A 55,100-nucleotide genomic window follows, 5' to 3' on the forward strand; every position below is an offset into this window, starting at 1 on the left:
TCGCGGCGAAAGCGGCGTCGATCACCGTTTCGCGGAGCGGGGCCGAGCCGCCGACGTCCGCCGAGATGGCGTCCGCCGTGTGAACCTGGTCCCAAAGGGGCACCCAGGAGCAACGCCACCGCTGCGCGAACACACGTTTCTCGACTAACGTTGTGGGGCATTCTTCATACCCCAGCGGGGCGGTGTGCAGCGAGGCGCCAGTGTTTCCTCGCGTGAACACGTGGCTACCTGTGGAACCCGCAGGCGCCGCCGACCCGTGCCGAAACGTGAGAGGGACTTGCATGTCCGACGCGACGACTGCGGGGCAGTCCGGCGGCGAAACCGCGAAGCTGACCCTGCCGAGTGGCGAGCACGAGTTCAAGATCGTCCACCCGGTCGAGGGCGCGCCCGGGATCGAACTGGGGAAGCTGCTGGCGCAGACGGGGTACATCACCTACGACCCCGGGTTCGTCAACACCGGCGCCGCGTCGTCCGCCATCGCCTACATCGACGGTGACGCCGGGATCCTCCGCTACCGGGGTTACCCGATCGAGCAGCTGGCCGAGAAGTCGACCTTCGTCGAGGTCTCCTACCTGCTGATCTACGGCGAGCTGCCGACCGAGGCCCAGCTGGCCGACTTCACCGAGAAGATCCAGCGCCACACGCTGCTGCACGAGGACCTCAAGGCGTTCTTCAGCGGCTTCCCGCGGGACGCGCACCCGATGCCGGTCCTGTCCAGCGCGGTGTCGGCGCTGTCGACCTTCTACCAGGACTCGCTCGACCCGTTCGACGAGCCGAACGTCGAGCTCTCGACCATCCGCCTGCTCGCCAAGGTCCCGACCCTGGCCGCGTACGCGTACAAGAAGTCCGTCGGCCAGCCGCTGCTGTACCCGGACAACTCGCTCGGCCTGGTCGAGAACTTCCTGCGAATGACCTTCGGTTTCCCGGCCGAGCCGTACGACGTCGACCCGGACGTCGTGAAGGCGCTCGACCTGCTGTTCATCCTGCACGCCGACCACGAGCAGAACTGCTCGACCTCGACCGTGCGCCTGGTCGGCTCGTCCGAGGCGAACCTGTTCGCGTCGATCTCGGCCGGCATCAACGCGCTGTTCGGCCCGCTGCACGGCGGCGCGAACGCCGCGGTGCTCGACATGCTCGAGGGCATCAAGAACGACGGCGGCGACGTCGCCAAGTTCGTCGAGCGGGTGAAGAACAAGGAAAAGGGCGTGAAGCTGATGGGCTTCGGGCACCGGGTCTACAAGAACTACGACCCGCGCGCGAAGATCATCAAGAACACCGCCGACGAGATCCTCGGCAAGCTGAAGGGCGGCGACCAGCTGCTCGACATCGCCAAGAAGCTCGAAGAGACCGCGCTTTCCGACGACTACTTCGTTTCGCGCAAGCTGTACCCGAACGTGGACTTCTACACCGGCCTGATCTACCGGGCGCTGGGCTTCCCGACGAAGTTCTTCACGGTGCTGTTCGCGCTGGGCCGGTTGCCGGGCTGGATCGCGCACTGGCGCGAGATGATCAACGACCCGGCCACCAAGATCGGCCGTCCGCGGCAGATCTACACCGGCCACGCTTCGCGGGACTACACCCCGATGTCGGAGCGCTAACGGCTCACCCTGGTCGGCGCCCCGTCGTGCATCCGCACGGCGGGGCGCTTATCGTTGGGCGGCGTGACCAAGGAAGCACCCGTCGTCCTGTGGTTTCGTCGCGACCTGCGGCTCGGCGACCACGCTGCGCTGCTCGAGGCGTCGAAGCACAGCAAGCACGTGCTCGCGCTGTACGTCCTCGACGAGGTGCTGCTGAAGCCGGGCGGTGCCGTCCGCGAAGCCTTCCTGTACGGGTGCCTCGAGAAGCTGGACGAGCAGCTCGGCGGACGGCTGATGCTGGTGCGCGGCGAACCGGCGGTCGAAGTCGTTCGCGCCGCCCGGAAGATCGGCGCGGCCGCCGTGCACGTCAGCGCCGACGCCGGCCCGTACGGCCGCCGCCGCGATGCCGAGGTCGCGAAAGCGTTGGCGGAGAACAACATCAACTGGGTCGAGACTGGTTCGCCGTACGCCGTGACGCCCGGGCGCGTCACCAAGCCGGGCGGCGATCCCTACCGCGTCTTCACGCCGTTCCACCGGGCGTGGACCGCGCATGGCCGCCCGTCACCCGCGGACACTGGACCGTCCCTTGTGGACTGGTTGGAACCGCCGACGTCGCTGAAGATCCCCAAGCCCCCCAAGGTTTCCGCGACGCTGCCCGAGCCGGGCGAGCGGGCCGCGCTGGACGTCTGGCACGCGTTCCTCGGCGAGGGCATCGAAACCTACGATTCCGATCGCGACCGCCCGGACCGCGAAGGCACGACGAGGCTTTCGCCGTACCTGCGCTGGGGCTGCGTCCACCCGCGGACGCTGCTGGCCGACCTCGCGGGCGACGACCGCGCCGGCGCGAAGTCGTTGCGCAGCGAGATCTGCTGGCGCGAGTTCCACGCCGACGTCCTGTGGCACCGCCCGGAAACCGCGCGGGAGAACTACGACAAGCGGTTCGACGCCATGAAGCACGACGACGACCCCGAGGCCTTCGAGCGGTGGTGTGAGGGCCGCACCGGCTACCCGATCGTCGACGCGGGGATGCGGCAGCTGCTGGCCGAGGGCTGGATGCACAACCGCGTGCGGATGGTCGTCGCGAGCTTCCTGGTGAAGGACCTGCACCTCCCGTGGTGGCGCGGCGCACGGCACTTCATGAAGCACCTCGTCGACGGCGACCTGGCGTCGAACCAGCTGAACTGGCAGTGGGTCGCGGGCTGCGGCACGGACGCGGCACCGTACTTCCGCATCTTCAACCCCACGACCCAGGGCGAGAAGTTCGACCCGAACGGCGACTACGTCCGCAAGTACGTCCCGGAGCTGCGCGGCGTCGAGGGGAAGGCGGTGCACCAGCCGAAGGAGCGCCCCGAGGGGTACCCGGAGCCGATGGTCGACCACGCCCACGAGCGCCAGGTTTCCTTGGCGCGGTACGGCAAGATCACGACGGCGTCAGCCGCGCAGGGCTTCCGACAGCTTGATGCGGCTGCCGATCCGCAGCACGCTGTTGCCGTAGATCCGGCCGCCCAGCCAGGTGAACAGGGCGACCAGCGCGACCGTCAGCCCGAGTGACAGCGCGATCTCCCAGCCCGCCGCCGCGCCGGTCGAGATGCGGGCCGGCATCAGGATCGGGGAGAGCAGCGGGATCAGCGAAAGCACCTTCACGCCCGTGCCCGACGGGGCCTGCAGCAGCAGGTTGATCCCGGCGATGAACCCGACGATCAGGATGATGTTGAGCGGCGTGACGACCGCCTGCGTGTCCTCCTGGCGCGACACCAGCGAGCCCAGCGCGCCGTAGATCGTGGCGTACAGCAGGAAGCCGAGCAGGTACCAGAGCAGGCCCCACAGCAACGTGCCCGTCGCGAAGCCGGACAGCGTGAACACGCCGGTCGCCGACGCCGCGGCCAGGCCGGCCGCGGCCAGGATCACCAGCTGGGTCAGCCCGACCAGGCCGAGCCCGATCACCTTGCCCAGCAACAGCTGCCACGGCCGCACGCTGGCGAGCAGGATCTCCACGACCCGGCTCGACTTCTCCTCGACGACGCCCTGGGCGACCATCATCCCGTAGGTGATGATGCTGATGTAGAGCAGGAACGCGACGATCAGGCCGACGACCAGCCGCTGCGTCTGGTCCGCGGGTTCCGGCGAGATCGGGTCGTCCCGCACGTGGGTGCCGTCGACCTGGGCCATCACCGCGGCCGGATCGAGCTGCGCGGACGAGAGGACGCCGTCGAGCACCTGCTGCTGCGCGACCTGGTCGAGCACCTTGCGCAGCTGGTCGTCCAAAGAGGACTTGTAGGTGGCGGTCAGCTTCGCCGCGCTGCCGGAGACGAGCGCGTCGAGATCGCCGTCCTCGACCTCCTTGCGGCCCTCGGCCGGGTCGGTGACGGTGACTGTCGAGATCTGCCGCCCGGACTGCGCGGCTTCGACCTGCAGCTGCCGCGCGATCCCGGTCGCCTGCCCGGTGAGCCCGACGGTGCTCTTGTCCGCCGACCCCGCCAGCGACGTCTGGAAGGCGACGTACCCCAGCAGCAGCACCAGCATCACGACGGTGCCGATGACGAACGACCGCGTGCGCAGCCGCGTGTTCAGCTCGCGCTTCAGCACGAGCCAGACGGCCCGCCGGCCGCTCAGCTTCTTCATCGTTCCCCCTTCACGGACACCGCGTCGCGGAACAGCTCGGTCAGCGACCGGCGACGGCGGCTGAACTCGGTGACCGGCCCGGTCGCCAGCGCGGCGGCGAGCACGGCCTGGTCGTCGGCACTCGGTGCGAGGTCCAGCACGGTGGTGGCGCCGTGGTCTTCCAGGACGCGCACGCCGGGCAGGCCCGCGGCCCAGCCTTCGGGCGCGGCCGGTGCGGTGACGACGAGCTTGCTGTTCGCGCCGGCGGTCAGCTCGCCGACGCTGCCGACGGCGACCATCCGGCCGCCGCGGATGATCCCGACCCGGTCGCACAGCCGCTCGACGAGGTCCAGCTGGTGGCTGGAGAACACGACCGGTACGCCGGCCGCGGCCTTCTCGCGCAGCACGCCGCTCATGACGTCGACGGCCAGCGGGTCCAGGCCGGAGAACGGCTCGTCGAGCACCAGCACGGCCGGGTCGTGCACGAGCGCGGCGGCCAGCTGGACGCGCTGCTGGTTGCCAAGGCTCAGCTTCTGCACCTCGTCCTTGCGGCGGTCCGCCAGCCCGAGCCTGCCGATCCAGATCTCGGCGTTGCGATGGGCTTCGTTCGCGCTGAGCCCGTGCAGCTCGGCGAGGTAGACCAGCTGGTCCAGCACCTTCATCTTCGGGTAGAGCCCGCGTTCCTCCGGCATGTAGCCGATGTGGGTGCGGGTCTCGTGCGTGACGGGCCTGCCGTCGAACCGGACCTCCCCGCCGTCGGCGGCCAGCACGCCCAGCGCGATCCGCATGGTGGTCGTCTTGCCGGCGCCGTTGCTGCCGACGAAGCCGAACAGCTCCCCGGCGCGGACGTCGAACGTCACGCCGTCGAGCGCGACCTTCGCGCCGTAGCGCTTGGAGATCCCGTCGATCTCCAGCGTCCCCTCAGTCATTCGCCATCTCCTCGTCGAAGTCCTCGGGGTCGTCGTCCGGCAGTGACCAGCCCAGCATGATCGACGGGATGGTGGTACCCGTGACCAGCAGCGCGGACAGCATCATCGCGCCGCGGACGCCGCCGTCTTCGGTGCGGGCGACCAGGAGGCAGTACATCATCGCGGCGATCATCAGGTAGCTCAGGATCTGGAACCCGAGGTAGGTGACGCGGTGGCGCCACTCGCGCTCGCGTTCGTCCAGCAGCCGCGAAAACCCGCCGCTCATCCGGCCGGTGAGGATCCGCAGCAGCACGAACACGCCGCCGCCGAGCAGGACGCTGCTCAGCCAGAAGCTGTCGAAGAGCCAGTCGCTTCCCTTGGTGAAGAACGACGCGCCGGCGATCAGCCCGAGATCGGCGAGTGCCAGTGCGGCGGCGAGGGCCCGGCGGTGCCGGCGGGTGCGCCAGCCGGCCAGCCGCCGGGAGTGCCGCAGTTCGCGCTCGTCCATCTTGTCCAGCTGCCGTTCCCAGTAGGCCGCGAGGCGGCCCGTCCTGTCGGTCATGCTCCCCCCTCGCGGTAGACCTGGGTGGACAGTGGCGTGAACGGCGCGCGGCTGAACACCGCTTCGACCGGCAGGTCGAACACCGCGCAGATCCGGAAGGCCAGGTCCAGGCTCGGATAGTGGTCGCCGCGCTCGAGAGCGCCGATGGTCTGCGGGTTGACCTCGACGGCGTTCGCGAGCGCGGCCCTGCTCAGCCCGCGCTCGGCCCGGAGCACGGGGAGCCGGTTGTAGATCGGCAGCTCTTTGCCGCGTCTGACCGGACTCATGGAACATACTGTTGCAAAAACCCAACGACCGGTCAAGTCAAGAGAACATCAAGCCCGGATTCACGACCAGACCGATTCCTTACCGGGGTGTACGGGGTCTGTACTACCGAAGTGTCGCCGATGAGGAGGTGGTGATGTCGGAGCGGTCGGAGGAGTTCGCGCGGCGGACCGAGCCGTTGCGGCGCGAGCTGCTGGCGCACTGCTACCGCATGGTCGGCTCGGTGGACGAGGCCGCGGACCTGGTGCAGGAGACGTATTTGCGGGCCTGGCGGTCCTACGGCGATTTCGAAGGCCGGTCCTCGCTGCGCACGTGGCTGCACCGCATCGCCACCAACGCCTGCCTGTCCGCACTGGACCGGCGCGACCGGCGGGTGCTGCCCTCCGGCCTGGGCGGTCCGGCCGCCGATCCCGATGCGCCACCAGCACTGGCGGCGCCCGGCGTGGCCTGGCTGGGGCCGGTCCCGGACGCCTTGGTGACCCCCGAGAACGGCGACCCCGCCACGCTTTTCGCGGCGCGGGACAGCGTGCGGCTGGCGCTCGTCGCCGCCCTGCAGTACCTGCCGCCCCGGCAGCGAGCCGTCCTCCTGCTCCGGGAGGTGCTGGGGTTCGGCGCCGGCGACGTCGCGGCCATGCTCGGCGTCTCGACCGCCGCGGTGAAGAGCGCACTGCAACGAGCCCGCGCCCGGCTCGAGGAGGTCGCGCCCTCGCCCGAGACCGTCGTCGAGCCGACCGAACCGCACGTCCGGGACCTGCTGCGCCAGTACATCGCCGGTTTCGAAAACGCCGACCTGGCCGCACTGGAGAAGGCGCTGCGCGCCGACGCCGCCATCGAGCTGGTGGGCACGCGGACCTGGTTCTCCGGCAAGGTGACGTGCCTGCGCTACCTGGCGCACGTGCTCGGCGCTCCCGGCGACTGGCTGATGACCCCGGTCCACGCCAACGGCCACCCGGCCGCGGCCACCTACCACCGCACCGCCGACGGACCCCACCAGGCCCTCGGGATCGCCGTTCTCGGCGCCACGCCCACCGGGATCGCTCGCGTCACCGTCTTCCCCGGCGGTCCCGGGCTGGTGGCGAGGTTCGGCCTTCCCGCCACGAAAACGAAGGAGAGCCATGCCCACCGTGCCGGCTGACGAAGAGTTCCGGACCTACAACCAAGGCGTCATCAGCGAGTTCCGCGCCCACCACGGCACGGTCAGCACGCCGCCGTTCCCGATCCTGCTGCTGACCACGACCGGGGCACGCACCGGACGGCGGACGACCGTGCCGCTCGGCTTCGGCGTCGACGACCAGGGCCGCGTCTTCGTGGTCGGCTCCAAGGCGGGCGCCCCACGGCATCCGGCCTGGTTCCACAACCTGCGTGCCAACCCGGCCGTGACGGTCGAACTCGGCGACCGCTCGTACCAGGCCCGGGCCGTCGTGACGACGGGTGAAGAACGCGATCGTCTCTACCGCCGGGTTTCCGACGGTGCCGCCGCCTACGAGCAGAACACCGACCGGGTGTTCCCGGTGATCGTCCTCGAGGGCGTTCCGGCTCCGGCCTGACGGCTCAGGCGAGACCGGCGAGCGACTTGCCGACCAGCTCCGCGACCCGCGGCGTCGCGGCCTCCGCGTCCGCCGGGATCAAGGCCAGCCGCGTCCGGCGCTCGAGGACGTCCGAGACGTCCAGCGCCCCCTCGTTGCGGACCGCCCACACGACCTCGGCCGCCGTGATGTCCGAACCCGGGGCCACCGGGGCCGCGAACTCCGCGTCCAGCTCACCCAGCGCGGCCACGCGCGGAGCCTCGGTGCCGTAGCGGGCCACCAGCCGGGCCGGAGCGTCCACAAGAGACAGATTCGACCGCGAAGCCGCCCCGAGCAACGGCAGTCGCGCGGTTCGGCACGGTGCTGCGGTCAGGCCGGCCAGCCGTACCGCCGCGTCGACGGCGTCCTCCGCCATCCGGCGGTACGTGGTCAGCTTCCCGCCGACCACGGTCAGCAGGCCGTCCGAACCCGCCAGCACCGCGTGCTTGCGCGACAGGTCCGCCGAACGCCCGCCGGCACCCTCGATCAACGGGCGCAGGCCGGCGAACGACCCGGCGACGTCGGAGCGCGTCAACGGACGGGCCAGCACCGACGAAGCCAGCGACAGGAGGAAGTCCACATCGGACTCGGGAACCACTGGCACGTCGGGGATCGAGCCCGCGATGGGCTCGTCCGTGAGTCCCAAGTAGACGCGGCCGTCCGGCTGGGGGAGCAGGAACACGAACCGGTTGGTCTCGCCCGGCACCCCGACGTTCACCGACGTCGTGCCCATCGGCACCGTCCCCGGCGCCAGCACCAGGTGCGAACCCAGCGACGGCCGCAGCCGCACCGAGCCGGTCAGCGTTCCGGCCCAGACGCCCGTCGCGTTGATCACCTGCCGCGCGTGGATGTCCAATGAGCCGCCCGAAACGCCGTCGCGGACGCGTACCCGGTCCGCGGACAGCGACGAAGCCGACAGGCGCGTCAAGACGCGGGCGCCGAACGACGCGGCCGTGCGCGCCAGGGAAACCACCAGGCGCGCGTCGTCGACCAAGGCGCCGTCGTAAGCCAGCAGGGCGCCGCGCAGGCCGATCGGCGAAAGGCCGGGGGCCAGGGCCAGGGCTTCCGCGACCGGGATCGACCGCGGCCGCGGGAGGACGGACGACGGTGTCCGCGCCGCCCGGCGGAGGGCGTCACCGGCCCGCAAGCCCGCCGCCACGAGGGCCTGCTGCGCGCGGGATGTGCTGGGGTACAACGGGAACAGCTGCGGCATCGCCCGCGTGAGGTGCGGAGCCGTGCGCGTCATGAGGATGCCGCGCTCGACGGCGCTCTCGTGGGCCAGGCCGAGTTCGCCGTGCGCCAGGTACCGCAGGCCGCCGTGCACGAGTTTCGACGACCAGCGGGACGTCCCGAACGCCAGGTCGTGTGCCTCGACGAGCGCCACCGACAGCCCGCGCGACGCCGCGTCCAGTGCGATGCCCGTGCCGGTCACGCCGCCGCCGACCACGACCACGTCGACGCGCTCGCCCCCCGCCAGCTCCGCCAGTTCGCGTTCGCGGCGCCGCGCGTTGAGCGAGCCGGACGTCATGGTTTCAGCGCCGCGTCGAGCACGTGCGTGAACTCCGTCAGCAGCGCCGCTTCGCCGACGTCCGCGGTCGCCGGTCGCAGCGAAAACGCGAACGACTGGACCACCAGCAGGATCGACCGGGACTGCGCCGCGACCGGCGCGCGCCGGATCGACCCGTCCTGGTGGCCGGCCTCCAGCAGGTGGTGCAACGCCTGTTCGGCGAACTTCTGCGTCGCGCCCAGCCGCTCCACGATGTACGGGAGCACCAGCTCGGGGTCGACGTCGAGCAGCGTGCGGAACAGCGGGTCGGTCGAGAGCGCGCGGACACCGGCCGACGCGATGAGCACGAGCCGCTCGCGGCTGTTCGCGGCGTCGGCGCCGCGTTCGCTCGCCGTGCGCAGCAGCCCGCTGAATTCGCGGGTCATCAACGCGGCGAGCACGCTGCGGACGTCGGGAAAGCGGCGGTAGACCGTCATCCGGCTGACGCGCGCGGTGCGGGCGATTTCGGCGAGTGTGGTGCGGCGCACACCGACGGCCAGCACGCACGAGCGCGCGGCGTCGAGCAGCACGTCATCGGCCACTCGCGTCGCCGTCTGCCGGTTGCGGGTGTCCGCGAGCGCGGAGGGTCCCGCGGTCGGCGTGGTGTGACGTTTCACGTCCATGTGTCACACTGTATCGGTGAACGCGCTCATTGACCACCGCCTTCGACGGTCCTGGACCTCGGGAGCCGCCGACGCCGCCCGGTTGCCCGCGCGGGCGGCCAAGTGGCTTGAACAGCGTATAGGCCAGACGGTTCCCGGTGCTGCCCCGGCGGCCGATTTGCCGGTGGAAATACCGTCGCCGAAGCTGGGTGAATCTGCTGTCACCGCGCTGTCGGACGTCGTCGGCGCGGAAAACGTGCTGGTCGACGACGCGGCGCGGCTGGCGCGCGCGACCGGGCTGTCCTACCTCGACCTGCTGCGCCGCCGTTCGCCCATCGCGGACTTCCCGGTGCCCGACGCGGTGGTGCTGCCGGCCGGCCCGGACGAGGTCCAAGCGGTGCTCGACGTGTGCGCCCGGCACGACATCGGCGTGGTGCCGTTCGGCGGCGGCACGTCGGTCGTCGGCGGCGTCGCGGCGCTGCGCGGCGAGAAGGCGTCGGTGATCGCGCTCGACCTCGTCCGGCTCGACGCGCTGGTGTCGGTCGACGCCGAGTCGCGTCTCGCCGTCCTGCAGGCCGGCGTCCGCGGTCCCGAGGCCGAGCGCCTCCTCGGCGAGCACGGCCTGACGCTGGGGCACATCCCGCAGTCGTTCGAGCGCGCCACGATCGGCGGCTTCGCGGCGACGCGCTCGGCTGGGCAGGCGTCATCGGGCTACGGGCGCTTCGAGGACATGGTCGCCGGCGTGCGGCTGGCCACCCCGCGCGGCGAGTGGAAGCTCGGCGTCGCGCCGGCGTCGGCGGCCGGGCCGGACCTGCGGCAGCTCGCGGTCGGCAGCGAGGGCACGCTCGGCGTGATCACCGAGGTTTCGCTGCGGGTGCGGCCGGCGCCGCCGGTCAAGCGCTATGAGGGGTACGCGCTGCCGAGCTGGGAAGCGGGTCGGGAGGCCGTGCGCGACCTCGCGCAGAACCACGCGCTCGCCGACATCACCCGGCTGTCCGACGGGGACGAAACCGAGGTTTCCCTGGCGCTGAATGCCGGTCTCAAGACGACGGCGTTGCGCCGCTACCTCGCCGCGCGCGGCGTGCGGCGGCCGTGCTTCCTCATCGTCGGCTGGGAAGGCACCGCGCACGACGTCGCGCTGCGCCGCCGTGAGACGACGCGCCGGCTGAAGGCGTCGGGTGCCGTGCGCGTCGGCAAGGCGCTCGGCGAGTCCTGGCGGCACGGCCGGTTCGCCGGCCCCCGGCAGCGGGATGCCTTGCTGGACCAGGGAGTCTGCGTCGAGACGCTGGAAACCGCGGCCTATTGGTCCACTGTGGACGAACTGCGGGACGACGTCCGGGCGGCGCTCACGGCGTCACTGGGCCGGGCGATCGTCATGTGCCACATCTCGCACGCGTACGAGACGGGCGCGTCGCTGTACTTCACCGTGCTGACGGCGCGCGACCAGGCCGACCCGATCGGCCAGTGGCAGCGCGCGAAGGCGGCCGCGTGCGAGGCGATCACCGGGCTGGGCACGATTTCGCACCACCACGCCGTCGGCGTCGACCACGCGCCCTACTTGGCGGCGGAGATCGGTTCGCTGGGCGTGGAAGTGCTGCGCGCGGCCAAGTCCGCGGTCGACCCGACCGGGATCCTCAATCCGGGAAAGCTGGTGTGACGACTTCGCACGGGACGCCGTGGCCGTCCGCGGCGACACCGTCGAGCTTCGCCGCGGCGGCCTGCGGGACGTCGGCCGTGCGCACCGGCTCGCCGTCCACGAGCAGCGGGTAGCGAATCGGCGCGGCGCCGACGTACGTGTGGACTTCGGTCAGGCGGGTGCCGTCTTCGAGCGTGACGTCCGGTTCGGTCAGCCGCGCCAGGTGGTAGCGCGTGCCGCGGCCCTCGCAGCGGTCGAGTACGGCGAGCTGGTCCGGCGTCACGAACCAGATGGCGTGCTCCTCGACGCCGTCGAGCGCGGTGAGCGTGGCCGGGCGCTGGTCGTCGACCACGCGGAACCCGGCCGCCCACACCGCCGCGAGCCCGGCGCAGCGCGCGTGCGCCACCACGACCGGGCCCTCGAGCCCGAGCCGCCCGCGCAGCCAGGTGATCTTCGACGGGTTCGCGTTCGAGCCGTAGGCCAGCACGGCCATCCGGTCGCGCCAGCCGTCGGGGGCGATGTCGAGCGGGTGCCCGACGCCGTCGACGTGCACGAACGAATGACCCGGCCGGGCCCCTGGATAGGGCTCGGCCGGGTACTCGTCGTCGGTGAAAAGCGTCAGAAGGTCACCACACTGCGCAGGACGTCACCGTGGTGCATGCGCTCGAAGGCCTGCTCGACGCCGTCGATGCCGATGCGCTCGGTGACGAACTTGTCGAGCGGCAGCCGGCCCTGCAGGTAGAGGTCGACGAGCATCGGGAAGTCGCGGCTCGGCAGGCAGTCGCCGTACCAGGAGGACTTCAGCGAGCCGCCGCGCGAGAAGAAGTCGATCAGCGGCAGGTCGTTCAGGCGCATCTCCGGCGTCGGGACGCCGACGAGGACGACCGTGCCGGCCAGGTCGCGGCCGTAGAAGGCCTGCCGCCAGGTTTCCGGGCGGCCGACGGCGTCGATCACGACGTCCGGGCCGAAGCTGTTGGTGGCGTCCTGCATGGCTTCGACGACTTCGTCCTCCGTGAGTCCGCGACTGTTGACGGTGTGCGTCGCGCCGAAGTCCTTGGCCCAGTCCAGCTTCCGGTCGTCCATGTCGATCGCGACGATCGTGGTGGCGCCGGCCAGCTTCGCGCCCGCGATGGCCGCGTCACCGACGCCGCCGCAGCCGATGACCGCGACCGAGTCGCCGCGGGTGACGGCGCCGGTGTTGATCGCCGCGCCGAGCCCGGCCATGACACCGCAGCCGAGCAGCCCGGCGACGGCCGGTTCGGCCTCGCGGTTGACCTTCGTGCACTGTCCGCTGTGGACGAGCGTCTTCTCGAGGAAGGCGCCGACGCCGAGCGCGGGCGAGAGCTTGGTGCCGTCTTGGAGCGTCATGGGCTGGGTGGCGTTGAAGGTCGAGAAGCAGTACCACGGCTTGCCCCGCTTGCAGGCCCGGCAGGTGCCGCAGACCGCGCGCCAGTTGAGGATGACGTAGTCGCCGGGCTCGAGATCCGTGACGCCCTCGCCGACCGCCTCGACGACGCCGGCGGCCTCGTGGCCGAGCAGGAACGGGAAGTCGTCGTTGATCCCGCCCTCGCGGTAGTGCAGGTCGGTGTGGCAGACCCCGCAGGCCTGCACGTTCACGACGGCCTCGCCCGGCCCGGGATCGGGCACGAGGACGGTCTCCAGCGAGACGGGCTCGCCCTTCGCCCGCGAAACGACCCCCTGCACCTCGTACGGCATGCGAATCCACCTTCCGGCGTTGCTGGTTCTGCCCGCAGCTAATCACGGATCACGCGGAGATGGCGACATCCGCATGAGTGAGGTTCGGTGATTGATACGCAACGTGTTGCGCTTTACGCAACTGAGTCGAGCCAGGCGCCGGCCCGCCGAACCCCCGTCAGGCCGGGGTGATGATGTACGCGATCCCGCCGGGCCCGTTCGCCACGGTCCCGTCGGCCCGGTAGCGCTTGGTCCGCTGCCAGATCTTCTCGAACTGGTCGCGCTTGTACACGTTGCGCACCCGCGCGTCACTGCTGGACGCCGGGTCGTTCGCGATCACGTCGCCGTCCTTCGTGAAGCCGACGACCACCATGATGTGGCCCGATGTCCCGTAGCCCGCGCCGTCCAGCTCCGAGGACAGGAACGACTGCGACGTGATCACCGGGATGCCGCGGGCGATGTACGTCTCCAGCTCGTTCAGCGAGTGCAGCCGCGTGATGTGGCCGCGCAGGCCACGCGACGCCGCGTACGCCGTGTTGAACGGCCAGTTGCCCGTGCCGTCGTACGCGTGGTCGTACGTGTAGCGCGCCGCGAACGCCACCGATGGGTCGACGTAGTCCGACGGGATCCAGGACATCTCCGCCGCCGACGGCTTCTTGCCCCAGTACTCGGCCACCATCTCGGTCGACGTCGGGCTGCACCAGGCTTCGCCGCCGCCGCCGTACTGCGGGAACTGTCCCTTGTGGAGGTTCTGCGCGTACGCCGGCACCTTCAGCTCGATCCCGGTGGCGCGCCCCGGCTTCGTCGTCCGGACGTCGAAGCGGTCCGGGACCGCCGACGTCATCGCGCCCAGCGACGTCACCGACGGCGTCACGTGCGACCCCGCCTCGCGGTAGAGGCTGATCCGCAGCTTGTACGACTTCAGCGTCACGCCGGTCTTCAGCTCCAGCGTGTCGACGTCGACCGTGGCGTTCGCGTCGTCCTGGCCGTCGACGCTGGTGCGCAGGATGTCGGCGTCGCCGCTGGCCCAGCGGCCCATCACGTACCACGCGGTTTCGGCGTCCGCCGACGTCCGGCCCTGCGCCTCGACCTGCAGCCACGTCTTCGCCGGCGTCTGCGCGTTCCAGGACGACACCAGCTGCGTCGCGCCGAAGCCCTGCCGGTACGACGGGGACGTCCACTGGCCGTACTCGTACGTCCTCGTCGTGCCCAGCTCCGGCTCGGTGTGCTCCACCGTGCCGACCGGCCGCGTGATGCGCAGACCGTCGCGGGTCAGTGCGAGCCCGGCGAAGTCGCCTTCGTGGAAGCGGCCGCCGTTCCACTCGTGGTAGTCGATCGCCTCGTCTTCGCCGGGCCTGACGGGGGTGGCCTCGGCGACTTGCGCGGTTACGGAAGTCAACACGATCACTGACAATAAGGTGAACAACTTGCGTACGCGCATCCCGGCTCCCTGCTCGACCCACCCAGTAGCCAGGGATTTTCGCCGGTTCGGCCGGGTATGTAAACAGGTACCTACAGGACGGCCTGGGTCTGTGTCACTTTCGCGACCAACTTGCCGTCGTCGTCGCGGATCTCCGTCTCCACCACGACGAACTTGCGGCCGGCGTGCAGTGGTCTGGACGACGCAACGGCGTAGCCCGAACGCACGGCGCGCAGGAAGTTCGTCTTCGACTCGACGGTCGTCGTGCCCTGGGCGCCCTCGGGCAGGTTGAGGAACGCGCACACGGCGCCGGTCGAGTCGGCCAGCGCCATGAGCGCGCCCCCGTGCAGCGCGCCGCCGAGCGTGCAAAGGCTCTCGTCCCACTTCAGCCGGCTGCGGACGAGCTCACGTCCGTGCTCCAGCACCTCGACGCCGAGGCGCTCGGAGAACGGCATGGTGCGGTGGAAGAGCTGCGTGCCCTCAGGATCGGTCATGTCCGAAGCCTGCCCGAAGACCGGCCGCGCGGCGATTACCTCCGGGGTAGTCGTGAGTGAGAAACAGCGTTAGAACACTGTTTCTCACTCACGACCCTCAGCTCAGCGGGTTGACGAGCAGCAACTCGGTGTTGTGGTCCTCGGGCGCGCCGACGCGGCCGAGGTTGGTGTGGATGTCGTTGTAGGACAGCTCGCGGTACAGCGACGCAAGCGCTTGCGGTGTCCGGTCGCCGTAGTCGGCCGCGTACGGCGCTTCCGCCTCGATCAGCGTCGTGAACAGCGACAACGTGCCGTCGGCGTTGTCCGCGACCTCGACGATCCGGGCGTGCTGCGGGAAGTCGACGTGCGACGCCGTGTTGATCTCCCAGAAGCCCTGCTGCGGCGTGTTCCCGGCGTGCGGGGTGATCTTGTTGAGGTGCGTGTGGCCGTTGACCCACGCCAGCACGTTCGGGAACCGCTTGAGCAGCCCGACGAACGCGTCGCCGTTCAGCCGCGGGTCGAGCAGGTGGCGCGAGTCCGGCAGCAGGTTGCCCATCGTGCCGCTGGTGTGGTGGCTGAACAGCAGGAACAGCTCGTCGGTGACGGCGTGGGTGACCTTGCGGCCGAAGAAATCGTAGTAGGTCGAGCTGTTCCGCTTGAGCGTCGCTTCCACCCAGTTGAACTGCGCGAGGCCGATCGAGCCGTCGGCGAACCCGGCGTCGGTCGTCGTGTCGAGGCTGATGCCGGTGACGCCCGGCGCGATCCGGAACGTGTAGTAGACGTTCTCGCCGTCGGCGTTGGCGCTGGAGAAGCCGTGCCCGACCGGACCGGGGCCGGTGTTGGCTGGGTCGAGGTGCGCGCGGACGAACTCACCGGTGTCGAACGGGCGGCGCCGCGCGTCCGGCGTGACCTCGCGGATGGTGCCCGAGCCGCCGAACAGCTCGGCGACCGGCACGCTCGAGCCGGGCTTCTGGATGGCGTCGGCGAGCTTCTTCGCGGTGGTCTCGTCCTTGCCGATGACCTTGTACTTCCCGGTGTACCAGGCGTCGATGCCGGGGATCCGCGCCGGCAGCGAGCCGACGATGCTGTCGTCGTGGTTGCCGAACGTGCAGAACCACGGGACGTCGAGGCCGGGTGCGGTGAACGTCTTGATGCCCGCTTCGAGCAGACCGGGCAACTGCGGGAAGCCCTTGGCGGAATAGTCGTCGCTGCCCGGCTTGCCGGGGTTCCAGAACTCGTGGTTGCCCGAGTTCTGCACGCCTTCGTAGGCGTTCGGGTCGCCGGAGTTCGGCGTGACGGTGCCGCCGTTGAGGACCTTGAGGAACCATTCGAGCTCGATCAGCTCGTGGTTGTCGGTGTTGTCGCCGGTGGTGACCATGAGGTCGAACGGCCGCCCGGTGAACGGACCCTGTCGCACGCTGTTGACGCGCTCGACCAGCGCGCTGGTCGCGACGGTCCCGAGCGCCTCCTGCGGCCGGTGCGCGGACCCGATGAACGGGTGCAGGTACTCGAAGCGCGCGGGGCTCTCGGTGTCGGTGATGTGCAGGTCCGTGAACTGGACGAACGAGCTGAGGGCGCGACGCCGGTCGTCGCGGCCGGTCTGCGGGGTGGCCAGGTCGCTGCGCACGACCAGTGGCCAGCCGGGGCCGCTCTGCAGGCGCGTGTAGGACGGGCCCGCGCTGACGGCGGTGGCGACCTGCTCGAGCGTGGTGCCGGCGGTCGTGACCGAGCGGGAGCTCGTCAGCCGCAGCGCGCGGTCGAGGGCGTTCGCGGTGGGCGTGCACAGCAGGAGTCCGAGACCGGCGGCGCCCGCGGTGGCGAAGGTGCGCCGGGTGAGTTCGGCCATGGTTGTTCGCTCCCCAGTTCTCGGTTGCCCAGCACCGTGCCGGACCTTGGTGGACGCGGGGTGAACGTGAAAAACATTCACCGTGACACTTCAATCCACCTTGTCACACGGGTTGGCGGGGGGAGTACCGCCGAACGTCGTGGGGATTCCGGACGCCGGGACCGCTCAGCAGGCGATCCCGCACGCGGTTCCGGCCGCGGCGAACAAGCCGAAGAAGAACAGCATCACGACCAGCGCCGGGATCACGGCGACGATGCCGCACACCAGGCCCGCGATGCCCATGCCCTTGCCCGTGTAGCCCGGCCGGTCCGCCTGGAGCATGCCGGCCCAGGACAGGCCGATCGCGAGGAAGCCGAGGACCAGGTCGACGAACGGGACCCAGAACGTCACCAGCGCGACGATGCCGATCACCATGCCCGCCACCGCCATGCCGCTGGTCCGCAGCATGGGGTAGGCGGCCACCGGGTACGGCTGCGAGACGTAGGGCTGCACCGGGTACTGCTGCGGCACCGGGTACGGCTGCGTCCCCCATGGCTGCTGGATCGGTGCCGAAGGCGGGTACCCCGGGTTGGCCGGGTCCTGCTGCCGGTAGGGGTCGAAGTCGGTCATCGCGCACCTGTTTCCACTCGTTACCCGGAGTCGTCGGTGCGCCGGCGCCGGACGTTACTTCAGCAGTAGAGCCCGCAGGTCGTCGTCACGGTCGCCGCGGCGGTGAAGAAGATGACCATGAAGATGATCGCGGGGATCATCGCGATGATGCCGCAGACCAGGCCCGCGATCCCCATGCCGCGGCCGGTGAACCCGGGCTTGGCGGCCTGGGACATGCCCGCCCAGGACAGGCCGATCGCGAGCAGGCCCATCAGCACGTCGCCGAACGGGATCCAGAACCCGATCAGGGCGAGGATGCCGACGATCATGCCCGCGACGCAGAGGCCGCTGGTGCGCAGCATCGGGTACGGGGACACCACCGCGTACGGCTGCGCGGGCAGCGGGGCGGAGATCGGGTTCGGCTGGGGCTGCCAGCCGGGCTGGGCCGGGACGGGCGCGCCGGCCGCGGGGTCGTCCGGGTGGACCGACGGGTACGGGTCGGAACTGGTCATGGGAGTACCTGCTTCCTTCGGGACAACCCGGAGTCGGTCGTGCCGCGTCCCGCGTTACGAGCCGCCCAAACCGGACTCCGTCACCCCGCGCACCAAATACCGCTGCAGGAACGCGAACAGCAGCACGATCGGCAGGATCGACACCGCCGCCGCCAGGAACAGCAGGTTCAGTTGCGGGTTCTGCGCCGTCAGCAACCCGGACAACGCCACCTGGACCGTCCACGAATCGGGGGACTGGGCGATGATCAACGGCCACAGGAACGCGTTCCAGCTGCCGATCACGGTGATCACCGCGATCGCCGCGAAGAAACCCTTCGAATTGGGGACCACGACCCGCCAGAACACGCCCCAGCGCGTCAGGCCGTCCACTCGCCCGGCCTCCTCCAGCTCGCGCGGGAAGTCCAGGAAGTACTGCCGGAACAGGAAGACACTGAACGCGCTGAACAGCCCGGGAATCACCAACCCGCGGAAGTCCGACAGCCAGCCGAGCGTCGAAACCACCACGAAACTGGGCACGAACGTGACCGACGTCGGGATCATCAGCGTCGCCAGCACCGCGTGGAAAACCGCACGGGAATGGCGGTACGGGATCCGCGCCAGGCCGTAGCCGGCCAGTGCGCAGATCACCAGCAAGCCGACCGTCTGCAAGGTCGCCACGATCGCCGAGTTCAGCAGGCTGCGCGCGAACGGGACGTCGGAAAGGGAGAACAGCTTCGAGAAGTTGTCCCAGTGCACAGTGGACGGAAACAGTGTCCACTGTGGAGCGGTGATTTCCGCGCGGGACGCCAGCCCGTTGCGCACCAGCAGGTAGAACGGCAGCAGGAACAGCACCGCGGCCACGGCCAGCGAGGCCCACCGGAGGAAGACCCTCATGTCGCACGTCCGAAGCGCAGCACCCGGCCCTGCAGCAAGGTCCCCAGTGCGATGATCAGCGCCAGGATCACCGCGCCCGCGCTGCCTCGGCCGAGGTCCTGGCCGCCCGACCCCAGCGACGTGTAGTACAGGTACACCAACGGGGGCCGCGCGAAGGGCGGGTACCCACGGGCGTCGCCCATGATGTTGTAGAACTCGTCGAACGCCTGGTAGGCGTTGATCAGGTTGAGCAGGAGCACCGCCACCGCCGTCGCGCGCAGCTGCGGCAACGTGATGTGGCGGAACACCTGCCAGCCCGGCTTCGCGCCGTCGAGCCAGGCCGCTTCGTACAGGTGCCGCGGAATCCGGTGCAGCGCCGCGATGAACAGGATCATGTAGAACCCGAGCTGCAGCCACAGCCGCGCCGTCACCAGCACGATCCAGTACAGCGGCGGGTCGACCGTCCCGGTCCAGGCCACCGGGTCGGCGCCGAACAGCGAAAGCACCGTGTTCGCCAGTCCGTAGCGGACCCCGGAGAACAGCGACGTCTTCCAGATCAGCGACGCGACGACGTACGAGCACGCGAACGGCAGGAAGAACACCGACCGGAAGAACGCCCGCGCGAACCGCAGCTGGTGGACGCCGAGGGCGAGCGCGAGCGACAGCACGAACGTCAGCGGCACGATGAACACCGCGAACACACTGAACGTCCCCAGGCTCGACAGGAACGGTTCATCGGTGACCAGGTGCCCGTAGTTGTCCAGCCCGACGAACTGCGTGGGCGTCACCGTGTTGCGGGCGTCGAAGAAGGACAGGTACGCGCTCCAGCCGATCGGCAGGTACGCGAAGACCGCGAGCCCCAGCAGGAACGGCCCGACGAACAGCCAGAACGCGCGCGCGTCGCGCCGCTTCATCCGAACAGGCGCTTCAGTTCAGCTGCGGCAGCGTCAACGGCCGTTTTGACCTGCGCGACCGGGTCGGCACCCTCCTTCGCGATCTTCGCGACCGCGTCGGACAACGCCGTGTTCGCCTGCTGTGTCCACACGGGACCGCCGACGAGGTGGCTGTTCTCCTTGACGAACCGCGCGGCGTCGGCGGCCGGGCCCGTCTTGAGGCTGTCCGCGCGGTCGGCGAGGCTCTGGCGCGCCGGGACGTGGAAACCGAACTTCGTCGCGAACTCCAGCTGGTCGGCGGTGTTGTCGATCCACAGCCACTTCACGAACGCCTTGGCCTCGGCGACGTGCGCGCTCTTGGCGTTGACCATCGCGCCGTACGCGCCGACCGGCACCGACGGCGCCCCGCTGCCGTCGAGCTTCGGGAACGGCAGCACGCCGAAGTCGTCGTCGAACGCGTCGCGGATCTTCGGCACGTTCCACAGCCCGGTCCACTGCATCGCGGTGAGCCCGTCGATGAACGCGCCCGGGTCCGACCAGTCCGCCGGCGCGCCGAGCAGCAGGGAACCGTTGGCGTTCAAGGTGTGCAGCTTGCCGAGCGCGGTCGCCGCGCGCGGGTCGTCGAAGCCGACCTCGCGGTTGCCGTTCTTCAGGTAGTCGAGGCCGGCCGACCACAGCAGCGGCCCGGTGAGCACGCCGACGCCGCCGTCGTTGCCCGCGAAGAAGCCCTTGACGCCGTCCTTCGTGAGCTTGCCCGCCGCGTCGATCAGCTCGTCGACCGTCTGCGGCGGCTGCACGCCCGCGGCCTGCAGCAGGCTCTTGCGGTAGAAGAGCACCTGCGTGTCGGTGGCCTGCGGGATGCCGTAGACCTTGCCCTCGACGGTCTGCGCGGCGAGCACGGCCGGGCTGAAGTCGCCCTTGAGCGGCGCGATGACGTCGTCGAGCGAGACGACCTGGTTCTGCCGCACCCAGTCGATCTTGACCTGCGCCTCGAAGACGTCCGGCACCTTGCTGTTCTGCAGCGCGGTGACGATCTTCGAGTCGTAGTCGCCCGGGTTCCACTGGACGTTCACGGTCGCGCCCGGGTAGCTCGCGGCGTAGCGCTTGACCGCTTCCTGGACGCCGTCTTCGCCGTACGCGTGGTACCACTGCTGGAGCGTGACCTTCGGCGCGTCGGTCGGCGGCGGGCCCGCCGAGTAGGCCGTCGACGGCGGCGGCGTGCCCTGCCGCCCGGTGTTCGACCCGCAGGCCGTGACGACCGCGCCCAGCCCGGCGAGCGCGAGAAAACTCCGCCTGTTATGCATCCCCAGAACCCCTCCGACGTGCTCTGAAGGCCACCATGAGGGCGTCAGACTCCCGCATGGTGGCCGTCCCAAGCGTGCAGACTCGCCGGAGATTTACCCGTTAGAGCTGGGCGATGTCGAGCTTTCCCTCGGAGTAGGACGCGCGGATCCGCTTCTTGTCGAACTTGCCGACGCTCGTCTTGGGCACTTCGTCCACGAACGTCCAGTTCTCCGGCAGCTGCCACTTCGCGACCTTGTCGGCCAGGAACTCCCGCAGCTCCTCGGGCGTCGCCGTCTGGCCTTCCTTGAGCACGACGGCGACCAGCGGCCGTTCGTCCCACTTCTCGTCGGGGATGCCGACGACCGCGGCCTCGGCCACCGCGGGGTGGCCCATGACCTGGTTCTCCAGGTCGACCGAGGAGATCCACTCCCCGCCGGACTTGATGACGTCCTTGGCGCGGTCGGTCAGCGTCAGGTAGCCGTCCGCGCTGATCTTGCCGACGTCGCCGGTGCGCAGCCAGCCGTCGTGGAACTTGTCCGGGTCGACCTCCGAGCCGCCGTAGTAGGAGCCCGCGATCCACGGGCCCTGGACCTCCAGTTCGCCGACGGCCTCGTTGTCCCAGGGCAGCACCGCGCCGTCGTCGATCAGCCGGGCCCGCACGGACGCCGGGAAGCGGCCCTGCGTGTAGCGGTAGCGCCAGGCCTCGTCGCCGGTCGCGCTCGCCGGCGGCCGGGCGACGCTGCCCAGCGGCGACGTCTCGGTCATGCCCCAGGCGTGCAGGATCGAGACGTCGTGCTTCTCCTGGAACGCGCGCATCAGCGACGGCGGCACCGCCGACCCGCCGACGACGACTTCGCGCAGGTGGGAGATGTCCTGCGGGTGCGCCTCGAGGTGGGCGAGCAGGCCCTGCCAGACGGTCGGGACCGCGCCGGCGAACGTCGGCTTCTCGGCGGCCAGCATCGCGGCGATCGGCGCCGGCTGGAGGAACCGGTCCGGCATCAGCAGCGACGCGCCGACCATCAGCGACGCGTACGGCAGGCCCCACGCCATCGCGTGGAACATCGGCACGATGGACAGCGCCTTGTCGCTCTGCGCGAGGTTCATGCTGTCGCTCATGCAGACCTGCATCGAGTGCAGCCAGATCGAGCGGTGGGAATAGGCGACGCCCTTGGGGTCACCCGTCGTGCCCGAGGTGTAACACATCGCCGCGGCGGAGCGCTCGTCGACGTCCGGCCAGTCGAAGGTGTCCGGTTGACCGGCCAGCAGCTCGGCGTAGGCGTGCACCTCGACGCCCTCCGGCGCCTCGAGGGACGCGGCGTCGCCGTTGGCCACGATGACGTGCCGGACCGTCTTGAACTGCGGCAGCTGCTTCGCCAGCAGCGGGACGAGCGTGCCGTCGACGATGACGACCTGGTCCTCGGCGTGGTTGGCCACGAACACGAGCTGCTCGGGGAACAGCCGGATGTTCAGGGTGTGCAGCACGGCGCCCATCGCCGGCACCGCCAGGTAGGCGGCCAGGTGCTCGGCGTTGTTCCACATGAACGTGCCGACGCGCTGGTCGCCCGTCACGCCGAGGCTCCGGAGCGCGTTCGCGAGGCGGGCGGCGTTGCGGCCGAGGTCGCTGTAGCTCTCGCGACGGGCTTCTGAACCGGTCCAGGTGATGACTTCGCTCGCCGAGTGCACCGACGTGCCGTGGCGGAGCAGGGTCGCCAGCGACAGCTGGCCGTCCTGCATGGTGCTCAACATGGTCGCTCCCGGGGGTCGTTCGCCGGTGAACTGGGGTTGCGCCGACTCTAGTGCGGATCGGGTGAAGCGGGCATGGTCAACAACGGCTCCGTTCGGTCACGGTCGTCGCGCGATCGGGCGACGACCGAACGGTGATCATGATCGACAATTTTTGCGCTTTTCGTTGTGGGCAAGGAAATACGCGCCGAAACCCGGTGTAGTGGAGGCTTCACTTCCGGGTGAGTATGGCCACTCGGGACGGTTCTTGGGAGCGTTTCCGCAGGCCGGAGCGGGTTGCCCGGTATCACCTCCGGGGGTATTAAGTGCGTGTCGGTTGCACGGCCGAGAACCCGGTGGCGTTTACTGGGGCCGTGGTAAGAGACGGCTGGCCAGCGCTTGCAGGAGCAAGCGCACCGAAAAGCCGTCGGCCGCGAAAGCGGAGACCTGAGAGGAAAGGACTACTACGTTGGCTCTGCCTACGTTGACTCCGGAGCAGCGCGCCGATGCACTCGCCAAGGCGGCCGAGGCTCGCAAGGCGCGTTCGGAGCTGCTCGCGTCGATCAAGTCCGGCAAGGAGAGCATCGAAAAGGTGCTCAAGCAGGCCAAGGAGAACAAGACGATCGGGAAGACGAAGGTCACCCAGCTGCTGAAGGCCGTCCCCGGCCTCGGCGCGGTGAAGGTCGCCGCCCTGCTCGAGCAGGCCGGCATCGACCCGGACCGGCGCGCCGCCGGCCTGGGCGAGCGCCAGCGCGAGGCGCTCATCGACGCGCTCAAGTAGCCGTCGTCAGGAGCTCCCGCGAGGGGAGTGTCGCTCGTGACACTCCCCTCGCGGATCTCCCGAAGCCTGGGACGCTAGGTCTCGTGAGCTCACCTGACCCGGCGACCCCGGCCTTGGACCTCGCCGCCCGCTACCAGCGTGGCGACTTCCTCTTCACGACGGCTTCGCGCGCACTCCTCGCGCAAGGCACGATCCGGACCGTCACCGAGACGGACCCGCGGCGGCTCGCCTCGGTGATCCCCGGTGTCCTGGCGGAGACCGGCGCCCCGCTGGCCGTCGGCGTCCTCCCGTTCGACACCGGGCCCGACACGAAGGTGCCGGGCCACCTCGTCGTGCCCCGGACCGTCCACCGGTCCGAAGGCACGCCTTCATTGCCGCGTGAGGTCCTGCCGGCGCCCGTGCGGGTGCGTGCGGTGCCTTCGCCTGACCAGCACATGGCTTCTGTCCGGTCCGCGATCGCCGCGTTGGGTGAGCGTGACCTGCGGAAAGCCGTCCTCGCGCGGGCCCTCGACCTCGAGTTCGCCGCACCGGTTTCCGCGGAGAGCATCGTCCGCAACCTGGCGGTCGGGAATCCCCGGCACTTCACGTACGCGGCCGAGCTGCCCGGCGGCCGCTCGCTCGTCGGCGCGACGCCGGAGTTGCTGCTGCGTCGCACCGGCCGCACGGTGTTCTCGTCCCCGCACGCGGGCTCCATGCCGCGTTCGGCCGACCCGGCGACCGACCGCGCCAACGGCGAGGCCCTGCGGACGTCCCGCAAGGACCAGCTGGAGCACGCCGTGGTGATCGACTACCTGGTCGAGGCGCTGCGGCCGTTCTGCCGGACCCTGGAGGTCCCGGCCGAGCCGGAGCTGGTCACGACCCCGGCGATCTGGCACCTGCGCACCCCGATCACGGGCGAGCTGGCCGACCAGGACGTCACGGCCCTCGACCTGGCGGCGGCGCTGCACCCGACCCCGGCGATCTGCGGCACCCCGACCGAGGGAGCGCGCGAGCTGGTCCAGGAGCTGGAGCCGTTCGACCGCGACTACTACGCGGGCGCGGTCGGCTGGGTGGACGCGGCAGGCGACGGCGAGTGGGCGGTGGCGATCCGCTGCGCCGAGATCGCGTCGACGTCGATGCGGCTGTACGCGGGCGGTGGCATCGTCCCGGCTTCGGACCCGCAGGCGGAGCTGGACGAGACGACGGCGAAGTTCCGGACGCTGCTGAGCGCGATGGGCCTGGCGGACAGCGTCTAGGGGGCCCAGAGTTCCTCGGTCACCGACAGCTCGTCGGTGGTCAGGACGGCGATGGCCGCCCGGTAGCCGTCGGCGGCCTTGAGGTCCACCAGGCGGGTCGTCGCCGGGTCCAGTGCCGGGTCGCCTGAGGACACCAGGGCAGCCGGTTCGTCGAAGCGGGAGAACGTGATGCTCTTCAGCGGGATGCGCAGGCCCTTGCCCGTGGCCTTCATCACCGCTTCCTTGCGCGTCCAGTAGACGAAGAACGCCGCCGCCTTCTGCTCGTCGGTCAGGCCGGCCAGGTGCGCTGTCTCGGCCGGGCTCAGGGCGTACTCGATCAAGCCGTCGTCGGCGCGACGGCCCGCCGTCTCGACGTCCAGGCCCACCGGGACCGACGGCGTGGCCGCGACGCCGATCAGGTCGCCCGAGTGCGAGATCGACAGCGTCAGGTCCGCGCCCGGGATCCGGGGCCGCCCGTGCGGCTTGCCGCAGTCTTCGCAGGTCGCGTCGAACTTCACCGAGTCCACCGATACCCCGAGCCGCTCCGCCGCGACTGTCTTGGCCAGTACGCGGCCGGTGAGGAAGCGCCGCTTGTCCGCGTCCTGCCGGTACGCCTCGAAGCGGCCTTGCTCGACGTCGTCCAGCAGACGCAGGAAACGCTCTTCGGCGGGCAGCGGGGACGACCAGCGGACCACGATCTCCATCACGTCCCCGATCCTCCCGGGCGCCGAAGCGGTTGTCACGAATTCCGGGACAGGTCTGGGGTAATCCGGCGATCAGGAGGTACCCTGGAGCTAAGCAAGCGCTTAGCCAGTGTCGGAGGAGCAGCTCGGTATGGACTTTTCTCTCAGCACCGAAGAACGGGAAGTGCGCGACTGGGTCCGCACGTTCGTCCAGCGGGAGCTGATCCCGCTCGAGCAGGAGGTCCTCCGGCGCGAGCGCGCCCACCAGCCCGGCCTCACCGGCGAGGAGCTGAAGAACCTCCAGCTGAAGGCCAAGGAGTCCGGCTTCTGGGGCGTGTTCACGCCGGAGGAGTACGGCGGCATGGGCCTGTCCGCCGTGATGGCCGCGCTGCTGGAGGCCGAGCTCGGCCGGACCTTCGTGCCGTTCCGCTTCGGCGGCGCCGCGGACAACATCCTGTTCCACGCCAACGAGGAGCAGAAGCAGACCTACCTGCTGCCGACCATCTCGGGCGAGCGCAAGTCGTGCTTCGCGATCACCGAACCGGGCGCCGGGTCGGACGCCAAGGCCATCCGGACCACCGCCCGCAAGGACGGCACCGACTGGATCATCAACGGCGAGAAGACCTTCATCACCGGCGGCAACGAAGCCGACTTCACGATGGTCTTCGCGATCACCGACCCGGAGAAGGGCGCGAACGGCGGCGTCACGTGCTTCCTCGTCGACCGCGAGGCCGGCTGGAAGTCCGAGTACATCGACACCATGGGCGAGTGGGGCCCGGCTTCGCTGATCTTCCAGGACGTCCGCGTCCCCGAGACGCAGATCCTCGGCGAGGAGGGCCGCGGCTTCGAGCTCGCGATGCAGTGGATCGGCCAGGGCCGCTACCTGCTGCCGGCGCGCGCGATCGGTTCGTGCGAGCGGCTGATCTCGATGGCCATCGAGCACGCCAACACCCGCGAGACGTTCGGGCAGAAGATCGCCGAACGCCAGGCCATCCAGTGGATGATCGCCGACTCCGGGGTCGAGCTCGAGGCGCTGCGGTGGCTGGTGCTCAACGCCGCCTGGCAGGTCGACCAGGGCGTCGACTCGCGGCACGCGCAGTCGATGGCGAAGCTGTACGGCGGCCAGAAGGCCAACGAGATCGTCGACCGCGTCCTGCAGATCCACGGCGGCATGGGCTACACGCGGGAGCTGCCGATCGAGCGGTGGTACCGCGAGCTGCGGCTGCTGCGCATCTACGAAGGCACCGACGAGATCCAGCGCCGCACCATCGCGCGCAACCTGCTCAAGGGGCACGTGAAGGTCGGCGGCGTGCTCGGCTGAGGTCCGCCGGAAAGCGAACGAGGCCACCTCCCGGACGTCCGGGAGGTGGCCTCGGCGGTACTTCGGTTATTTCTTGTTGCGGATGGCGATCGGGACGCCGGCCAGGTCCTCTTCGTTGCACAGGAGCTTCACGTCGTAGTACGGCGAACCCTGGCGGTCGTCGTAGTCGAGGTGGATCGCCAGGACGTCGAGCGGCTCGCCCAGCCAGTCCTGTGCCTGCCGTAGCCACTTCGAGCACCGCTCCAGGGCGGTGGGGAGATCGTCATCACGGAACTCGACGGGGCGATAGGGGACATCCTGCACCTGATCGCGGGGGTGTGCCGGCGCCGGGAGGCCCGGCGCGAGACCCGAGTCGTCCAGTTCCAGTTGGATCGTTTCCTCAGTCACCCTTCGAGCGTCCCCCACGCACGCCGTCTGGGCAAGGCGTACACAGGTAAAAGCGCCGCTAAACGGACATGCCCCACTCTTTCGCGACGATTTCCCGGCAGCGCCGCAAGTCGGCCACGCCCGGCGGAGACGTGCAGCCCAGGGCCCTCGAGACCAGCTCCGCGTAGTGCTCCGCGAGCTGGTCCAGCGCCAGCGGCCCGTGCGGCGAATACCACCTGGCCACGCCGCTGCACATCTCCAGCAGTGCGAGCCGCGTCACCGCCGGGTGTTCGGTGTGGAACACCCCGGCCGCGACACCTTCTTCGATCGCCGCCGCCCACAGGTGTTCGTACGCGTCCCGCAGTGCCACCACCGGTTCGCGCGCCGCGGGGGAGAGGACGTCGACTTCGTTGTCCACCACGCGGGTTTCCGCCGGGCCGACCGCGTGCGCGAGCACGTGGAGCGCGACCAGCGTGCGCAGCCGGTGCACCGGGTCGGCACTGCCGGCCGTCGCCTCGCGGGCCGCGGCCAGCAGGCGGTGCAACGCCGTGTGCATGATCTCCGCGAGCAGATCCTCCTTGGTGCCCATGTAGTGGTACAGGCTCGCCGACGAAAGGTCCGCCTCCTGCGCCAGGTCCCGGATGCCCGTGCCGTGGAAACCCTTGGTGGCGAACAGTTTCACCGCCGCCGCGCGGACGCGCTCCCGGCTGGTCACAGCCATGCCGCCGCCTTCGCGTCCCACGACCCGGCACGCGGGTCGGCCACCTTGCGCAGCTCGCCCTTGGCGACGCGCTCGGACGGCGTCATCGGCAGCTCGTCGGCGAACGCCCAGAACCGCGGAACCTTGAAGTAGGCCAGCTTTTCCGCGCAGAACGCGGCGAGCACGGCCGGTTCCGGACGCTCGCCGTCGCACACGACGTACGCCTTGATCTCCTCGCCGCGCAGCTCGTCGGGCACCGCGACGACCGCCGCGAGCCGCACCGCCGGGTGCAGCAGCAGCGCGCGCTCGACCTCGTCGGCGGAGACGTTCTCGCCGCTGCGGCGGATCATGTCCTTCGTGCGCCCGACGTAGTAGACGCGGCCGGCGTCGTCCATCCGCGCGAGGTCGCCGGTGTGGAACCAGCCGTCGCGGAACGCCTTCGCCGTCGCCTCGGGATCGTCGTGGTAGCCGTGCATCAGCCCGATCCCGCGGATCAGCAGCTCACCGGTTTCCCCGCGCGGCAGCGGCTTCCCGTCGTCGCCGGCGATCATCGCCTCGCGGTCGCGGCTCGGCCGTCCGATGCAGCCGGTGCCGACGGTCTCGTCGTGGTCGGCCGCCGTCATCCGGATGTCGCCGCCGGTCTCGGTCATCCCGAACGCCTCGTACCACGGCACGCCCCAGCGCGCCTCCAGCTCGGCGTGCAGCTCGTGCGGGATCGCGGACGCGCAGATCGCGCGGACGCGGTGGTCGCGGTCGGCCGCCGACGGCTCCTGCCGCAGCAGCAGCGTGGGCATCAGGCCGAGGCAGTAGAACCAGGTGACACCGTGTTCGCGGATCTTCGCCCAGAACGTGCTGGGGTGGAAGCGGTCCAGCACGACGAGGGTGGCGCCGGCGGCGAGTCCCAACGCGACGTTCCACTGTGGATCGATGTAGTGGAACGGCTGGGCGGTCAGCATGACGTCGTCCTCGCCGACGGCCGGGAAGTCGGTGGTCAGCCCGACGGCCAGGGTCGTCCAGTACCGGTTCGGCAGGACGCAGCCCTTGGGGGCGCCGGTCGTGCCGGACGTGTACTGGATGTTCACCGGCAGTTCGGGCACCGGCGTGAACTCCGGTGGTCCGGCGTCGGTGCGGAGCCGGTCCGGCGTGACGACCTCGGTCAGCCCGATGCGGCCGAGCAACTCGGTGAACTCCGGCGCGGCGACGACGAGCTTCGCGCCGGAATGGCGGAGCACGTGGGCGCCGTCGAACTCCCGGTAGTTCGTGTTGACCGGCACCAGCTGCGCGCCGATCTTGGCCAGCGCCAGCCACAGCAGCGGGAACTCGGGCACGTTGCGCAGCATCACGGCGACCCGGTCGCCGGGGCCGATGCCGCGTTCGGCCAGCACCGCGGCGAGCCGCGAGCTTTCGCCGTCGACCTCGGCGAAGGTGAAGCGCCGGCCGGTCTCGTCGAACACCCAGGCCGTGCGCTCCGGCCACAGCCCGGCCGCCCGCTTGACGAGCTGGGCGAGCGTGCCGATTTCGGCGAGCGGCGTCACGTCCGGCTCCGGAAGGCCTCCGTGGACGCGGCGACCGCGGCCGAGGTTTCGGTGATCAGGGCGTGGCTGACCTCGAGTTCGAGCGCCGGTTCGACGTCGATCGGAGCGTCGAGGACGCGCTTCGCCATCGCCGCGGCCTCCGGGGGATGCCCGGCGATCCGCTTCGCCCAGCTGAGCGCCTCGGCCGGCAGCTGGTCGGCGGGCACGGCGGCGTTGACCATGCCCAGCTCCGCGGCCTTCCGGCCGTCGAAGCGCTCGCCGAGCAGCAGCAGCTCCTTCGCCTTGAGCGGGCCGACCAGCAGCGGGAGCAACCGCGACGCCGCGCCGGTGACGCTCAGGCCCAGCGAGACCTCGGGAAACGCGAAGACGGCGTCTTCGGCGGCCAGGATCAGGTCGCAGCCGAGTGCGAACTCGGCGCCGGCGCCGATCGCGTAGCCGTGCACCGCCGCGATCACCGGTTGACGCAGTCCGCGCAGCCGCCGTGTGACGTCCTGGAGCCGGTCCAGCCGGGCCCGTGAATCACCCGCGGGGGTGGGTTCCTTGAGGTCGTGACCCGCGCAGAAGGCACGGCCGTTACCGGACAGCACGACGACGCGGGCGTCGCTGCGCGCGGCGGCGTCGAGGGCGGCGAGGAAGTCGTCGACCAGGACGGCGGCGACCGCGTTGAGCCGCTCGGGCCGGTTCAGCCGGATCTGCGCGATGCCGTCCTCGACGGCGAACTCCACGGTGGGCATGCCGCCGATGCTAGACGTTCGATCGATCGATCGATAGCCTCGGGCTCATGTGGGTCGACACGGTTTACGAGAACGCCACGGTGTGGACGGGCGCGGGCGTCACCAGCGCGCTCGCCGTGCTGCACGGCCGGGTCGTGGCTTGGGGCGACGACGCTCTCGAGCTGTCCGCGCGCTCGCGGGTCGACCTCGGCGGCGGGTTCGTCGTGCCCGGCTTCCACGACGCGCACAACCACATGGCGTGGTTCGGGATGGGCCTGGACGACGTCGCGCTGGGCGGCTGCCGCAGCGTCGAGGAGGTCTACGACGCCGTCGCCGCCCGGGCCGCGACGCTGCCGGCCGGGAGCTGGGTGGTCGGCAGCGGGTACGACCAGAACAAGCTCGCCGGCGGGCACCCCGACCGGCACGGGCTGGACCGCGCCGCGCCGGGGATGCTCGTGCGGCTCAAGCACACGTCCGGGCACATGACCGTGGTCAACTCGGCCGTGCTCGACCAGCTGGACCTGGCTCACGTCCCGGTCGGCGGCGATGTCGTGCTCGACCCGGACGGTTCGCCGACGGGGTTGCTGCGCGAGCAGGCCCAGCTGCTGCTGCGGCCGCTGACGTACCCGACGCCGGTTTCGCGCGTGGTGCGCGGGCTCGGCCGAGCATCCGAGCGGTACCTGGCCGAGGGCATCACCAGCGTCCAGGAGGCCGGGATCGGCGGCGGCCTGGTCGGCGAGACGCCCGCCGAGCTGGCCGCCTACCAGCAGGCGCGCGAGCAGGGCGTGCTGCGCGTGCGCAGCACGGTGATGGTCGCCGCGAGCGTGCTGCACGACCTCCCCGACGGCGCCGGCTTCGGCCTCGACCTCGGCCTGCGCACCGGCCTCGGCGACGAGTGGCTGCGCGTCGGCCCGATGAAGCTGTTCGCCGACGGCTCCCTGGTCGGGCGCACCTGTGCGATGCACGAGCCCTTCGACGGCGAGCCCGAAAACCGCGGCTACTTCCAGGTGCCCGAGGACGAACTCGCCCGCACGATCCGCCGTGCCCACGAGGCCGGCTGGCAGATCGCGACGCACGCGATCGGCGACCGCGCGATCACCGTCGTCCTCGACGCCTACGAAGCTGCGTTGGCCGCTTCGCCGCGCACGGACCACCGGCACCGCATCGAGCACTGCGCGGTGCTTCAGCCCGCGGAGCTGTCTCGGCTCGCTTCGCTGGGGTTGCTCGCTTCGCCGCAGGGACGGTTCGTCAACGAGCTCGGCGACGGCATGCGCGCCGCGCTCGGCGAGTCTCGCGTGCCGTGGTGCTACCGGCTGCGAAGCGTCCTCGACGCGGGTTGCGTGCTTCCCGCGTCCTCGGACCGCCCGGTCGTGAACGGCGCGCCGCTGCTCGCGCTCGCCGACATGGTTCGGCGGCGCACGGCGTCAGGCGCCGCCTTCGCGCCCGAAGAGGCGTTGACGCCGGAGCAGGCGTTGCGCGCGTACACGTACGGCTCGGCCTACGCGACCTTCGCCGAGCGTGACCTGGGCACGCTCGAGCCCGGGAAGCTCGCCGACTTCGCCGTGCTGTCCGGCTCGCCGCTCGACGAGTCCGCTTTGGACGGGCTGACCGTGCAAGGCACCGCCGTCGGCGGCGAACTGCGTTATCAAGCTCGGCTGTCGTGAGGCCTCACCGCTTCCCGGAACCGCCGCGCGCCGACGACCTGCGCGCGGCGGCCACGAACTCGAGTGCCTCCTCGGCCAGCTCGGCCCAGGGCTGGCTCGAACCGGTGTCCAGGGCCAGCCACTCCTTCATCGGCGTGCCCTTGTTCGCGTCGAAGCGGGCGCCGTGCCCGCCCGCGACCAGCTCGTCGACCCTTGCCCGCGGCAGCTTCAGCACCAGCTGCCCGCGGACGAACATGGCGAAGATCCGGCCGTCCACGCGCAGCGCCGTGCGCCCGAAGCCGCCGGTCGCGCCGGGTGGCGTGATACCCGGGCGTCCGGTGAACTCGTCGACCAGGTCCTCGAACTTGCCTTCCGGTGACATCGACCACCTCCGACCCCGACCGTAACGACCACCACCGACAGAAACGGGAGGCGAGATGCCCGTCCGCGACGCCGTCTTCGAAGACATCGAAGAAATCTGCGCGCTCATCGAAGAGCACGCCGTCTACGAGGACAACCACGACCTCAAGCTCGACCGCGCCGAGATGAGCGGTCACCTCTTCGGGCCCGATCCGAAGGCGTGGGTGCTGATCGCGACCCCGCCCGGCGAGCCCGGGACCGTCGCCGGCTTCGCCTTCTGCAGCTGGAACTTCTCGACGTGGGAGGCCCGGCCGGGGATCTGGCTGGACGACCTGTTCGTCCGTCCCGCCCACCGCCGCTACGGGCTCGGCAGCGAGCTGCTCGACGCGCTGCGCAGCCGCACCACCGGGCGCGTCGAGTGGGACATGCAGGAGGGCAACGAAAAAGGCGAGGCGTTCTACGCCCAGCTCGGCGCGGAACCCGTCCCCGGCTGGATCCGCTACCGCTGGCGGCCGTGAACTTTCACGAGAAAGAACCCGGCCCCGTATCGTATGCGGCATGGGAGATGGTTCGGTCCGGAGGTCCTCGTCGGTCGAGGACTACGTCCGGGTGATCTACGGCCTGGTCGAACGCGGTGAGGCGGTCACGAACACCTCGCTCGCCGGCCGGCTGGAGGTCAGCCCGTCCTCGGCGTCGGGGATGGTCACGAAGCTGTCCCAGCTCGGGCTGGTCACCCACGTGCCGTACCGCGGGATCGAGCTGACCGCCGACGGCCGGCTCCTGGCGCGCTCGGTGCTGCGGCGCCACCGGCTGATCGAGACGTACCTGGTGTCCGAGCTCGGCTACACGTGGGACGAGGTCCACGCGGAGGCGGACGCGCTGGAGCACGCGGTGTCCGACCGGCTGATCGAGCGCATCGCGGCCAAGCTGGGCAACCCGGTCCGCGACCCCCACGGCGACCCGATCCCGGCCGCCGACGGCAGCGTCGAGGAGCTGTCGGTCCGCATCCTGGACGACCTCGAGCCGGGCGCGGTGGGCGAGATCGTCCGGGTGTGGGACACGGACCCGGAGCTGCTGCGGTACCTGACGGAACACGCGATCAACCTGGGCGAACGCATCGAGGTCGTCGAGCGCCAGCCGTTCGGGGGACCGATGGTGGTGAAGGTGGGCTCGCCACCGGACGCCGCTACGCACGCCATCGGCAAGGAGATCGCGCAGGCCCTGTCGGTCACCCTGCGCTGAGCGCGTTGACGTCGGGCTGCGTATGCGCGAGTGACGTCCTGAAGCGGATGTGGTGACACCCCCGCGGCCACGACCATGGCCGCATGAAACCCTTTCGCTTCGGTATCGTCGCCGGTTTCGCGCCCGATCTCACCACCTGGACCGCTCAGGCCGAGCGCGTCGAGAAGCTCGGCTTCGACACCCTGCTCGCCACCGATCCCGTCGGCACCGCCGATCCCTTCGTCCTGCTCGGGGCCGCCGCCGCGGTCACCATGGATCTCACCGTCGGCACGTTCGTCCTCGCCGATCCCTTCCGGGACGCGAAAGCCCTCGACTGGCAGGTCCAGACCCTGCACCAGCAGACCAGGGGCCGCTTCGAGCTCGGGCTCGGCGTCGGGCGGCCCGGCGCCGAGGAGCACACCGAACACCTCGGCCGGGAGTTCGGCGCACCGGGTGAGCGCATCACACGGATGGCCGAGACGATCGCGCACTTCAAACGATCGATCGACCGTCCACGGCTGCTCCTCGCCGGCGGGGGACCGAAAATGCTGGCGCTCGCCGCGCAAGAAGCGGACAGCCTCACCTTCACGTGGGCGCCCAAGACCACCGAAGCGGAGGCGGAGTCCATTGTGGATCGATTCCGTAAGCTGGCTGACGAACGGCTGCCGGACATCGAGCTCGGGCTGAACCTGATGGCCGTCGGGGACGAACCGTCGCCGGGGATCGCGCGGTGGGCCGGGGTCGACGTTCCCGAACTCGCTGCTGCCCAAGCCGTCACCGTGCTGCCCGCTGATCCAGGTCAAGCGGCGGAAAGGCTTCTCGGGTGGCGGGAGCGGTGGGGGATTTCCTACGTCACGATCAACTCGGGCTACGCGGAACCGTTCGCCGAGATCGCCGCGGAGGTGCGGCTCGCAGGTGGGTGAGGGCCCTTCCGATCTTGCGAAGCTGGGCCTACGCTCCAATTTTCGTATTCGGGAGTGCTTCGGAGCGTTGTGATGACCGGTCAGCGAACTCGCACCATCGACCGGGGGGAACAGGCGGAGCTGAGCCAGCTGCTGTCCGCCGGGCCGTTCGACGTGGCCCTGCGGGCGGCGATCCGGGCCCGCGGGCTCGGGCTCGATCGGATCCGCTATCGCTTACGCGGCAGGGGAACCACGGTCAGCCTGGCCACCCTCAGCCACTGGCAGTCCGGGCGGTGCCGGCCCGAGCGGCCGGAATCGTTGGAGGCGTTGCGGAATCTCGAGGACATCCTGAACGTGCCGGACGGCTCGCTCAGCAAGCTCCTCGGCCCGCCTCGCGGCAGAACGCGTTTCCACGTGCAGTCGCCGCCGCTCAATTGAGCAGTACCAACGGAAAACCGCTCAGGTGAGCACGTAGGCTCGGCACCATGCGAGCTGTGGTGATGGAGGAGTTCCGCGTCCCGCCCGTCGTGCGGGACGTGCCGGAGCCGGTGGCGCCGCCGGGTGGCGCGGTGATCGAGGTCGACGCCACCGGCGTCTGCCGCAGCGACTGGCACACGTGGCAGGGCCACGACACCGCGGTGACGCTGCCGCACGTCGCCGGGCACGAGCTGGCCGGCCGGATCGTCGCGCTCGGCACGGGCGTGCGCGGGTGGGCGCTCGGCGCGCGCGTCACCGTGCCGTTCGTGTGCGCCTGCGGCTCGTGCCCCCAGTGCGCCCGCGGCGACCAGCAGATCTGCGACCGCGAGTTCCAGCCCGGTGCCACCCACTGGGGGTCCTTCGCCGAGCGCGTCGCCATTGAACACGCGGAGCCGAACCTCGTCGCGCTGCCGGACTCGCTCGGCGCCGCCGAAGCCGCCGCGCTCGGCTGCCGCTTCGGGACGGCGTTCCGCGCGGTGCTGCGGCAGGGCCGGGTCACCGCGGGGCAGTGGGTCTCCGTCTACGGCTGCGGTGGCGTCGGGATCTCCGCGGTGCTGCTGGCCGTCGCGGCGGGCGCGAAGGTCGTCGCCGTCGACGTCTCGCCGTCGGCGCTGGCGTTGGCGGCGAAGTTGGGGGCCACCCTGACCGTCGACTCCTCGGCCTTCGACGGCCCGGAAGCGGTCGCTGCGCACGTGCGCGAGCTGACCGGCGGCGGCACGCACGTCTCGCTCGACTGCCTCGGCGCGCCGTCGACCTGCGCGGCGTCGGTGGGCAGCCTCCGCAAGCGCGGCCGGCACGTCCAGGCGGGGCTGATGCCGCCCGCGCAGGGGATCGCGCCGATCCCGATGCACCGGGTCGTCGGCGGCGAGCTGGAGCTGGTCGGCGTCCACGGCCTCCAGGCCCACGAGTATCCGGAGCTGCTGCGCGTCGTCGAGACGGCGGGGATCGACCTCGCCGCGCTGATCGGGCGCCGCATCGGCCTCGACGACGTCCCGGCCGCACTGGCCGCGATGAACGACCCCGTGCCCACTCGGGCGGGCGTCACCGTCGTGACGTTTCGTGACTGATCCGCGTCGGCGAGGTCAAGTGACCCGTTCGTAGCTGATCCACGCTGGCTTTGTGACATTCGGGTGTGGGAACGTCTATTCATGGTGGCCCATAGCGAGGGGAGTCGGCCGCAGGAGCGGCCCGATGGTCCGATCGGGCGGCTCCTGCGGCTGTATGCCGCCGCGAGCGTGACGTTCCGCGGTCACCGGCTCGTGCCCTCGGTGATCACCGAGCGTGTCCGACAGGAGTCTCCGGCACAATCGAGGTGATGGACGCCCTCCTGCCGCGCCCGCGCGCCGAACTCGCGCCCGGTGCCGTGCACATGCCCGACTGGCTCGGCTTCGACGAACAGCGCGAGCTCGTCGCGGCCTGCCGCGGCTTCGTCGGCTACCGCCACACCCGGCTGCCCAACGGCGGCGTGATGTCGGTGAAGTCCGTCTGCCTCGGCTGGCACTGGTACCCGTACGGCTACTCGCGCACGACCGGCGAGGGCACGCCGGTGCTGCCGTTCCCGGACTGGCTCGGCGACCTCGGCCGGCGCGCGCTGGCCGACGCGTACGGCGAGGCCGAGGCGTACGAGCCGGACATCGCACTGGTCAACTTCTACGACGCCACCGCGAAGATGGGCCTGCACCAGGACAAGGACGAGCGCAGCCTGGCGCCGGTGGTGTCCTTCAGCCTCGGCGACGCGTGCGTGTTCCGCTTCGGCAACACCGAGACCCGCGGCCGGCCGTACACCGACGTCGAGCTGCGGTCGGGTGACGTGTTCGTGTTCGGCGGCACGTCCCGGCTCGCCTACCACGGTGTCCCGAAGACGGTGCCGGGCACGGCGGATCCGGCGCTCGGCCTGACCGGCCGGCTGAACATCACCCTGCGGGTCTCCGGGCTCTAGTCCGCTGTGGACTCCTCTTCCTCGGGCACGACGATCAGCCGGACGGCGACCGCGCGCGAGCCCGGCGGGTGGTGGCCCGGCTCGGTGACGTACTTCCAGAGCAGGTTCTGGTACTCCTCGACGAACGACGCGACCTGCTCCTTCGTCAGGGTCAGGCCACCGCGGTAGATCTGGTTCCAGCCGTCGGCGCTGTCGTAGCCCGCGTACGCCCGCGTGACCAGGCCGAGGTCGTGGCTCATCTTGAGCGCGCCGAGCTTGTGCGCGGCCTCGCGCTCGTCCGGCGTCATCTCCAGGCCCGGCGGGGTGTAGATGTCCTTCATCAGCGACCGCCACCAGCGTTCGCGGCCGGTCGAGCGCTCCTCGATCTCCGCGATCAGCTCGAGGTCGGCGAGCCTGCGGAGGTGGTAGCTGGTCGTCCCGGTGCTCTCGCCGAGGGCCTTCGCGACGCTCGTCGAGTTCGCTTCGCCGTGTTTGCCCAGGTAGGTCAGGATGTCGCGGCGCACGGGGTTGGCCAGGGCCTTGTAGAAGGCCTTGAGATCCGCGCCGGTGAGGACGCGTCGTTCGGGACGTTCGACCATGTCCGGAGCGTACTACAGAGATTGTTTGCAAAGAATCTCTGCAATTGGCTACCGTGGTCCGCGAACGGGGGTTCGCATGAAAAGACTGTGCTGGGCGGCGGGGCTGTGCCTGCTGCCGTGGATCGCGGTACTGGGGATGACGCTGCCGGACGTCGTGGCGGCGCAGCACTGGCGGCTGGCCTGGACGGGCTTCGACGCGGCGGAGGCGCTCGGCCTGCTGCTCACGGCGTGGCTGCTCGGACGCGGCGACCCGCGGACGCCGCTGGTCGCGACGGCCACGGCGACGCTGCTGCTGGCCGACGCCTGGTTCGACGTCGTGACGGCCGCCGACGACGTCGGGTTTTCGCTGCTCATGGCCGGTTTGGAGGTACCGCTGGCGCTGGCGTGCCTGACGGTGGCGCTGCCCGTGCGACCGGCGGTGCCGGCGCATGTCTGAACTGGACCCGCGCCTGCGCGACGAGATCGACGACCAGGTCGCGGAGATCCTGGACGTCTACCTGGCCGAACGGGCGCCGCGCCGGAAGTGGCGGGGCGGCGGGCCGCTGGTGGTGACGGTGGCACTGGGGGTCGTCACCACCTGGCTCGCCCCGGCCGCGGCCTGGGCGGCGTGGCCGGCGATCGCGGCCACGAACGTCGCCTGGCTGGTCTGCCGCGGCCGGTCGTGAGTGAGAAACAGGGTTAGAACGCTGTGCCGCAGCTCAGGACATCGCCGACAGTTGATGTCTCAGGACATCGCGGACACTGATCGGCCTGTCGGCGTAGTGACCAGGGCTTTTGTGGTGATCATGCGGCGATGGGCAGAACAGGGTTTTCGATGGATCCTGAGTTCGTCGCCGCGGTCGCTCGGGTCGCTCACGGCGAGAAGATCAACGTGGCGCGGTTCTGCCACGAGCACGGCGTGTCCCGGGACACCTTCTACAAGTATGTAACCCGGTTCCGCACGGAGGGAGCCAGCGGGTTCACCCGCCGCAGCACTGCCCCGCACCACCGCCCCAGCACCCTCGGCGCGGCGGTGGCCGAGGCGGTGCTGCGGGCCCGCAAGGAACTGGCCGAGGCAGGCCTCGACAACGGCCCGATCTCCATCCGCTGGCGGCTGAAGGACGCCGGGGTCACCCCGGTCCCGTCGCGGGCCTCGATCCACCGGATCCTGTGCGCCCACGGCCAGATCGTCCCGCAGCCGCGCAAGAAACCCCGGACCCGGCGCCGGTTCACCTACGCCGACCCCAACGGCTGCTGGCAGATCGACGGCATGGAGCACCACCTCGCCGACGGCACCAAGGTCTGCATCCTCCAGATCCTCGACGACCACTCCCGCCTCGACGTCGGCTCCTACGCCGCCCCCGGCGAAACCACCGCCGACACCTGGACCGCGCTACAACACGCCTTCGCCGGCTACGGCGTACCCGTAAAACTCCTGTCCGACAACGGGCTCGCCTTCACCGGCCGCCACCGCGGCTGGATGGTCGAACTGGAACGCCACCTCGCCGAACTCGGGGTCACCAGCATCGCCTCCACCCCGCACCACCCGCAGACCTGCGGCAAAAACGAACGCCTCCACCAGACCTTGCAGAAATGGCTCGCCGCCCGACCACCCGCCAAGAACCTTGCTGCCCTGCAACAGCTTCTCGACGAATACCGACAGGAGTACAACAACCGCCGCCACCAAAGCCTCGACGGCCAGACACCCCAGCAACGCTACGACGCCCGCCCCAAAGCCACCCCCGCCACCGGGCCCCACCGGCCCAGCGGCGTCACCACCCGCCCCGTCTCCGCCACCGGCGTGATCGCCTTCTCCGGCTGCTCCATCGTCCTCGGCCGCACCTGGGCCGGGCACGCCGCCACCGTCTACTGGCAAGGCGACCGCGTCACCGTCATGATCAACGACACGGTCGCCCGCCAACTCACGCTAGACCGCTCGGTACGCTACCAACGCCTCACCAACCAGAAACTGTCCGGAAAGTCCTGAGACATATCTGTCCGATATGTCCTGAGACAGCGCACAGGGTTAGAACGCTGTTTCTCACTCACGACGCGGGACGGAAGCGGAGGGTCTGGCCGGGGCGCAGCTGGGCCGCGAGATCCAGGTCGGCTTCCTCGACGACCGCGATCACGGGGTAGCCGCCGGTCGTCGGGGAATCCGCGTGGAACAGGATCGGCCGGCCCGACGGCGGTACCTGCAGCGATCCCGGGACGCACGCCTCGGACGGCAGCTCGTCGTGACGAACCCGCGAAAGCGGCGAGCCGGTGAGCCGGATGCCGACGCGGTCCGAGTCCGGCGAGACCGTGTACACAGTGGACAGCAGCTGGTCCGGCGAAGCGAACCAGTCGCGACGCGGGCCCGGAGTCACGTGCAACACCGGCTCGGAAGGCAACGCCGCGCGCGGTGCCAAATCGACGACCGGGAACGCCCCGGGAGTGCCCACCGGCAGCAGCATTCCGGCGGCGAGCGGCGGCGGGCCCAGCTTCCCGAGCGTGTCGGTCGAGCGGGAGCCGAGCACCGGCGGGACGTCGATCCCGCCGCGCACCGCGACGTAGCACCGCAAGCCCGCGGAAGCCGTGCCCAGCACGAGTTCGTCGCCCGGCCACAACGTCATCGGCGCGTTCAGGCCGCCCGGCGACACCGGGCACGACGCGCCGGTCACCGCCACCGTCGTCACGGCCGAGGCGCGCAGCACCAGCCCGCCGAGCGTGACCTCCAGGGCCGCGGCGCCCGGAGCGTTCCCGACGAGCCGGTTGGCCAGCTCGAACGACGCGCGGTCCGCGGCACCGGAGCGGCCGACGCCGAGCGCCGCGTGCCCGGGCCGGCCGAGGTCCTGCACCGTCGTCGTGAACCCCGGCCGCACGACTTCGAGCTTCACGCCGTCACCGCCTCGAACCGCACTCGCGTGCCGGGCGGCAGCAGGTTCGGCGGGTCGCGTTCGACGTCCCACACCGGCACGGCCGTCCGGCCGAGCAGCCGCCAGCCGCCGGGCGACGCGCTCGGGTACACCGCGCTGTACTCGCCGGCGATCGCCACCGACCCCGCCGGGATACGCGTCCGGGGTGTCGACCGGCGCGAGACGTGCAGCGCCGGGTCCAAACCGGACAGGTACGCGAAGCCCGGCGCGAAGCCGCAGAACGCCGAGACGTACGCACCCGCGCGGTGCCGCGAAATCACCGCGGCGACGGACAAGCCCGTCTCGGCCGCGACGTCGGCCAGGTCCTCACCGTCGTACACTACCGGGATCACCACCTCGGCCGAAGCGGACACCGCACTGTCCACAGGGGACACTTCGCGCAGCACCGAACCCAGGCGGTCCGCGTCCGTCACCGTCGGGTCGAAGCGGACCAGCAGCGTCCGGGCCGCCGGGACCAGCTCCTCGACGCCCGCCAGGTCCAAGGAGCGCACAGCGGCCTGGAAGCCGAGCACGTCGTCCAGCTCCACCAGCACCGCGCGCCGCCCGCACGGCAGCAGCCGGACGGTCATCCGGTGAACGCGCCGAGCGGCACGTCCGCGCGGGCCAGCCCGTCGCGGATCCGCCGCGCCAGCTCCACCGCGCCCGGCGTGTCCCCGTGCACGCACAGGGAGTCCGGGCGCAGGTCGAGCTTGCCGCCGTCGGCCGTCACGACCCCGCCGCCGGACGCCATCGTCACCGCCCGCTCGGCCACCGCCGCCGCGTCGTGCAGGACCGCGCCCGGCTTCTTGCGCGAGACGAGCCGGCCTTCGGCGGTGTACGCCCGGTCGGCGAACGCCTCCGCGTACGCCAACACGCCGGCTTTTTCCGCCTGCCGCTGCATTTCCGAGTCCGGCAGGCAGAGCAGCGCGAGCGCGGGGTCGTAGCGGCGCAGGCCGTCGACGATCGCCGCCGCCTGCTCGACGTCCACCGCCGCGGTGTTGTACAGCGCGCCGTGCGGCTTCACGTACGTCACGCGGCTGCCCGCCGCGCGAGCGAACGCGTCCAGCGCGCCGATCTGGTACAGCACCTCGTCGGCCAGGTCGTCCGGCGCGATGTCGAGCGCGCGCCTGCCGAAGCCGGCCAGGTCGCGGTAGCCGACGTGCGCCCCGATCGCGACGCCGCGCTCGGCCGCCAGGTCGCACACCCGCCGCATCACCGACGGGTCGCCGGCGTGGAAGCCGCAGGCGACGTTCGCGCTGGTCACGATGTCGAGCATGGCTTCGTCGTCGCCCATCTTCCAGGCGCCGAAGCCCTCTCCGAGATCGCTGTTCAGGTCCATTTCAGCCCACCCGGTATTCGCTGTCGAGCCGGTCCGTGATGAACATGTACCCCGGTGCGTGGGTGATCGCAAAGGGGGGCCGCGACGCCATCAGTGCCGCCTGCGGCGTGACCCCGCAGGCCCAGAACACCGGGACGTCACCCGGTTCCGCGTCCACGGGATCCCCGAAGTCCGGCCGTGCCAGGTCCTCGATCCCCAGCGCACGCGGATCGCCGACGTGCACGGGCGCGCCGTGCACGGCCGGCATCGCGCGGGTGATGCGGATGGCGTCGTCGACGCGGTCCTCCGGGATCTGCCGCATCGACACGACCATCGGCCCGAACAGCCGCCCGGCGGGTTCGCACGGCCGGTTCGTCACGTACATCGCGACGTTGCGGCCCTGGTCGACGTGCCGCAGCGGCACGCCCTCGGCGGCCAGCGCCGTCTCGAACGTGAAGCTGCAGCCGATGGAGAAGGCAACCATGTCGCTGCGCCACAGGCCGGTCGCGTCGGACACCTCGCCGGCCAGCACGCCGTTCTGCCAGATCCGGTAGCGCGGCAGGTCGGTGCGCAGGTCCGCGCCCTCGGCGAGCCGGGTGGCCGGGTCGCCCGGGTCGGTGACGTCGAGCAGCGGGCACGGCTGGGGGTTGCGGGTGCAGAACAGCAGCACGTCGTAGGCCCAGTCCTCGGGCACGGCGATCAGGTTGGTCTGGGTGAAGCCGTTGGCCCAGCCCGTGGTGGGGTGAGCGGTGCCGCGGCGGAACACTTCGCGCGCTTGCGCGGGGGTGTACGTCGCGGGTTCGTCAAAGGTCGTCATGAGTTCCCCCTCAGTCGACGAGTTCGATACCGCGGGTCTCCGGAAGCCCCAACAGTGCCAACACGGCGATGCCGTAGCCGAGCGCGCCGAACACGATCGCGCCGCCCGCGCCGAGGAAACCCACGACGGTCGGGAAGATCGCGCCGACCGCGCGGCCGAAGTTGTACGTGAAGCCCTGTCCCGTCCCGCGCAGCGCCGTCGGGTACAGCTCGGCGAGGTAGGCGCCGAAGCCGCTGAAGATCGCGGACATCGAGAAGCCGAGCGGGAAGCCGAGCACCAGCACGAGACCGTTGGCGCCCTTGGGGATCTGCGTGTACGCGACGATCAGCGCGGCCGAGAGCAGCGCGAACGTCAGGAAGGTCTTCTTGCGCCCCATCAGGTCCGTGAGGTAGCCGCCGCAGACGTACCCGACGAACGCGCCGGTGATGAGGAACGCGAGGTAGCCGCCGGTGCCGATCACGGTCAGCTCGCGCGTCTTCTTCAGGTAGGACGGCAGCCACGTCGAGATCGTGTAGTACCCGCCCTGGACGCCGGTGGCGAGCAGCGCGGCGAAGAGCGTCGTGCGCAGCAGGTCGGCCTTGAAGATCTTGACGAGCGTGCCTTTCGTGCGCTCGGTCTTCAGCCGTTCCTCGGCGCGCGGCGCGTCCTTGACGCTCTTGCGCACCCACAGCACGAGCAGCGCGGGGATGACCCCGGTCCAGAACATGATGCGCCAGGCCACGTCGTCGCTCGCGACGCTGAACACGACGGTGTAGACGATCACCGACAGGCCCCAGCCGACTGCCCACGCGCTCTGCACGAAGGCCACGGTCCGGCCGCGGTAGCGGGCCGAGGAGTACTCCGCGACCAGCGCGGCACCGGCTGCCCACTCGCCGCCGAAGCCCAGGCCCTGCAGTGCGCGGAAGACCAGCAGCGTCTCGAAGTTCGGCGCGAACCCGCAGAGCACGGTGAAGATCGTGTACATCGCGATGGTGATCTGGAGCGTGCGGACGCGGCCGATCCGGTCGGCCAGCATGCCCGCGCCCACGCCGCCGACGGCCGACACGACCAGCGTCGTCGTGCCGAGCAGGCCGGCTTCCCCGCTCGAAATGCCGAAGTACGCGGTGATCGCGGCCAGGCCGAGCGGCAGGGTCTGGTAGTCGAACGAGTCCAGGCCGTAGCCGCCGAACGCGCCGACGAAGGCGCGTCGCCCGCGTTTGCCGAGCGTGCGGAACCAGTCGAACGGCCGGGCCTCGGTAGCAGTTGTCGCAGTCATGGGGCACCTCCTGGCCAGTGTCTCATCGTGGCGTGTCTCACACAGTAAGGATTGTTGAACAATTCCACAAGACGGCAGTTGGATCGTCCTCAGTGTGACGGGTACCATCCGTGCTGTGGGCATCGAAGACAGCGACGTTCCGGGCCTGGAGGCCGACCGCGGCCTGGTCAGCCGCAAGAGCACGGCCGAGCGGGTGGCCGGCGTGCTGCGCAAGCGCATCGCGGAGGGCTTCTTCCTGCCCGGCGGCCGGCTCTCGGAGCAGGACATCGGCAACGCGCTCGGCGTCTCGCGCAACACGCTCCGCGAGGCGTTCCGGCTGCTCACGCACGAGCGGCTGCTCGCCCACGAGCTCAACCGCGGCGTCTTCGTCCGGATCCCGAGCGTCGAGGACGTCGTCGACATCTACCGCGTCCGCAAGATCATCGAATGCGCCGCGGTCCGCGGCGTGACGGCGAAGCCGGCGACGTTCGCGCGGATTCGCGAGAAGGTCGAGATCGGTGACGAGGCCGCGCGCACCGGCAACTGGAAGGACCTCGGCACCGCGAACGTCTGGTTCCACCAGGAGCTGGCCGCGCTGTCCGGCAGCGAGCGCGTCAACGAGCTGGTCGGGCGGCTGACCGCCGAGCTGCGGCTGGTCTTCCACATCATGGCCGAGCCGCGGCGCTTCCACGAGCGCTACCTGCCGCGCAACCACGAAATCCTCGACCGCGTCGAGGCCGGCGACGGCACGGGCGCGGAGCAACTGCTGATGAAGTACCTCGAAGACGCGGAGGAACAGCTGGTCGACGCGTATGCCGACCGCGCCGAGGCGGCCCGCGCGGCCGTCGCGGCGGACTGACTACTTCTTGCGGCACGTGAGCCACGGCGGCCGGCGTCCACTGTCGATTCGGGCACGGCGGGCCAGTCTGCGGCTGCCCGTTCGGGCACCCCGGCAATTTGACGGTCCCCAATCACGCCTCGGCTCGCTAACCTGCGAAAGCGGTTTCGCCGTCGGAGACCCCCAGCGGCAGGCGAAACCTCACCGCTGCCGGGCCGGGGCCTCCCCAGTGCCACGGTCCGGCAGCCCTTCGAACGCGGAACAGGCCCGGCCGGAACCCCGGCCGGGCCTGTCGCTGCACGCCGTCAGCCGGCGTAGCGGGCGAAGATCCTCGTGAAGTCCCACGCCTGCTGGGAAACGCCCGAACACGTGTCGTCGTTCGGGTAGGCCCCCGGGCACGGGCGGTCCCGGTTGGCCGACCAGAACGTCAACCGGGCCAGGTGGTGCTGGTTCGCGTAGGCCAGGATCGTGGTGAAGTCGTTCAGCGTGACCGTTTCGTTGTTGTCCGTGATGCCGTTCATCGACGAGATGCCCATGTGCCGGTAGGCCGTGTCGTCGTCATAGCCGTAAGCCGACTTGACGACGTTCTTGAGGCCCTCGGCCGCGCGCTGCGTGAGCGTGCCCATGTTCTGGCCCGCGCCGCCGAAGTCGAACGGCATGATGACCCAGCCGTCGACCGTGAGCCCCGACTGCGCGGCCCGGTTCACCAGGCTGTTGTCCGGTCCGGACTGTCCGGTGCCGAAGGTGACGTAGATCTTGATGCCCGGGTTGTTCGCCCGGACCGTCTTCAGCGCGTCGACCGTGCGCTGCTGCACCGTCGGGTTGCTGTAGGCGTCGGCCTCGATGTCGATGTCGATCGCCTTGAGGCCGAAGGCGCTGATCACCTTCTGGTAGCCCGCCGCCAGCTCGCCCGCGCTGCCGCACGACGACTCCAGCTTGTTGCCGGAGTAGCCGCCGAACGACGGGATGACGTCGCCGCCGCCCGCCCGCACCGTGTTGATGGTGTTCTGGTCGACGCCGCCGGTGAGCGCCCGGCCGCCGTCCCACTGCGGGTTGCAGTAGCCGTTGGACAGGACGAACGCCAGCGTGAACCACTTGACGCCGGTGGCGCTCATGATCGTCGACGGGCTCGGCGGGTTGCCCCAGCCGTTGTAGAGGTACGGCGCCACGGCCATCGCGCCCGGCCCGGGCGGCGGGGTCGTGCCGCCGCTCGGGAGCGTCCACTGCTGGTTGGCCGTGCTCGCGCACGTCCAGATCTGCAGCCGGGTGCCGTTCGCGCTGGAGTTGCCGGTCGCGTCGAGGCACTTGCCCGACCCGGTGTTGACCAGGTTCTTCGCCGCGTTGGCCGTCCACTTCTGGGCGTTCGAGCCGTTGCAGTCCCAGAGCTGGATCGTGGTGCCGTTGGCGGTGCCCGCGCTGGTGACGTCGAGGCACTTGCCCAGCGCCTGCAGGGATCCGTCGGACCCGACTGTCCACTGTTGGGCGTTGGAGCCGTTGCAGTCGTACAGCTGGATCGCCGTGCCGTTCGCGGTGCTCGCCGCGTTGACGTCGACGCACTTGCCGGCGAGGCCGGTGATCGGCCCGGTCGCCGCCTGCGCGACGCCGGGCAGGAGGACCACGGCGGACGCGGCGATCAGGCCGCCCACCGCGGTCAGTGCTCGCTTCTTCATGCCTTGCTCCTCAAGCCGGGACGGTCCACTTCTGGTTGGCCGCGCCGGTGCAGGTCCAGATCTGCAGCCGGGTGCCGTTGGCGCTGGAGTTGCCGGTCGCGTCGACGCACTTGTTCGACGCCGAGCCGACGAGATCCCTGGCCGCGGTGGCCGCCCACTGCTGGTTGGCCGTGCCGCCGCAGTCCCACAGCTGCAGCTGCGCACCGTCCGCTGTGGACTGTCCGGTGACGTCGAGGCACTTGCCCAGCGCGCGGATCGTGCCGTCGGTGCCGACCGTCCACTGCTGCGCGGCCGAGCCGTTGCAGTCGTAGAGCTGGACCGCGGTGCCGTTGGCGCTGTTCGCGCCGGCGACGTCGATGCACTTGCCGCCGAGGCCGGTGATCGCGCCGGTCTTGCCGGTGCCGCCGCCCGTGCCCTGGTTGCCCGCCCAGGTGAAGGTCGCCGACGTGTGGCCGGGCAGGGTGTAGGTGAACGACGAGTTGCCCCAGTTCACGCGCACGCTCTGGCTTCCGGTGCCGGAGTTGTACGCGATCAGCGCCTTGGAGCCGTCCGGGTTCTTCCAGGCGACGTTGCGGACGGTCGAGTTGTCGTTCGAGTCGATCCGGTACGCACCCGGCTTCACGAACTTCGTCAAGTGGCCCATCGTGTAGTACTCGACGGTGTAGTCCACCTGCCCGCTGCGCGAGTCTCCGTTGTGGACGGTGATCAGGCCGGTGCAGGTGCCGCAGCCGCCGTTGTGCGGGCCCATGTTCTGGTCGACGGCGAGGCTCCACTTGGTCACGCTCTTCGACCAGTTCCGGGTGTAGTCCACGATGTTGTTCATGTCCTCGGCCTGCTGGTTCGAGATCCAGGTGCCGCCGGAGTGCTCGGTCGAGTAGGCGTTGACGTTCGGGTACTGGTTGTGGGTGGTCGTCTGCTGCGTGATGTCGCCGCCGTACCCGTGCCAGGCGACGCCGCCGAAGTTCGGGTGGTTGCGGATGGCCGCGTCGTCGAGCGTCGGCGCCCCGTAGGACGCGTAGGTGTCCCAGTTCCAGTCGAGCGCCAGGACCTTTGTGGACAGTCCGGCGCCTTGCAACGCCGGCAGCAGGTTGTTCTTCGCGAAGTAGGCCAGGCCCGCGCCGTTCCAGTTGGTCGACGGGTAGCTCGAACAGCACGTCGGCTCGTTCTGCATCGAGACGTAGTCGATCGGCACGCCCGCGGCCTGGTAGGCCTGGAGGTACTTGACGAAGTACTGCGCGTACGCCGGGTAGTACTGCGACTGGACCCAGCCCAGCAGGTAGCTGTCGTTGTCCTTCATCCACGGCGGCGCGCTCCACGGCGACGCCATCACCTTGGCCTGCGGGTTGAGCTGCTTGGCCTGCTTGGTCAGCGGCAGCACGTCGGCCTGGTCGTGCGCGATCGAGAAGTGCGTCAGGTTCGGGTCGGTCTGGCCGGCCGGCATGTCGTCGAAGGTGTAGCTGTAGCGCGCCAGGTCGGACGCGCCGAGCGGATTGCGGATGAAGCTCAGCCCGATGCCGGCGTTCGGGTCGAACAGCTTGCGCATCGTGTCGTCACGGGTGGCCTGCGACAGCGCCCCGCTGGAGTTCATCAGCCACGCCGCGGTGTCCGTAAAGGACGCTCCGCCGCCTTCGAACTGCTGGTAGGTGGTGTTCTCGTTGACGTTGATGGTCACGCCGCCGGTGCCGGTGCCCGCGGCGAAGGTGACCGGCGTCTGCTGCTGCAGGCCGCGCGTGACCGTTCGGCCGCCGGCGTCGCTGGTCGTGGTCAGCCAGACGTTCACGGTTTCGCCCGCGGCCTGCGCGGGCGCGGCGAAGGTGGCCGCGGCGAGCGCGGCGACCCCGAGCATGCTGAAGAGAGAGCGTTTTCTCATGGGAGCGTCCACTTCTGGTTCGCGCCGGACCCGCAGGTCCAGATCTGGAGCCGGGTGCCGTTGGCGGAGGAGTTGCCGGTCGCGTCGAGGCACTTGCCGGAACCGGCGTTCACGAGGTTCCGCGACCCGTTGGCCGACCACTTCTGGGCGCCCGAGCCGTTGCAGTCGTAGAGCTGGACCGTCGTGCCGTTCGCGGTGCCGGCGCTGGTGACGTCGAGGCACTTGCCGAGCGCGCGGACCGCTCCGTCGGAGCCGACTGTCCACTGTTGAGCGGTCGTGCCGTTGCAGTCGTAGAGCTGGACGGCGGCGCCGTTGGCGTTGTTCGCGCCCGCGACGTCGACGCACTTGCCGCCGACACCGGTGATCTGCCCGCCACTGGCCGGGGGCGGCGTGGTGGTGCCGCCGGCGAACTGCGTGGCGACCTGCTCGCCGAGGCTGGTGGCGTTGGCGTGGTTTTCGATCGGGTCGACGTGCGTGTTCGGGAACACGATGTAGGTCACCGGGCCCTCGGTGCCGCCGTTCTTCGGGTCCGGGTTGATGCCGAGGTTCGCGGCGGTGGCGTAGGACGCCTCGCCGATGATGCTCGTCGGGCCGGTGTCGCCGACCACGGCGTAGGTGACCTGGTCGTGGTAGATCACCGCCACGACCGATCCGCCGTCGATGCCGTAGTTGCGGTAGTCCCAGGTGGACGTCGGCTGCGGCAGGACGATGTAGGGCAGCTGCGCCGCGTTGAGCGGCTGGTCGGTCGAGGTGTGGAACGCGGTGTCGGGGTAGAAGCAGCAGTCGGTGTTCTCGTTGCACTGCGTCGTCCGGACACCGTCGCAGTCGATGTCCATGTCGGCCTTGAAGAACACCGCGCCGTTGGCCTGGCAGACGGGCACGGTGGCCGCGCCGCCTTCGTCGAAGGAATACTTGCCGTTCGAGATCTGCTGGCAGTTCTGCGTTTGCGCGAGCAGCTGACTGGCGGAGGGGCCCGCCTCGACGGCGGCTTGGGCGGAGCCGGTGGTGAGGAAGGAAAGCGCTAACAGGGCACACCCCATTAGCGCGACGAGGAATCGCCGCACTGGGATTCTCCTTGTGGGGGAAGGAAAGAGTGCCAGGTAGGCGGACCGGGCGGGGTCCGCCTACCCGAGGTGGTGGATCAGGGCGTGTTCCACTTCTGGTTGGCGCCGCCGCCGCAGGTCCAGATCTGCAGGCGGGTGCCGTTCGCACTCGAGTTGCCGGTGGCGTCGAGGCACTTGTTCGCGTTGGGGTTCACGATGTCCTTCGCCCCGCTGATCGCCCATTTCTGGGCGGCGGTCCCGTTGCAGTCGTAGAGCTGCACCGGGGTCCCGTCCGCCGTGCCCGCGGCGTTGACGTCCATGCACTTGCCCAGCGCCCGGATCGTGCCGTCGGTGCCGATGGTCCAGTTCTGCGCGGCGTTGCCGTTGCAGTCGGTGATCTGGATCGGCGTGCCGTTGGCGGAGTTCGCGCCCGCGACGTCGACGCACTTGCCGCCGATGCCGGTGATCGTGCCGGTCCGGCCGCTCGGCGGGGTGCCGCCACCGGTGTCGGTGGTGACGTGGACGTAGTCGACGACCAGCTGCTGCGGGAACTGCGTGCTGCTGTTGGGGTCGCCGGGCCAGTACCCGCCGACGGCGAGGTTGAGGATGATGAAGAAGTTGTGGTCGTAGACCCAGCGGTTGCCGTTCAGGTCGGCCGGCGTCCGGGTCTGGTAGAGGTTCCCGTCGACGTACCACTTGATCTGGTTGGGCGACCAGTCCACGGCGTAGGTGTGGAAGTCGTCGGAGAAGTTCGGGCCGTTGTAGGCCGCGCCGATGCCGCCGGAGCCGGAGTAGCCGGGGCCGTGGATGGTGCCGTGCACGGTGTTCGGCTCGAACCCGACGTTCTCCATGACGTCGATTTCGCCGTCGGTCGGCCAGTTGCTGCCGCCGAGCATCCAGAAGGCCGGCCACATGCCCTGCCCGCGCGGGAGCTTCATGCGCGTCTCGAAGTGGCCGTAGGCCTGGCTGAACTTGCCGGCCGTGTTCATCCGCGCGGAGGTGTACTCGCAGCGGCCGTACCAGCAGTTGTAGTTGCCGGGATTTTCCTTCTTGGCGGTGATCACGAGGTGGCCCTGGCCGTCGAGCTGGGCGTTGTTGGTGCCCGAGGTGTAGTACTCCCGCTCGTGGTTGTTGACGTTGTCGCCGGTTTCGAGCTGCCACTTCGACCCGTCGACGGCGGCGCCCGCGGGGCCGTTGAAGTCGTCGGTGAAGGTGGCCGCGGCCATCGCCGCGGGCGCGGTCAGCGCTTGCTGCCCGAGGAACAGCAGCGAGGCGGCGGCGAGGAGGGCCGCTGCTCTTCGGATCTTGCGTGAGGTGGACATCGTTGTCGCCTCTCTCACCGTTGGGGGGACGGCGTTCCGCGCGCAGCACGGAACGCGGGAGGGGGGGAGGTGGCCTCGCATGCCGGGGCGGCGGCAGGCGCGACCGCTTACGCCGGCGCTCGCGGTCCGGGCGGGGTGGACCCACGGGCGGCGACGGGCTGTTCGGTGCCTTTGTTGTGCTTGGCAACAAAGTATGCATGGTCCAGACAAGCCGGGCAACCGTCGGCCGGTCATTTTTTTTCAATCCGAATTAAGGGTGGGGCGCTGACCGCCTCGACGCGGTGCGGGCGGCTCGAGGCGCCGCGGAGGGGGTTCCGCTCAGCGGGGCACGGGCTTGTCCACAGCCTGGCCGAGTTGTGGACAGGCCGGCCTCGGGTGCCGGCTGTGCGCGGGTTTTGTCGGGGGGCGTCGATACGCTGGAGCGGGGATGGTCCCCCTGGGAGGGCGGGCTCTGCTTCGGGGGCCGCGGCGGGGCGGGGCGGGGAAGCGGGCCGGGCTCACGGGCCGGGGCGGGGAAGCGGGCCGGGCTCACGGGCCGTGGCGGTGGATCGGACCGGGGCTGGTCGGGCTCGGGTGTGCGGGGTCGGGGACGGACTGGGCTGGTCCTGGATCGGACCCGCGGCCGGACTCGGGCCGGGTCAGCTCTGCTTCGGGGCCGCGGCGGTGAACCGGGCCGGGGCTCAGGCCGCGTCGGAGTCCGGGGCTCCCGGCTTCACGATCCTCGACGTCGCCCCCTGGTCCAGCAGATCCGCCACCGGCAGCGTCGCCGCTCCCGTGGCGACCGCGTCCAGGCCCAGCGAGCCCAGCTGGATCGACGTCTGGCTGAACGGGTGCCGCAGTGCGTGCTCGCCCGCCACCTCGCGGATGCGGGGCAGCAGCGACTCGCCCAGCGCCAGGCCTGCCCACCCGCCGATCACGATGCGCTCCGGGTTGAACAGGTTGATCAGGTTCGCGATCCCGGCGCCCAGGTAGCCGGCCGTCTCGTCGAGGACGCGGGCCGCCGTCTTGGACTTGGGGGCCGCCTCCAGCAGTGCCGCGAACTGGGCCTGCTCGTCCTCGCCCGGGACGTCCTTTCCGCGCATCCGGCGATACCGTGCCAGCACTCCGCCCGCGCCGATGTACGCCTCCAGGCAGCCGCGTGCGCCGCAGCGGCAGTCGTTGCCGCCGTACGCGATCGTCGTGTGGCCCCACTCGCCCGCGCTGCTCGTCGAGCCGCGGTACGTCGTTCCGTCCGTCACCACCGCCGCGCCGACGCCCGAGCCGATCAGCGCGATCACCGCGTGCCGCGCGCCGCGGCCGGCGCCGAACCACATCTCCGCCTGGCCCTGCGTCTTCGCGCCGTTGTCGACGAACAACGGCAGACCCACGCCCGCGTCCCGCAGCAGCGAAACCAGCGGGACCGCGTCCCAGCCGACCGTCGGCGCGTGGACCAGTACCCGCGAGCCCTGCTCGACCGTGCCCGGGACGCCGATGCCGACGCCCAGCACCGCCGAGTCGTCGATGCCCGCGCTCGCGAACACCTCGCGCAGCCCGGACGTCACCTGCTCGACCGCCGTCGCCGGGTCCGGCGCCTTCGGGAGCGGGTGCTCGACCGTCGCGAGGCGGTTCATCGCCAGGTCGAACAGCTCGACCTTGACGCCCGTCTCGCCGATGTCGACCCCCGCGACGTGCCCGTACGCCGGGTCGACGCGCAGCAGCACCCGCGGCCGGCCGCCGTCGGACTCGACCTGGCCGGCTTCGGTGATGAGCCGTTCTTCGCCCAGCTCGGCGGTCACGTTGCTGACCGTCGCCGCACTCAATCCGGTGAGCTGGCTGAGTTCGTGCCGCGACAGCGGGCCGTCGAAGTACAGTTTCGACAGCAGCAGAGAACGGTTGTGCCTCCGCAGGTCACGGACGGTGGTGCGCTTGCTCGCCATGGGCAACCCATCTGAACTCTTACCGGCTCACTGACAGAATGCCTGATCACCGTAAGTTGTGGCTATGTATTAAGTAGTGAACTAAGTCCTGAAGCCATAGTGACATGGGCGGCGTCTGGCAGAATCCCCCAGGTGACCCAGGTGGTACGCCAGACGACCCGTGACCTCCGGCGGCACAACCGCGCGGCACTCCTCTCCTCCCTGTACCTCCGCGGTCCCGTCAGCAGGCTGGAACTAGTAGCTGAATCGGGCTTGTCGGCCGCCACCGTTACCAACGTCGTCTCCGAGCTCATCGCCGACGGCGTCGTCGCGGAGGCCGGCTCGGTCGAATCCGACGGCGGACGGCCGCGGACGCTGCTGGCCGTGCGGCCGGACTTCGGGCACGTCGTGGGCGTCGACGTCGGCGAGACGCACGTCGAGGTCGGTCTGTTCGACTGCGCGCTCGGGACGCTCGGCACCGTGCGCCACCCGCTCGTCGGCACCCGGCTGGATCCGGACGAAGTGGCCGGACTGGTGCGAACCGGCATCGCGGAAGTGCTCGAAGGCGGCGAACCGGACGCGGTGTTCGGCGTCGGCATCGGCGTGCCCGGCGCGGTCCGCGACGGCGGGATCGTGCACGCGCCGACCCTCGGCTGGCGCGGCGTGGCCTTCGCCGACCTGATCCACCCGCACATCCAAGCGCCCCTCCACCTCGACAACCGCGCCCGCACCCTCGGCCAGGTCGAGAGCTGGCGCGGCGCCGGCCGGGGCGCCGAACGCGCCATCGTCGCGCTCCTCGGCGTCGGGGTCGGGGCCGCCGTCGCGACGGCCGGCCGCTCGCACCCGGACATCACGACCAGCGAGTGGGGCCACACCGTCGTCAAGGCGGCCGGGGCGGCCTGCCGCTGCGGCTCGCACGGCTGCCTGGAGGCCTACGTCGGGACCGAGGCGGTCGTCCGGCACTACGCCGACCGCGTCGGCAAGGAACCGGTCATCGGGGACGAAAGCGACGACGAACTGGCAGCCATCGTCGCCGAAGCGGCGAACCCGGGTCCGGCCGCCGACGTGCTCGCCGAGACCGCCGAATACCTCGGGATCGGCATCGCGAACCTGATCAACCTGCTCAGCCCGGACCGGGTGGTGCTTTCCGGCTCCGCGGGGGCGATCATGGGACCGGCGATCCTGCCCGCCGTGCGCGACGCGGTGGGCCGGCACGCGCTCGACTACCTGGCCGGGCACACCGAGGTCGTCCTCGGCCGGCTCGGGCCCGAGGCGGTCGCGCTCGGTGCGGCCACCCTGCCCATCGCGCAACTGCTCGCGAACGGGGGTCGAACCGGCTGAAACCCTTGCGACGCAAGGAGTAGTCCGGTCCAAAGGCCAAGGCAAGCAGTTCTTTTATTACTTAAACTTAGGTACAAAACGTTACCGCCGTGTTATTGACGTGACCCGAGTCACCCGGGTTGACTTCGGGACGTCGTTCGGTCGCCGGCGGTCGGGGCTCGCTACCAGTCGACACCAAGCACGTCGTCGATGACTAGGAGGACCGATGCGAGTCAAGCGCTCCATCGTCGCAGCGCTAGTGGCAGTGATGGCGATCGGAGGCCTGACCGCGTGCGGGAGCAGCAGCTCCAACGCAGGTCAGAGCAACCCGAACGCCGTGCTCAACGTCGGCAAGCCGGACGGCCCGCAGTCGGAGAACAACAACCCGTTCCTCGAGACGTCCGCCCTGTCGAACATGGGCTACCGGTGGATGATCTACGAGCCCCTGGTCATGCTCAACCGCGTCAAGCCCCAGGACCCGGGCAAGCCGTGGCTCGCGACGAAGTGGGACTGGTCGGACAACTACAAGAAGCTGGTCCTGACCGTCCGTGACGGCGTCAAGTTCTCCGACAACCAGCCGATGACCGCCGAGGACGTCGCCTACACGTTCCAGCTGCTGCGTGACAACAAGGCGCTGAACGTCGACGCCGTGCCGTACAAGGACATCACCGCGGCCGGCAACCAGGTGACGCTGGGCTTCGACAGCTCCCAGTTCGTCAACCAGGTCAAGATCCTGCAGACGCTCGTCGTGCCGAAGCACGTCTGGCAGTCGGTCAAGGACCCGGCGCTCGACACCGTGAAGAACCCGATCGGCACCGGGCCGTACACGCTCAAGTCGTTCACGCCGCAGACGATGATCGTCACCCGGCGCGACACCGGCTACTGGCAGGAAGCGCCGAAGGTCAAGGAGATCCGCTACACCTCCTACACCGACAACAACGCGCAGGTCGCGGCGCTGGTCAGCGGGGCGTCGGAGTGGAGCTTCGTCTTCATCCCGAACTACAAGGCCGTCTACACCAACAAGGACCCGCAGCACTACAAGCTGTGGTTCCCGGCGCAGCTGGCCGTGCACGGCCTGTGGTTCAACACCGAGAAGGCCCCTTGGAACGACGCCAAGCTGCGTCAGGCGGTCAGCAAGGTGATCAACCGCGACGACATCTTCAACCAGGGCGAGGCCGGCTACTTCTACCCGAAGAACGACCAGGTCACCGGCATCCCGACGCCGGCGGGTGACCCGTTCATCGCGCCGCAGTACCAGGGTCAGACGGTCAAGGTCGACGTCCCGGGCGCGAAGTCGCTGCTGACCGGCGCGGGCTACAAGTTCAACGGCGACAAGCTGGCCGACCCGAGCGGCAAGCCGGTCACGCTGAAGCTCACCGTCCCGTCCGGCTGGTCGGACTACATCACCGACCTGGAGATCATCAAGGACAACCTGGCGCAGATCGGCATCACCGCCACGGTCGAGAAGATGAACCAGGACGCGTGGATCAAGTCGGTCGACACCGGTGACTTCGAGGGCCTGATGCACTGGACCAACGACGGTGCGACGCCGTACGACATGTACCGCGACGTCATGGACGGCAGCCGCTACAAGCCGACCGGCCAGGGTGGCATCAACGGCAACTACGGCCGCTTCAAGAACGACGAGGCGACCCAGGCGCTCGCGACCTACGCCAACGCCGAGGACGACGCCTCCCGCACCACCGCGATGGCGACGCTGCAGAAGATCATGATCGACCAGCAGCCGATGATCCCGACCTCGGCGGCCAACTCCGGCGGCGAGTACAGCACGAAGAACTGGGTCGGCTGGCCCGACGAGGCCAACCCGTACGGCCCGGCGCAGCCCACGCTGCGCAACGCGCTCGACATCGTCCTGCACCTGAAGCCCGCGGCCTGAGCAATGGCGGATTCAGTCATG

Annotated in this window: 57 protein-coding genes (2 of these 57 only partly in view); 23 read left to right on the top strand and 34 right to left on the bottom strand. The window is 70.3% G+C overall.

The features are described 5' to 3' along the window. The 3 genes from OG738_RS16090 to OG738_RS16100 form a co-directional block, all read left to right on the top strand. Positions 1-83 carry the final stretch of a carbohydrate kinase family protein gene (locus tag OG738_RS16090; protein ID WP_329054795.1) on the top strand. 859 nt of this gene lie to the left of the window's left edge, so only the last 83 of its 942 coding nucleotides appear in the window; its start codon lies off the left edge, out of view; its stop codon occupies positions 81-83. A gap of 198 nt (positions 84-281) precedes the next feature. Continuing rightward, entirely contained in the window at positions 282-1,598 is a 1,317-nt protein-coding gene (locus tag OG738_RS16095) for a citrate synthase (protein ID WP_329054798.1), read from the top strand. Positions 1,599-1,661: 63 nt separating this feature from the next. After that, positions 1,662-3,128, top strand: coding sequence for a cryptochrome/photolyase family protein (locus tag OG738_RS16100; protein ID WP_329054800.1), 1,467 nt, complete (start codon positions 1,662-1,664; stop codon positions 3,126-3,128). On the opposite strand, the gene OG738_RS16105 is transcribed toward OG738_RS16100, so the two are convergent. Genes OG738_RS16105 through OG738_RS16120 form a run of 4 tightly spaced genes read right to left on the bottom strand, consistent with a single transcriptional unit; the run spans position 3,009 to position 5,914 of the window. Then, positions 3,009-4,199 carry an ABC transporter permease gene (locus tag OG738_RS16105; protein WP_329054803.1) on the bottom strand — a complete coding sequence of 397 codons (1,191 nt, stop codon included), beginning with the start codon at positions 4,197-4,199 and terminating at the stop codon, positions 3,009-3,011. The two genes, OG738_RS16100 and OG738_RS16105, sit on opposite strands and share 120 nt — an antisense overlap. Next, entirely contained in the window at positions 4,196-5,107 is a 912-nt protein-coding gene (locus OG738_RS16110; RefSeq protein ID WP_329054805.1) for an ABC transporter ATP-binding protein, read from the bottom strand. The genes OG738_RS16105 and OG738_RS16110 overlap by 4 nt, the downstream gene beginning before the upstream one ends. Beyond that, a complete protein-coding gene (locus OG738_RS16115) occupies positions 5,100-5,648 on the bottom strand; it encodes a hypothetical protein (RefSeq protein WP_329054807.1) in 549 nt (182 codons plus the stop codon). The genes OG738_RS16110 and OG738_RS16115 overlap by 8 nt, the downstream gene beginning before the upstream one ends. Continuing rightward, positions 5,645-5,914, bottom strand: a complete 270-nt coding sequence (locus tag OG738_RS16120; protein WP_284742952.1) for a helix-turn-helix transcriptional regulator — start codon at positions 5,912-5,914, stop codon at positions 5,645-5,647. Before OG738_RS16120 ends, OG738_RS16115 begins: the two co-directional genes overlap by 4 nt. A 131-nt stretch (positions 5,915-6,045) precedes the next feature. Here OG738_RS16120 and OG738_RS16125 point away from each other — a divergent pair, with 131 nt between their 5' ends. Then, the gene (locus OG738_RS16125) at positions 6,046-7,047 is read left to right on the top strand and encodes an RNA polymerase subunit sigma-70 (protein WP_329054810.1); all 1,002 of its coding nucleotides are present in this window, start codon (positions 6,046-6,048) and stop codon (positions 7,045-7,047) included. Then, positions 7,028-7,459: a nitroreductase/quinone reductase family protein gene (locus OG738_RS16130; RefSeq protein ID WP_329054811.1), complete on the top strand. Its 432-nt coding sequence runs from the start codon at positions 7,028-7,030 to the stop codon at positions 7,457-7,459. The genes OG738_RS16125 and OG738_RS16130 overlap by 20 nt, the downstream gene beginning before the upstream one ends. 4 nt (positions 7,460-7,463) lie before the next feature. Here the strand turns inward: OG738_RS16130 and OG738_RS16135 are convergent, their stop codons facing one another. Further along, a complete protein-coding gene (locus OG738_RS16135) occupies positions 7,464-9,005 on the bottom strand; it encodes a glycerol-3-phosphate dehydrogenase/oxidase (protein WP_329054812.1) in 1,542 nt (513 codons plus the stop codon). Next, positions 9,002-9,565, bottom strand: a complete 564-nt coding sequence (locus OG738_RS16140; RefSeq protein WP_329056719.1) for a TetR/AcrR family transcriptional regulator — start codon at positions 9,563-9,565, stop codon at positions 9,002-9,004. The genes OG738_RS16135 and OG738_RS16140 overlap by 4 nt, the downstream gene beginning before the upstream one ends. 97 nt (positions 9,566-9,662) lie before the next feature. On the opposite strand from OG738_RS16140, the gene OG738_RS16145 reads away from it, so the two are divergent. Beyond that, entirely contained in the window at positions 9,663-11,282 is a 1,620-nt protein-coding gene (locus OG738_RS16145) for an FAD-binding oxidoreductase (protein WP_329054813.1), read from the top strand. On the opposite strand, the gene OG738_RS16150 is transcribed toward OG738_RS16145, so the two are convergent. The 11 genes from OG738_RS16150 to OG738_RS16200 all read right to left on the bottom strand — a co-directional run bounded on the left by OG738_RS16150 (position 11,260) and on the right by OG738_RS16200 (position 22,570). Further along, positions 11,260-11,814 (bottom strand): gamma-glutamylcyclotransferase family protein, encoded by a 555-nt coding sequence (locus OG738_RS16150; RefSeq protein WP_329054814.1) that lies wholly within the window; start codon positions 11,812-11,814, stop codon positions 11,260-11,262. The two genes, OG738_RS16145 and OG738_RS16150, sit on opposite strands and share 23 nt — an antisense overlap. A gap of 65 nt (positions 11,815-11,879) precedes the next feature. Further along, on the bottom strand, positions 11,880-12,977 hold the full coding sequence (locus OG738_RS16155; RefSeq protein ID WP_329054815.1) for an S-(hydroxymethyl)mycothiol dehydrogenase: 1,098 nt from the start codon (positions 12,975-12,977) through the stop codon (positions 11,880-11,882). A gap of 157 nt (positions 12,978-13,134) precedes the next feature. Further along, a complete protein-coding gene (locus OG738_RS16160) occupies positions 13,135-14,397 on the bottom strand; it encodes a peptidase C39 family protein (protein ID WP_329054817.1) in 1,263 nt (420 codons plus the stop codon). A 71-nt stretch (positions 14,398-14,468) separates the two neighbouring features. After that, entirely contained in the window at positions 14,469-14,870 is a 402-nt protein-coding gene (locus tag OG738_RS16165; protein ID WP_329054819.1) for a PaaI family thioesterase, read from the bottom strand. Between the two features lie 97 nt (positions 14,871-14,967). Continuing rightward, positions 14,968-16,695: a TIGR03767 family metallophosphoesterase gene (locus OG738_RS16170; RefSeq protein WP_329054820.1), complete on the bottom strand. Its 1,728-nt coding sequence runs from the start codon at positions 16,693-16,695 to the stop codon at positions 14,968-14,970. A 165-nt stretch (positions 16,696-16,860) separates the two neighbouring features. After that, positions 16,861-17,304, bottom strand: a complete 444-nt coding sequence (locus OG738_RS16175; RefSeq protein ID WP_329054821.1) for a DUF4190 domain-containing protein — start codon at positions 17,302-17,304, stop codon at positions 16,861-16,863. 59 nt (positions 17,305-17,363) lie between these two features. After that, the gene (locus OG738_RS16180; protein WP_329054822.1) at positions 17,364-17,795 is read right to left on the bottom strand and encodes a DUF4190 domain-containing protein; all 432 of its coding nucleotides are present in this window, start codon (positions 17,793-17,795) and stop codon (positions 17,364-17,366) included. 54 nt (positions 17,796-17,849) lie between these two features. Continuing rightward, positions 17,850-18,668, bottom strand: a complete 819-nt coding sequence (locus tag OG738_RS16185) for a carbohydrate ABC transporter permease (protein ID WP_329054824.1) — start codon at positions 18,666-18,668, stop codon at positions 17,850-17,852. After that, positions 18,665-19,561 carry a carbohydrate ABC transporter permease gene (locus OG738_RS16190; protein WP_329054826.1) on the bottom strand — a complete coding sequence of 299 codons (897 nt, stop codon included), beginning with the start codon at positions 19,559-19,561 and terminating at the stop codon, positions 18,665-18,667. Before OG738_RS16190 ends, OG738_RS16185 begins: the two co-directional genes overlap by 4 nt. Then, complete coding sequence (locus OG738_RS16195; protein WP_329054828.1) at positions 19,558-20,844, bottom strand: ABC transporter substrate-binding protein; 1,287 nt, start codon at positions 20,842-20,844, stop codon at positions 19,558-19,560. Before OG738_RS16195 ends, OG738_RS16190 begins: the two co-directional genes overlap by 4 nt. Positions 20,845-20,944: 100 nt before the next feature. After that, positions 20,945-22,570 (bottom strand): long-chain fatty acid--CoA ligase, encoded by a 1,626-nt coding sequence (locus OG738_RS16200; protein WP_329054829.1) that lies wholly within the window; start codon positions 22,568-22,570, stop codon positions 20,945-20,947. Between the two features lie 445 nt (positions 22,571-23,015). Here OG738_RS16200 and mihF point away from each other — a divergent pair, with 445 nt between their 5' ends. Further along, the gene (mihF, locus tag OG738_RS16205; protein WP_026468624.1) at positions 23,016-23,327 is read left to right on the top strand and encodes an integration host factor, actinobacterial type; all 312 of its coding nucleotides are present in this window, start codon (positions 23,016-23,018) and stop codon (positions 23,325-23,327) included. A gap of 83 nt (positions 23,328-23,410) precedes the next feature. Beyond that, positions 23,411-24,562: an isochorismate synthase gene (locus tag OG738_RS16210; protein ID WP_329054837.1), complete on the top strand. Its 1,152-nt coding sequence runs from the start codon at positions 23,411-23,413 to the stop codon at positions 24,560-24,562. Here OG738_RS16210 and OG738_RS16215 read toward each other — a convergent pair. Continuing rightward, positions 24,559-25,245 (bottom strand): 4'-phosphopantetheinyl transferase family protein, encoded by a 687-nt coding sequence (locus tag OG738_RS16215; RefSeq protein ID WP_329054838.1) that lies wholly within the window; start codon positions 25,243-25,245, stop codon positions 24,559-24,561. The two genes, OG738_RS16210 and OG738_RS16215, sit on opposite strands and share 4 nt — an antisense overlap. Before the next feature lie 130 nt (positions 25,246-25,375). On the opposite strand from OG738_RS16215, the gene OG738_RS16220 reads away from it, so the two are divergent. Then, entirely contained in the window at positions 25,376-26,545 is a 1,170-nt protein-coding gene (locus OG738_RS16220; RefSeq protein ID WP_329054840.1) for an acyl-CoA dehydrogenase family protein, read from the top strand. 66 nt (positions 26,546-26,611) lie between these two features. Here OG738_RS16220 and OG738_RS16225 read toward each other — a convergent pair whose 3' ends face one another. Genes OG738_RS16225 through OG738_RS16240 form a run of 4 tightly spaced genes read right to left on the bottom strand, consistent with a single transcriptional unit; the run spans position 26,612 to position 29,880 of the window. Next, positions 26,612-26,932, bottom strand: coding sequence for a hypothetical protein (locus tag OG738_RS16225; protein ID WP_329054842.1), 321 nt, complete (start codon positions 26,930-26,932; stop codon positions 26,612-26,614). 58 nt (positions 26,933-26,990) lie between these two features. Further along, on the bottom strand, positions 26,991-27,632 hold the full coding sequence (locus OG738_RS16230) for a TetR/AcrR family transcriptional regulator (protein WP_442875901.1): 642 nt from the start codon (positions 27,630-27,632) through the stop codon (positions 26,991-26,993). Beyond that, complete coding sequence (locus tag OG738_RS16235; protein WP_329054844.1) at positions 27,623-29,146, bottom strand: ATP-dependent acyl-CoA ligase; 1,524 nt, start codon at positions 29,144-29,146, stop codon at positions 27,623-27,625. The genes OG738_RS16230 and OG738_RS16235 overlap by 10 nt, the downstream gene beginning before the upstream one ends. Beyond that, positions 29,143-29,880 (bottom strand): enoyl-CoA hydratase/isomerase family protein, encoded by a 738-nt coding sequence (locus tag OG738_RS16240; RefSeq protein ID WP_329054846.1) that lies wholly within the window; start codon positions 29,878-29,880, stop codon positions 29,143-29,145. The genes OG738_RS16235 and OG738_RS16240 overlap by 4 nt, the downstream gene beginning before the upstream one ends. A gap of 47 nt (positions 29,881-29,927) precedes the next feature. Here OG738_RS16240 and OG738_RS16245 point away from each other — a divergent pair, with 47 nt between their 5' ends. Then, a complete protein-coding gene (locus OG738_RS16245) occupies positions 29,928-31,523 on the top strand; it encodes an amidohydrolase (RefSeq protein WP_329054847.1) in 1,596 nt (531 codons plus the stop codon). Between the two features lie 4 nt (positions 31,524-31,527). Here the strand turns inward: OG738_RS16245 and OG738_RS16250 are convergent, their stop codons facing one another. Beyond that, positions 31,528-31,884, bottom strand: coding sequence for a hypothetical protein (locus OG738_RS16250; RefSeq protein WP_329054848.1), 357 nt, complete (start codon positions 31,882-31,884; stop codon positions 31,528-31,530). Positions 31,885-31,939: 55 nt separating this feature from the next. Between OG738_RS16250 and OG738_RS16255 the strand changes: the two genes are divergently transcribed. From OG738_RS16255 to OG738_RS16280, 6 genes are all read left to right on the top strand, one after another. Beyond that, the gene (locus tag OG738_RS16255) at positions 31,940-32,380 is read left to right on the top strand and encodes a GNAT family N-acetyltransferase (protein WP_329054850.1); all 441 of its coding nucleotides are present in this window, start codon (positions 31,940-31,942) and stop codon (positions 32,378-32,380) included. A gap of 40 nt (positions 32,381-32,420) precedes the next feature. Beyond that, the gene (locus tag OG738_RS16260; protein ID WP_329054852.1) at positions 32,421-33,104 is read left to right on the top strand and encodes a metal-dependent transcriptional regulator; all 684 of its coding nucleotides are present in this window, start codon (positions 32,421-32,423) and stop codon (positions 33,102-33,104) included. A gap of 83 nt (positions 33,105-33,187) precedes the next feature. After that, the gene (locus OG738_RS16265) at positions 33,188-34,006 is read left to right on the top strand and encodes an LLM class flavin-dependent oxidoreductase (protein ID WP_329054853.1); all 819 of its coding nucleotides are present in this window, start codon (positions 33,188-33,190) and stop codon (positions 34,004-34,006) included. A 72-nt stretch (positions 34,007-34,078) separates the two neighbouring features. Beyond that, a complete protein-coding gene (locus OG738_RS16270) occupies positions 34,079-34,423 on the top strand; it encodes a transcriptional regulator (protein ID WP_329054854.1) in 345 nt (114 codons plus the stop codon). Positions 34,424-34,470: 47 nt separating this feature from the next. Further along, positions 34,471-35,529 (top strand): zinc-binding dehydrogenase, encoded by a 1,059-nt coding sequence (locus tag OG738_RS16275; RefSeq protein ID WP_329054856.1) that lies wholly within the window; start codon positions 34,471-34,473, stop codon positions 35,527-35,529. A 248-nt stretch (positions 35,530-35,777) separates the two neighbouring features. Continuing rightward, the gene (locus tag OG738_RS16280; protein WP_329054858.1) at positions 35,778-36,401 is read left to right on the top strand and encodes an alpha-ketoglutarate-dependent dioxygenase AlkB family protein; all 624 of its coding nucleotides are present in this window, start codon (positions 35,778-35,780) and stop codon (positions 36,399-36,401) included. On the opposite strand, the gene OG738_RS16285 is transcribed toward OG738_RS16280, so the two are convergent. Continuing rightward, positions 36,398-36,979, bottom strand: a complete 582-nt coding sequence (locus OG738_RS16285; protein ID WP_329054860.1) for an ArsR/SmtB family transcription factor — start codon at positions 36,977-36,979, stop codon at positions 36,398-36,400. The genes OG738_RS16280 and OG738_RS16285 overlap by 4 nt on opposite strands. Before the next feature lie 76 nt (positions 36,980-37,055). Here OG738_RS16285 and OG738_RS16290 point away from each other — a divergent pair, with 76 nt between their 5' ends. The 3 genes from OG738_RS16290 (at position 37,056) to OG738_RS16300 (ending at position 38,945) form a co-directional block, all read left to right on the top strand. Then, entirely contained in the window at positions 37,056-37,415 is a 360-nt protein-coding gene (locus OG738_RS16290) for a hypothetical protein (protein WP_329054861.1), read from the top strand. Continuing rightward, positions 37,408-37,644: a hypothetical protein gene (locus tag OG738_RS16295; protein ID WP_329054862.1), complete on the top strand. Its 237-nt coding sequence runs from the start codon at positions 37,408-37,410 to the stop codon at positions 37,642-37,644. The genes OG738_RS16290 and OG738_RS16295 overlap by 8 nt, the downstream gene beginning before the upstream one ends. Before the next feature lie 149 nt (positions 37,645-37,793). Continuing rightward, positions 37,794-38,945 carry an IS481 family transposase gene (locus tag OG738_RS16300; RefSeq protein WP_329054863.1) on the top strand — a complete coding sequence of 384 codons (1,152 nt, stop codon included), beginning with the start codon at positions 37,794-37,796 and terminating at the stop codon, positions 38,943-38,945. A gap of 58 nt (positions 38,946-39,003) precedes the next feature. On the opposite strand, the gene OG738_RS16305 is transcribed toward OG738_RS16300, so the two are convergent. From OG738_RS16305 to OG738_RS16325, 5 genes are read right to left on the bottom strand one after another with little or no spacing between them, the layout of a single operon-like run. Next, positions 39,004-39,837 carry a biotin-dependent carboxyltransferase family protein gene (locus OG738_RS16305; protein WP_329054865.1) on the bottom strand — a complete coding sequence of 278 codons (834 nt, stop codon included), beginning with the start codon at positions 39,835-39,837 and terminating at the stop codon, positions 39,004-39,006. Continuing rightward, positions 39,834-40,445 (bottom strand): 5-oxoprolinase subunit B family protein, encoded by a 612-nt coding sequence (locus tag OG738_RS16310; protein WP_329054866.1) that lies wholly within the window; start codon positions 40,443-40,445, stop codon positions 39,834-39,836. Before OG738_RS16310 ends, OG738_RS16305 begins: the two co-directional genes overlap by 4 nt. Then, on the bottom strand, positions 40,442-41,194 hold the full coding sequence (locus tag OG738_RS16315; protein ID WP_329054867.1) for a LamB/YcsF family protein: 753 nt from the start codon (positions 41,192-41,194) through the stop codon (positions 40,442-40,444). Before OG738_RS16315 ends, OG738_RS16310 begins: the two co-directional genes overlap by 4 nt. Before the next feature lies 1 nt (position 41,195). After that, on the bottom strand, positions 41,196-41,990 hold the full coding sequence (locus OG738_RS16320) for a putative hydro-lyase (protein WP_329054868.1): 795 nt from the start codon (positions 41,988-41,990) through the stop codon (positions 41,196-41,198). 10 nt (positions 41,991-42,000) lie between these two features. Further along, entirely contained in the window at positions 42,001-43,245 is a 1,245-nt protein-coding gene (locus OG738_RS16325) for an MFS transporter (RefSeq protein ID WP_329054869.1), read from the bottom strand. A gap of 115 nt (positions 43,246-43,360) precedes the next feature. Between OG738_RS16325 and OG738_RS16330 the strand changes: the two genes are divergently transcribed. After that, positions 43,361-44,083, top strand: a complete 723-nt coding sequence (locus OG738_RS16330) for a GntR family transcriptional regulator (protein WP_329054870.1) — start codon at positions 43,361-43,363, stop codon at positions 44,081-44,083. A 284-nt stretch (positions 44,084-44,367) separates the two neighbouring features. Here the strand turns inward: OG738_RS16330 and OG738_RS16335 are convergent, their stop codons facing one another. The 5 genes from OG738_RS16335 to OG738_RS16355 all read right to left on the bottom strand — a co-directional run bounded on the left by OG738_RS16335 (position 44,368) and on the right by OG738_RS16355 (position 51,883). Further along, entirely contained in the window at positions 44,368-45,732 is a 1,365-nt protein-coding gene (locus OG738_RS16335; protein ID WP_329054871.1) for a ricin-type beta-trefoil lectin domain protein, read from the bottom strand. A 10-nt stretch (positions 45,733-45,742) separates the two neighbouring features. Next, entirely contained in the window at positions 45,743-47,602 is a 1,860-nt protein-coding gene (locus OG738_RS16340; protein WP_329054873.1) for a ricin-type beta-trefoil lectin domain protein, read from the bottom strand. Next, positions 47,599-48,666: a ricin-type beta-trefoil lectin domain protein gene (locus OG738_RS16345; RefSeq protein WP_329054875.1), complete on the bottom strand. Its 1,068-nt coding sequence runs from the start codon at positions 48,664-48,666 to the stop codon at positions 47,599-47,601. The genes OG738_RS16340 and OG738_RS16345 overlap by 4 nt, the downstream gene beginning before the upstream one ends. Positions 48,667-48,743: 77 nt before the next feature. Further along, entirely contained in the window at positions 48,744-49,967 is a 1,224-nt protein-coding gene (locus OG738_RS16350; RefSeq protein WP_329054876.1) for a family 16 glycosylhydrolase, read from the bottom strand. A 680-nt stretch (positions 49,968-50,647) separates the two neighbouring features. Continuing rightward, the gene (locus tag OG738_RS16355) at positions 50,648-51,883 is read right to left on the bottom strand and encodes an ROK family transcriptional regulator (protein WP_329054878.1); all 1,236 of its coding nucleotides are present in this window, start codon (positions 51,881-51,883) and stop codon (positions 50,648-50,650) included. Positions 51,884-52,015: 132 nt separating this feature from the next. On the opposite strand from OG738_RS16355, the gene OG738_RS16360 reads away from it, so the two are divergent. The 3 genes from OG738_RS16360 to OG738_RS16370 form a co-directional block, all read left to right on the top strand. Continuing rightward, on the top strand, positions 52,016-53,203 hold the full coding sequence (locus OG738_RS16360; protein WP_329054880.1) for an ROK family transcriptional regulator: 1,188 nt from the start codon (positions 52,016-52,018) through the stop codon (positions 53,201-53,203). Positions 53,204-53,450: 247 nt separating this feature from the next. Continuing rightward, positions 53,451-55,079: an ABC transporter substrate-binding protein gene (locus OG738_RS16365; RefSeq protein ID WP_329054881.1), complete on the top strand. Its 1,629-nt coding sequence runs from the start codon at positions 53,451-53,453 to the stop codon at positions 55,077-55,079. A gap of 18 nt (positions 55,080-55,097) precedes the next feature. Continuing rightward, positions 55,098-55,100 carry the 5' portion of an ABC transporter ATP-binding protein gene (locus OG738_RS16370; RefSeq protein ID WP_329054883.1) on the top strand. It continues 1,113 nt past the right edge of the window, so only the first 3 of its 1,116 coding nucleotides appear in the window; its start codon is at positions 55,098-55,100; its stop codon lies off the right edge, out of view.

The organism is Amycolatopsis sp. NBC_01488 (assembly GCF_036227105.1).
Taxonomy (GTDB): domain Bacteria; phylum Actinomycetota; class Actinomycetes; order Mycobacteriales; family Pseudonocardiaceae; genus Amycolatopsis.

What these genes read in the sequence shown, in the direction of transcription:
- OG738_RS16195 (WP_329054828.1), bottom strand. Translation starts at nt 20,844, where the DNA reads ATGCATAACAGGCGGAGTTTTCTCGCGCTCGCCGGGCTGGGCGCGGTC.
- OG738_RS16180 (WP_329054822.1), bottom strand. Translation starts at nt 17,795, where the DNA reads ATGACCAGTTCCGACCCGTACCCGTCGGTCCACCCGGACGACCCCGCG.
- OG738_RS16135 (WP_329054812.1), bottom strand. Translation starts at nt 9,005, where the DNA reads ATGACGTCCGGCTCGCTCAACGCGCGGCGCCGCGAACGCGAACTGGCG.
- OG738_RS16295 (WP_329054862.1), top strand. Translation starts at nt 37,408, where the DNA reads ATGTCTGAACTGGACCCGCGCCTGCGCGACGAGATCGACGACCAGGTC.
- OG738_RS16325 (WP_329054869.1), bottom strand. Translation starts at nt 43,245, where the DNA reads ATGACTGCGACAACTGCTACCGAGGCCCGGCCGTTCGACTGGTTCCGC.
- OG738_RS16335 (WP_329054871.1), bottom strand. Translation starts at nt 45,732, where the DNA reads ATGAAGAAGCGAGCACTGACCGCGGTGGGCGGCCTGATCGCCGCGTCC.
- OG738_RS16215 (WP_329054838.1), bottom strand. Translation starts at nt 25,245, where the DNA reads ATGGAGATCGTGGTCCGCTGGTCGTCCCCGCTGCCCGCCGAAGAGCGT.
- OG738_RS16285 (WP_329054860.1), bottom strand. Translation starts at nt 36,979, where the DNA reads ATGGTCGAACGTCCCGAACGACGCGTCCTCACCGGCGCGGATCTCAAG.
- OG738_RS16365 (WP_329054881.1), top strand. Translation starts at nt 53,451, where the DNA reads ATGGCGATCGGAGGCCTGACCGCGTGCGGGAGCAGCAGCTCCAACGCA.
- OG738_RS16230 (WP_442875901.1), bottom strand. Translation starts at nt 27,632, where the DNA reads ATGGCTGTGACCAGCCGGGAGCGCGTCCGCGCGGCGGCGGTGAAACTG.
- OG738_RS16315 (WP_329054867.1), bottom strand. Translation starts at nt 41,194, where the DNA reads ATGGACCTGAACAGCGATCTCGGAGAGGGCTTCGGCGCCTGGAAGATG.
- OG738_RS16245 (WP_329054847.1), top strand. Translation starts at nt 29,928, where the DNA reads ATGTGGGTCGACACGGTTTACGAGAACGCCACGGTGTGGACGGGCGCG.
- OG738_RS16115 (WP_329054807.1), bottom strand. Translation starts at nt 5,648, where the DNA reads ATGACCGACAGGACGGGCCGCCTCGCGGCCTACTGGGAACGGCAGCTG.
- OG738_RS16265 (WP_329054853.1), top strand. Translation starts at nt 33,188, where the DNA reads ATGAAACCCTTTCGCTTCGGTATCGTCGCCGGTTTCGCGCCCGATCTC.
- OG738_RS16110 (WP_329054805.1), bottom strand. Translation starts at nt 5,107, where the DNA reads ATGACTGAGGGGACGCTGGAGATCGACGGGATCTCCAAGCGCTACGGC.
- OG738_RS16095 (WP_329054798.1), top strand. Translation starts at nt 282, where the DNA reads ATGTCCGACGCGACGACTGCGGGGCAGTCCGGCGGCGAAACCGCGAAG.
- OG738_RS16120 (WP_284742952.1), bottom strand. Translation starts at nt 5,914, where the DNA reads ATGAGTCCGGTCAGACGCGGCAAAGAGCTGCCGATCTACAACCGGCTC.
- OG738_RS16340 (WP_329054873.1), bottom strand. Translation starts at nt 47,602, where the DNA reads ATGAGAAAACGCTCTCTCTTCAGCATGCTCGGGGTCGCCGCGCTCGCC.
- OG738_RS16350 (WP_329054876.1), bottom strand. Translation starts at nt 49,967, where the DNA reads ATGTCCACCTCACGCAAGATCCGAAGAGCAGCGGCCCTCCTCGCCGCC.
- OG738_RS16270 (WP_329054854.1), top strand. Translation starts at nt 34,079, where the DNA reads ATGACCGGTCAGCGAACTCGCACCATCGACCGGGGGGAACAGGCGGAG.
- OG738_RS16280 (WP_329054858.1), top strand. Translation starts at nt 35,778, where the DNA reads ATGGACGCCCTCCTGCCGCGCCCGCGCGCCGAACTCGCGCCCGGTGCC.
- OG738_RS16130 (WP_329054811.1), top strand. Translation starts at nt 7,028, where the DNA reads ATGCCCACCGTGCCGGCTGACGAAGAGTTCCGGACCTACAACCAAGGC.
- OG738_RS16240 (WP_329054846.1), bottom strand. Translation starts at nt 29,880, where the DNA reads ATGCCCACCGTGGAGTTCGCCGTCGAGGACGGCATCGCGCAGATCCGG.
- OG738_RS16155 (WP_329054815.1), bottom strand. Translation starts at nt 12,977, where the DNA reads ATGCCGTACGAGGTGCAGGGGGTCGTTTCGCGGGCGAAGGGCGAGCCC.
- OG738_RS16200 (WP_329054829.1), bottom strand. Translation starts at nt 22,570, where the DNA reads ATGTTGAGCACCATGCAGGACGGCCAGCTGTCGCTGGCGACCCTGCTC.
- OG738_RS16260 (WP_329054852.1), top strand. Translation starts at nt 32,421, where the DNA reads ATGGGAGATGGTTCGGTCCGGAGGTCCTCGTCGGTCGAGGACTACGTC.
- OG738_RS16290 (WP_329054861.1), top strand. Translation starts at nt 37,056, where the DNA reads ATGAAAAGACTGTGCTGGGCGGCGGGGCTGTGCCTGCTGCCGTGGATC.
- OG738_RS16310 (WP_329054866.1), bottom strand. Translation starts at nt 40,445, where the DNA reads ATGACCGTCCGGCTGCTGCCGTGCGGGCGGCGCGCGGTGCTGGTGGAG.
- OG738_RS16300 (WP_329054863.1), top strand. Translation starts at nt 37,794, where the DNA reads ATGGATCCTGAGTTCGTCGCCGCGGTCGCTCGGGTCGCTCACGGCGAG.
- OG738_RS16175 (WP_329054821.1), bottom strand. Translation starts at nt 17,304, where the DNA reads ATGACCGACTTCGACCCCTACCGGCAGCAGGACCCGGCCAACCCGGGG.
- OG738_RS16190 (WP_329054826.1), bottom strand. Translation starts at nt 19,561, where the DNA reads ATGAAGCGGCGCGACGCGCGCGCGTTCTGGCTGTTCGTCGGGCCGTTC.
- OG738_RS16250 (WP_329054848.1), bottom strand. Translation starts at nt 31,884, where the DNA reads ATGTCACCGGAAGGCAAGTTCGAGGACCTGGTCGACGAGTTCACCGGA.
- OG738_RS16255 (WP_329054850.1), top strand. Translation starts at nt 31,940, where the DNA reads ATGCCCGTCCGCGACGCCGTCTTCGAAGACATCGAAGAAATCTGCGCG.
- OG738_RS16185 (WP_329054824.1), bottom strand. Translation starts at nt 18,668, where the DNA reads ATGAGGGTCTTCCTCCGGTGGGCCTCGCTGGCCGTGGCCGCGGTGCTG.
- OG738_RS16320 (WP_329054868.1), bottom strand. Translation starts at nt 41,990, where the DNA reads ATGACGACCTTTGACGAACCCGCGACGTACACCCCCGCGCAAGCGCGC.
- OG738_RS16170 (WP_329054820.1), bottom strand. Translation starts at nt 16,695, where the DNA reads ATGGCCGAACTCACCCGGCGCACCTTCGCCACCGCGGGCGCCGCCGGT.
- OG738_RS16160 (WP_329054817.1), bottom strand. Translation starts at nt 14,397, where the DNA reads ATGCGCGTACGCAAGTTGTTCACCTTATTGTCAGTGATCGTGTTGACT.
- OG738_RS16165 (WP_329054819.1), bottom strand. Translation starts at nt 14,870, where the DNA reads ATGACCGATCCTGAGGGCACGCAGCTCTTCCACCGCACCATGCCGTTC.
- OG738_RS16355 (WP_329054878.1), bottom strand. Translation starts at nt 51,883, where the DNA reads ATGGCGAGCAAGCGCACCACCGTCCGTGACCTGCGGAGGCACAACCGT.
- OG738_RS16220 (WP_329054840.1), top strand. Translation starts at nt 25,376, where the DNA reads ATGGACTTTTCTCTCAGCACCGAAGAACGGGAAGTGCGCGACTGGGTC.
- OG738_RS16275 (WP_329054856.1), top strand. Translation starts at nt 34,471, where the DNA reads ATGCGAGCTGTGGTGATGGAGGAGTTCCGCGTCCCGCCCGTCGTGCGG.
- OG738_RS16105 (WP_329054803.1), bottom strand. Translation starts at nt 4,199, where the DNA reads ATGAAGAAGCTGAGCGGCCGGCGGGCCGTCTGGCTCGTGCTGAAGCGC.